Origin of the sequence: Priestia sp. YIM B13486 (assembly GCF_042787865.1) — a bacterium.
Lineage (GTDB): Bacteria > Bacillota > Bacilli > Bacillales > Bacillaceae_H > Priestia > Priestia megaterium.
The window spans coordinates 57,672-115,342 of the sequence record NZ_JBHZOZ010000002.1 but is presented as its reverse complement, the minus strand read 5'-3'; the positions used below and the strand labels follow the sequence as shown (position 1 = coordinate 115,342).

Below are 57,671 nucleotides of genomic sequence, written 5' to 3'. Positions count from 1 at the left end.
GCAACAAGCATGGTCGTAATCGGAATTACTGCCTTAATTGTATTTGGACCGAGTAAATTGCCGGACATAGGACGAGCATTTGGACATTCCCTGCGAGAATTTAAAAATGCAGCGGAAGGAATTATACAGGATGACGACAAAAAAATTCCAGAGGATACCACTGAAAATAAAGAGGAAAAATCCTAATTTTTATGTAAATAAAAGTTATACAGACTAAAAAGCCCACTTTTCACGTGCAGTGGGTTTCTTTTTTGATGTATGATAGTAAAAAATAGTAAAGAAAGAGGGTAACTTTTTGTTTAAATCGAAACTGCATTTTTGGACATTAGAACTATTAATGATTGCTTTACTGATTTACATTTGTAAACATATTTCGTTTGTTTTTCTACCAATCGGTGTGTTTATCTCCACTTTATTTTTCCCTATTCTCGTAGCTGGTTTTCTTTTCTTTTTATTCGAACCAATTGTGTCATTTCTCACAAGAAAAAAAGTGCCAAAAACACTGGCCATCTTATTATTATACGTTGTTTTTATCGGCGTAATTGCTTCTATTGTAGGCGGTGTGGGACCTACTTTATCTAAACAATTAACTGATTTGGCTAAAAATATTCCGTCTTATATTGTAGAAACGAGAGAGTACATAAATGATTTATCTAACTCAAGATGGTTTAACTGGCTCGTTGAACAAAAATATGTGTCCCTCGATCATATTGAAGAGTCACTTTTAAACTACGCGTCTACTTTACCTACGAATCTCACAAACAGTATTTCATCTGTTTTAAGCGTCGTAACAAATATTACACTTACGGTTGTAACCGTTCCTTTCATTCTTTTTTATATGCTTAAAGACAGCCATAAACTTCGTAAAAATACGCTGCGTATGGTTCCTGCTTCTTACCGAAAAGAAACGTTACGTACAATGAAAGAAACAACAAATACGCTAGCTACTTATATTCAAGGCCAAATGCTCGTTTGTTTATTTGTCGGTATTAGTACATTCATTGGTTACCTCATCATCGGGTTACCCTATGCATTGATACTCGCACTAATAGGAGCCCTTACTAATATTATCCCGTACGTCGGCCCTTTTATTGGCGTAGCACCTGCTTTAATCGTAGGTTTATTATACTCTCCTACAAAAGCGATATTAGTAATTATCGTCGTCGTAATCGTTCAACAGCTAGATGGGAACATTATTTCTCCGCTGGTAATTGGAAAGAAATTAAACACTCATCCTTTAACAATTATTATTTTATTGCTTGTTGCTGGTAATATTGCAGGAATACTCGGAATGATCTTAGCGATTCCGGCTTATGCTGTAACAAAAACAATTGTGATAAATATTGTAAGAATGATTCAATTCAGAAACAAATCTGTCAAATTGTAAAATGCCGAGGCAATCCAATAGAAGCTGATAAAAAAGCATTTTAGTTGAAGTTAAATCCGAACTATTAATCTGATTAATAGTTCGGATTTTTTGTTGTCATATTGAACATAGGGTTTGTGCAGCTGCTTCTAGCTGTTGATTGGAGGGCAAGGTGAAGACTTCTGCGTGAAAAACGGAAGTCTTCAACGGAACTCAACAGCGGTGTCACAAGCGGTTCAGCTCCTTTATCTCATTTGTTCGTCTTTAGATTGGGGTAATTTCTTTATGTCCTAATGTCTTTTATCTTCCCATGGGTTCAGCACTGACACACCATCAGGTGATTTCCATCCGGATCTTTAAATGTAAACCAATGATTGTGTTGAATTCCTGTCGTTAGCTCTACTTTTTTCTGCTTCATATATTCATAAGCTTCTTTGATATCGTTTGTATTCAAATGAAAAGCTGGCGTTTTAAAAAGCGTATTTTTTGAATAAGTTTTGCTATCTAATACAATCCCTGTTCCATTCATAGGTATCACATATAAATGATCATATAAAATGTCTTCATCTGCTATCAAACCTAGTATGTCACAATACCAATCTCGTGCTTTTTTTATGTCCTTTACAGGAATAAAAACCGTGCCTACTTCATTTAATATAGGGTTCATTTATGACCTCCGGTATGGGTTTAGTAGTTTTACAGCGTATTCTCTTTTGATCGCTGATATCCTTTTATTTTGAGATACTTTCTATCAGTCCATTAAACTCGGTAGCAGAATTAGCGGTCTTGCAGACACGGTTATCCTCCATACATAAGCTACACGGCAAATATATATGCTACATGGCTAAATGTAGATTACTAAAAAAGAAAATAAGAAAATCTCCCCCTTCCTCTGCTTTGCACGTGTATAATGAAAAATAGACTATAGATAGTAGCCTTTTTTTGTTTGTAGCATCGAACTTTCGTGCATTACAATAGATTTAAAGCCACTATCCAGCTAAGAATTAAAATGAATAACTTAAGATTAAGGAGGTTAGATGTGTATGGATTATTCATCTTTACTCATACGCGAAGTCATTGATAGAGTATCTAAATTACGCCTCTTATCTGTTTATAATGAAAGTATAAAAGGTGATTTAGAAAGCACCATCCTCCCTCTTTATCAGCAGCACTTTGAAAATAAAGATGTAAACGAAGCGTTGAGGATTTTAAAAAAAGACTTTCTCAATCGTACGAAACGCAGATGGTTAGATGCTGCTATACGCGACTATGAGCAAAAAAAGCCTAAGAAGAATAAAGAGCTGATTGGCGAATACAAAGCGCTAACAGCTTATTATAAAACGAATGGAAAAGAACTCTTTTGCAAACAGTTTGAAAACGTATCATCTCCGGAAGAAGTCATTGATAAACGAATTGGTATCCTACGTGAATGGAGTCAAGAAGATAGCTTCTTCTTAACGGATTATCCTTATATTCATCAAAAAACCAAGACCCAGCGAGAAAAAGCAATCCATACGGATATATCTATTATTATTGGGCTTACTATACTGGACCCAAGCTTCCAAAACGGAAATCATAGTATTATTGAGAGCCCTTTTTCAACTGTAGAGAATCCTTTTTTCTCTAACTCAAGAGCAAAGCTTCTCGTCGAGCAACCCCTATTAGAGAAAGAAGGAAAAGAATATTTCTTAAGTACTTATAACTCTGAAGACGGGACAGATTACGAATTGTTAATAGAAAAAGAATACGCTGAAGAAAATGGAAATAAAATTAGTGATTTAGATCGGTTTGATTATAAAGTGTTTTTAGAGATCATGAGCCAGCGCGACGAATTGTTCGCTACACAAAAAATTATTAACGTAAAAATTGGTGATCTTGTGAAAGCACTCTATAAAACAGACAGTAAGCGCAACTATCAGATGATAGAAGAAAGAATTACAAAAATGAAGCACTACAGCATGACAAAAGTACAGCATAATAAGAAAATTGCCTACGGTATTTTTGACTTTGTGGATATTACTACGATGCCAAACGGAACGCGAATTGCTGAAATTCACGTCAATGAAGTGATATATAGAGACTATATTCAACGCCAAACGGTGCGTATTTATAAAAACAAAGTAGAAAAATTAAGTTTAGACGCCGCTTATCATTTGCTATTCGTTATGCAAAAAGAGCGTCTCATTTGCTATGAAACAAAATCTTCATACAATGTCACAAGAGATTATTTATATTTTTCGACAAGAGTCCGCTTTCGAAAAAGACGAAAAAAAGAAAACCTTGTCGAAATAGAAACAGCCTTAGATGAGCTAGTCGAACAAAAACTAGCTGTCCAATCCTATAAAAGAGTGGGCCAAGTGTTTCAGATTACCTTTATTCCTGTGGGAGAAAGTGAAGTAAAAGACTTACTAGCTGGTGATTACGAATATGCTCCCCTTTCTATTTATCAAAACGTAACAAGTTCTATAGGCTAAAAAAGAATGCCCTTATAATCTTTATAAGGGCATTCTTTTTATCTATGTACTATTAATCACTGCATTTTTTGCTCCACATTTCCGTGCAAAAGTGTTTTTTTGCTCCAATTCTCCATGTAAACATATTGTTTCCCCTGCTAATATAGCTATTAAACTTCACCTTCCTTATCATTTTGTGAACTTTTTGTGTCTAAAAAAGTATTTATAATTGTTTTTTGCTCCAGATTTCCGTACAAAAGTGTCGTTTTTCTTTCTATACTGCATTTACTATAAGTTTGGCTCCAATCTTCCGTGCAAATATGCCACTTTTACATAAATTTTCTTGTGTCAGCGACTTTCCCTCTCCGTTTCCTTCAATTTTTGCTCCACATCTCCGTGCAAAAGTGTTTTTTGCTCCAGATTTCCGTGCAAACATGCCACTTTCTTAAAAAAACACTATTTTTGCTGCAAATGTTTGTTTATCCCCTCTGAAAATGTGAACTTTTTGTGTCTCAAAAAGGGCGTTTTTCTTTTTTTTGTTCCTATTTTCCGTGCAAATGTGTCACTTCCTTGCCTGAACCTTTACTTTTATCATTTTTGCTCCTATTCTCCGTGCAAATATGTCATTTTTACATCAAAATTTTTTTCGAATTTGTCGCATTTTGTGTATTTCATCCGTCATAATACGACATTTAGCTTAAGAATGCTGTTTTATCAACGTTTATGAAATATAACGCTATTTTTGCTCCACATCTCCGTGCAAATATGTCACCTTTTAAATAGATGTCTCGTCCCTTGGTATCACTAGTCTTTTAAAAAAATGCACCATTTCCCCGTGCAAATATGTCATTTTACAGCCTATATGACTGTGTCTATACTGTAAAAGACGACGTATATAGTTTTGGAAAGGAGGTCACTACATGAGTATACAAAAGCTGGCACTAAAACGGCACACCCTTGTAGCAAATAAACTGCTGATTGTCATGAGCGGCTTAAATAGAAACACGAAACGAGGCAATAGCTATTACTATGAAAAACATTCATTTGGTCTTGCGAAAAACTTTGTAGATATAAAGTGGACGGGTTCTCTGATGAAGCAAATTTTAGCTTACGTAGCCAAATGTAACAGCCAGGGTCATATTTCAATCATTTCTGAGCAAGAACTGGCTAATACAATCCAATGTTCCGTTCGGACCGTTCAAAATAATAATAAGCTTTTAGAAGACTATGACATCATTCGCTGGGATCGTTTATGGGGAGACTATATTCAAGTTTCTTTAAACAACTATTTAGAGGATTTTTTAGATTTACATATAAAAGAAGCTGCTGATGTTCAAAACATATCATATAATCCTGAAATGCTTGATGAAGATAACAATACATATACTTCAAAAGGTGGTTATACTTCTGTTTCGATGGAAGTGATTTATCAATTGCTGGCTATTAAAAATATCAACATGCTGCGTCTGGCTTTACGTGCGTTGTACGTATACGAATCTGATGTAAACGTAAAGAAAGATTCAGAAGCGCTTCTATCTTACACTGAGGTAAAACACATTCTTCCAAAATACATTGGCTATAAAGCTGCTATTAAAGAAATGGCTAGTAAATTGAGTACAATTTTCCGTATCGATGTGCTAGAAAAAGATGATTGTGTCAAAACATTATTAGAAGAAAATCAGCCAAGAAAATCAATTATTGAAAAAATCAAGGATGGTTTTATTTTAAGCTTTAATTTAACTGGTGCTCATGATAGTAAAAAACAAAAAGAAATCGAAAAAATTCGTGGAGAGCATATATTTGCTCAGTTTAAGAATTTCTTTAAATCTTTTGGCCATTATTCAATTAAAAAAGAAGATATTCATTCCATTGTACATGAGTTTGGTTTAGATATAATCGAAAAATCATTAACGTCCGTTCAGCGTCACTTACAACAAACTTACATAGAAGAAAGTATGGATGCATTTCGACCTCTTGTGCATGAAATGGAGTCAAACTTCTTTACGTATATCCGCAAAATTGCCAACGGGTATTATCAGGCAAAAATTAACGCTCTATAATACTCTTTTTTGTTATGCCTTTTTTTACTCATTTCTACTCTATTTTCCTTCCATTCTTTCTTTCTCTTTAACTTACTCAAACATACACGTCTGTGAGCTACGATAAATCCCTTTAAATGATAATGATTTTCATTTTCGTGAAAAAAATCAACTAAATGAACAAAAAACACAATAAATAAACGTTATTTTCCGAACTACTGCGTAGAAAATATGGCCGTTATAAAGAAATCCTATATTTTTTCGTGAAAATTCTTGTAGTAAACTGCAGTTTTTTTGATTGCTTTATTCCCTTTAACCTCAGTCAGCAGAAGGCTTTTACCCATATAAGTTTTAGCAATGTTTATAATTTCTTTAATTTCTTTTTAATGTCTTATAAATGTCTAGTAATTTCTATAAAATAATGAGCAGCAAATAAATAATATTTTTTATACATGGAGACATTAAGCTCCTATACAAATTGTAATCATAAGTTGGGTTAGTTTAATGACTATCAAATATAAAGGCAGGATTAACAGCTTTTTCTCTCTTCAAATAAAAAAACACACAAAATCTGACATCTATTTTGTGTGTTTTTTATTCATTAGAGCTATAAAGGCAAATTATTTAATTAGTTGGAGTTTAAATGATTTCTATCTACCGCTTCCGGTGGTGTTTCCATCCATCCATTTTCCATCATAATATCCGCTGCATCTTTTACAAACTTCGAGATATTTGTCATTGATTTTCCATATAACAGCGCCAAATCATGTCTTCCATTGACGGCTACTGAATTTCCAAAAGCCCTCATTTTCATCGAGAACATATCCATTTTATGGAACAGCATCAATTTATCCGAAAACGGTGAAAAAGTCGAAGTAGTAATTAAATGATCAAGAAAGGATGGCGCTGGTAAATTATCTCGATGAAGCTTTTCAATATAGCGTTCTACCGCTTTATTTGTCAGATCTTCACCTTTTACAAATAACGTACGGATTTTTTCACTTTTAACAACTTGACTAAATGCCAAAATTAAGGCTTTGCTTGTCACATTATTTTCGATGTTATCATACAGATGAGCAATTTCTAATGCATGCAAAGGTCGAACATCTCCTATAAAACCGCTTAAATAATGAGTATTAGCGATGTTCACTTTTTCTGGTACGGGAATAAGTGGCGGCTTAATAATAAATCCTTTATCCATTAAGATTGCCTTTATTTGCTCCATCAGTTCCATTGTTGCTTTCATACAATACGTTAAAAATGTCTTTACATCTTCTCTATACATTAGAGGCAGTGCGATACTGTAAATGCTTAATCCAGCTTTAGCAGCATATTTTAAATAATGCACGTAAAATTCATCTTCAAACAGCTTTGGAGCGCCTAGGTTCACATCTTCTTGCGTAAATCCGTATGGAATTGGCACGTTCTCTTTTGTAAAAATGTCTTTTACGTTACTTTGAAATTCTTCCGTTAAACCTTTTGCATGCTGTAACAGCTTTTTTATATCTGGATCTTCAACGTGTTCAAGAAAATAACTTAAAATATACGAAGACATGCTGTTGCCCATATAGGTTGCCCAAAGTTTGCCCATTTCGGGGGCTGTTAATTTCTCTTGCACGCTTGTTTTTTTTGAACCTATTTTAATTGGTTTGATTGTTTCCATCTATAATCTCCTAATTTGATTTGTTCTTAGGTTGGTCTTTTCTATTTTATCTATTCCTCCACTTTTGTCCTTTGTTTAATGAGTTAACATTATCAGGTGAGGTGTGCAGGTTTTCAGTATGTTAATCTATAGTCGGACCTATTCGCTGTTTGTTTCCATGCTTAACCTGTACGTTGACCTTCACATTTATTGAGTCTTTTGTTAAAGGAATTGCCCCGTTGCTTTGAACAGCCTTCCATTTACGCAGTTCTTTTTTATAAAGAACATGAGAAAGCCTGTAAACATCGCTGTTTATACTTAAGCCTTGCGCGTACGTTTCCATAATTTGTTTCTTAATTTTCTGTTCAGCTTCTTTTTTTATAGTCGATAGTTTTTCGTGCTGCGGCATAACTAAAATCGTTGTTTTTGCACGAACTTTTATATTAAATGTTAAATTACTACCGTTTATAACAGGTTCAATTTTTACTTTTTTCTTGTCTACCACAAGATCAATATCGGAATGATCAGGGAGCCTTACCCGTAAACCAGCTCGTACAAATTCATCCGTTATCCATCTAAGTCCTTTGATTTTATTCTCTGAAAAAACTCCTTTTAATTCAGATGATGTAATAGCCACTGCTCCGTTTACTTGAATAGCTGTTTCTTTTTTTTGATCCGTTGTTAAATGTTCTTTAGTCTGAACGAGAGGAATATTTACTTCGTGACTAGGTTCATTAAGATGGATAATGAGCTCTCTTAAATCGATTGGTGGAATAAACGAGTTTTGCTTAAAAATCACTTTAGGATCGCTCAAGCGAGAAAGAGCGTTCGATACTTCGAACATAGGCGTAGCTAACAACGTTTTTTTCAAAGGACTTTTCGTAGCATACATCCAGATGTTGTATCTCGTTTCCCGATAACGATCTAAAAAATCCACTGCCGATTTGACAGCGCCATGCTTTAACGCATCGTCCGTTAGAACAAGGAAAGCTAAGTGCCCAAAAAAGATTCTGCGCTGAGAAATTTGATAATATCTAAAAATAGCTTCATCAATGGTTTTCCCTGTTGCATAACCAACTTCTACTTTGACTTGACCTGCGCCAGCACCGCTTGCCTCGGATTTTGCTAATAAACTTAAATTGATGGTCTGCAGGTAAAGAACGTAACGGTTATCTTTAAAATCTACCCCCATTCCTTGTGCATATACCATTTGTTCCGGTTCATTCGTATCCCAGCATCCCGAAAGAAACAATAAAAAAGAGCTCATAATAAGTATAAGTAAATTCCTTATATTCCCTTTCACTAACTTTCTCCTTTTTCGCGTGTGGAATCGCTTGGGTTAAGCATACTAGCTCTTGTTGCTTTTTTACTTTCGGGAAGACGGAAGAGAGATTTTAAAATATTTTTCACGTCTAAACGGGTTGCTAACTCAAAATATGGCACACCAAACGTTCGGATGTTTGTAATATAGATCATGACTAAAAAGATGGAAATAAAAAATCCAAAGAAACCTAAGATGCTGACACAGATAATACAAAAAAAGCGGATTAGTGAAATTGTTCCTATAAGAGACTGATTAGCTAGCGTAAACGTAGCAATTGTAGAACCTGCAATGACAACAAGCATGGCAGGACTGGTTAAACCGGCTCTAATGGCTGCATCACCGATAATAAGCCCTCCAATTACACTGAGGGTCTGCCCGACAGAAGTCGGCAGTCTAAACCCTGCCTCTCCAAACAATTCAAATAAAAGAAGCATTAATATTGCCTCAAGAGAGGTAGGAAACGGAACACCTCTTCTTGCTTCAACAATCGTAGCTAACAGGCTGAGCGGAAGCTGATTTTGATGAAAAGCCGTCATTGCAACCCAAAAACCCGGCAAAAAAGCAGCGATAGAAAGCCCGAAGATTCGAAGAATACGCTCAAAAGAGCTGTATAAATATGTATTTTCTTTATCTTCAGATCCCTTTAATAAGTAAAAAAGGTTAATGGGTGTAACATACGCATATGAAGTTCCATCAATTAATATAATAAACCGGCCATTTAACAGAGATTGAACCGCAAAATCAGGTCTCCCTGTATAAGCGTGTCGAGGAAAAAAGCTATACGGATTTTTATTAATGAGCTCTTCTAACTGTGTTCCGCTGAAAATACCGTCGATATCGATATCTCCTAACTTTTCCATAATTTCGTCAAGTATCTTCTTGTCAGCTACATCTTCCATGTATAAAATGCTTACTTTTGTTTTTGTTCGTTTTCCAATCTCTAAAGAGTTTGTTAACAAGGAAACTGATTTAAGACGCTTGCGAATTAAAGCAATATTGACAGGTAAGTCTTCAATAAAATTATCTCTAGGACCCAATATGGTTACTTCATTTTTCGTTTCTTCTGGGCTTCTTTGAGGACGGTCCGAAATATCGATAGAAACAACTGATTGTGGTGATCCAAAATCAATGAATAATTTCCCGGAAAAAATTTCTGAAACTGCCTGTTCTTCATCTTGAACGATGGAAACTGAGGGAAGATTTAATAATTTTATGATCTTGTCTCCTTCTACTTCACCCTCTAACTTAGCACAGCATTCCTCTAATTTTTTAGGAATCATTTCATATAGCATTTCCGTACTAACTAGACCGGTACAATAAATCATAAGCACTCGTTTGTTATAAAAATAAACGGTCTCGAAGTTAATATCGCTGCATTTTCCAAATAAATCTCTTAACGTACACTCATTGATTATCTGAGCACGAGAAGAACTTTCTTTTAAAAGACTTTCCGCCTCTTGTTTTTTAGAGCTGTAGTCTTTTTTCTTCTTAAAAAATTCCACTCTTATCCCTCCTTGTTTTATGAGAAAATAGAAAGACTATGACTACTAAGAAAAGAGAGAAAGCAACAAATAACCAGAAAGTAGCCGGTATGATTGTAAAAAATAAAAGATTTGAAAAAGCAAAGTCCGTTATAGGAGCCAGCGTACATACAGTAATAACCACTAGAATGAGTAAAAGAAACCTTTTTTGGCCTTTTTGAAACGAAACTAATTCTTTCATAATAAAAAGAAAGGTCGAAATGCGGATAAAGGTACCCGACAACCACTGATAAATAGATAGAAAGTCGATATGTTCTATAAACTTTCCAAGCGATGCAATTCCCCATTCTTCATAGGGAGGGAAACGTTGCTTAGAGGCTTCTACAGGGCCAAATTCAGTAATTGCTCCAATGAGAGGTCCAATCGTAAGGCCTGTTAAGAGAATTGCAGCCACCGCTAAATGCTTATAGCGTATAGGCTGCGGCACTTTGTGCTGCAAAAAGAGCAGCAGCAGCAGCTCTACCATCCCTGATCCTTGAAATACAATACTTTTAATAACAGAAAAATAGCCATTTTCTAAAACAGGCTGCAATAAAGAATAATCTTTAAATTGAAAGTTTGTAAAAGAAACAAAGAAACCTAATATTACAATAAAAAATAAAAGAAATACGTTTACAATACTAATCGTTCTAAGACTCGTAGCGGCAAGTAAGCAACAGGTAAAACCAAATAGTAAAACGAGAATAATTAAAGGTGTTCGCTGAAGAAAAATAATATTAATCCACGTAATCGTCTCTCGTAAAGTGACGATCTCCATAAGGGTCAAATAAACGATTGTAAGAAAAATAACGACATTGGTAAATGACTTATTCACATGCTTTTTCATCCATCGAAAAAGATGTTCGCCTTTTGTTTTTTTATTTACATATACGAGTAAAGGAACCCATATGAGTGTTAAAAGACAAGTAAGAAGAACGGTGATCCAAGCATCTCGTCCTGCCGTTTTAATTAATGGAGATATGAGCATCACATGAGTTTTTAAGCCAATAAACGTCATTGAAAGAAGGATCAATTGAAAAACAGAAATTGAGTCTGACTTATTCATGGTAATCACTCCCTCTCTTCAGAAAATTTACTACTGGTAGCTTATCCTAAATTTCTCATAATATAATGGAGAATCATTATTCGAAAAATAAAAAAGAGCTGTTTTATACGTCGTATTTCTCACGTATAAAACAGCTCGCCTGTTATTCACTTATTTTCATGAAGCCCTATTGTCTGCATATTATTCACTGCGTTCAATTACTAGTTAGCTGGACTTCTTTCTTATCTTCATTTTCTTCTATTCCCGCTTCTTTTATATTCACAAAAGGTTGATCAGCAACGGTCACAAGCTCGCCGCCGCAAACATGACGAACAACGGTTACTAGCTCTGGAAAAGCGGGGAATTTGCCGTATAACGTTTTTAAAGGAAGTGCGCCTTTACATATCTTACTGTTATGTGGTTCATACCCTTTGAGCGTATCAAGCAATAATTGTTCGCCATTTTCAGTCAATTTGATGTAGGTGTTTCTTTTATCATTTTCTCTTTTGGACAAATGCAGATATCCCTGATTTTCTAATTTTTTTGAAAAATTAAACGCTGTAGAGATATGCATAGCTCCTAAATTAGCTAACTCTGACATAGAGATTTCTCCCGTGTTACTAGCTAAACATAAAATATGATGCTCATTTACGTTTAGTCCATAAGGTTTCACCCATTGCTCCCAGTCATCTTCCGCAGCTCTCCAGATGGCTTTACTTACCTGCATTAATTTTAATCCAAACAATGATGCATCTTTTATTGTGTATTCACTTTCTTGTTCTTGTTTCGACATACTATCATTCCTTATTTGTAGGCTGTTGTAAGTTAGTTTATTTTTAAAACGCGTAAAAACATTTTTATTTCATCTAATTTATCAGTATACCTACAAAATCAGACGAAAAAATACACGTACAGTTTAATTTATCAGCTTTATTCCACAAAATTTCTATAATTCTGAAGACGTGTCTACCAACTAAAAAGAGGTACTTACTTTATTTTTATTAAAAAAAGTAATACGCGTCTTTTTAATTACTAATAGATGATGCGGATTCCAAGTGAGTAAATGCTTGTGCTAAGTCTGCAATTAAATCTTCCGTATCTTCAATTCCTACAGATATGCGAACCAGTCCTTCGGATATTCCAAGAGCTTTACGTTCTTCAAGCGTACATTCTACGTGGCTAGTCGTTCTTGCTGGTCCATAAATTGTTTCAACCGCTCCTAAATTGCCGGCTTTATTTGCATACGTTAACTTTGGCAGCAAAATTTTAATAGCTTCCATTTCTCCTTTTAAAACAAAGCTTAATATCCCGCCAAAGCCTTTCATTTGTTTTTTGGCAATATGATGATGAGGGTGTGTTTCCAATCCAGGATAATAGACGGCTTCAACCGCTTCTTTCTTTTGAAGAAATTTAGCAATTTCCAAAGCGCTTCGCTCTTGTTGACGTATACGTAATTTTAACGTTTTCATTCCTCTTAAAATAAGATACGCTGACATGGGATCCATGGTCGCGCCATTGATCTCACGGTAGTGATACACATGCTTCATTAATTCTTTAGAGCCGCATACTGCTCCTCCTAAGGCATCCGCATGTCCGCTTAAAAATTTTGTTGCGCTGTGAATGACAAGATCCACCCCTAATTGAAGAGGGTTTTGATTAATAGGTGTCGCAAACGTATTGTCAATAATGACGACTGCCCCTACTGCTTTTCCTGCTTTTGCTATTCTTTCAATATCAATAATTTTCATCGTAGGATTTGTAGGTGACTCTAAATATAGCACTTTACATCCTTTATTTACTTCCGCTTCAATTTCTTCATGATTCCCCGTATTGCATAAGGTTACATCCACTCCGATGTTAGGAAGGAACTCAGTGAAGATTTTATTTGTTCCTCCATATGTATCTTTTACCGATACGACGCGGTCTCCAGGTTTTAAAAACGTGTATAAAGTGCTGCTAATAGCCGCCATGCCGGAGGAAAATGCGACCGCTTCTTCTGCTTCTTCAAGTATCCTTACTTTTTCTTCAAAAGCTTTAACTGTAGGATTACTCATGCGATTATACGTATAGCCTGGTTTGTTTCCTAACGCAACTTCTTGCCATTCGTCTACATCATCATAATTGTAAGCTACGCTGAAGACGACAGGAACTTGAGTGGCATTGTAAGCAAGGGATTCTTTTTCTCCCGCCCATACCGCTTTGGTTCCGTCTTGTACATTTTTAAACTGTTTGTCTGTCATTCACTCATCACCTCTGATTTTATTAATTAGATAATGATTAGATTATATATTGTATACAATATACTGTATATAGTACAGAATAATCTGATAATAAAATAACCATACTTACCTTATTCAATTTAAAGAGGTTGAGACATAACGAAATGAATCCAATCTAAAGACGAACAAATAGGATAGATGAGCTGAACCGCTTATGACACGGCAGTTGATTTCCGTGCAAGACTTCGCTTTACATGGGCGCTGAGCCTCCTCGTCGCATACGCTCCTGTGGGTCTCATCTGTTCCGCTTTTCCCGCAGGATTCCTCATCTTGCCCTGCAATCGACTGCTAGAAGGGCCTAAACAAACCGAACATACGCTCACGCTAACAAAAAAACGAACCACTAATCAAAAATTTTGATCAATGGTTCGTTTTTTACTTCGTCTAAAATACTTTTGTCCCAGCCTCTTTTTTTATTCAGCTTTCACCAAAATTTTCACCTGTTCCTTTTCTTTTAACAATGTCTCAAAACCTTCTTCAATTACATTCTCTAGCTTGATACGTTTTGTCACCAGTTTATCAGCCGAAAAATAGCCTTTTGCCATTAAACTAATAACCGCTGGAAATACATCGCGGTAGCCAATAATACCTGTTACTGTACGCTCTTGTAAAACGATTGTTTGAGGATGAATGGACGCTTCTTTTTCAAATATGCTAACAATCATTGTCTCCCCGCCACTTTTGGTAGAATTAATGGCTTGAGTTAAAACTAAGGGAACACTTGTCACTTCATAGGAAACGTCTACACCTCCGCCTGTGCGCTTATGTACTTCTGCTACGGGATCGTATTCTTGCGGGTTAATCACAATCGCCCCAAGTTCTTCAGCTTTCTGTCTGCGCTGTTCCGATAGTTCAATCGCATAAATTTCAGATGCACCCGATGCTTTTAACGCTTCAATAACTAGCAAACCGATTGGCCCCGTCCCAAATACGGCGGCTTTATCTCCTACCTTTAGTTTGCTTTGACGCACAGCATGAAGAGCCACAGCTGAAGGCTCTACGAGAGCTCCTTGCTCGTAAGACACCACTTCTGGTATTTTATGAATCATTTCAACCGGTATAGAGGCATACTCAGAAAAACCTCCGCCACCTCCGGCAAGACCATAAAACCCCATTTTATTACAAAGATTATACTTTCCTTGTTTACAGTTTTCACACTCTCCGCATGCATAGATAGGTTCTACCACTACTCTGTCTCCGACTTTTACATTCGTAATACCTTCTCCGATTTCTACAACTTGTCCAGAAAATTCATGTCCCAGCACAACCGGCGCTTTATCTTTACTTAATGGATGGGGTTCTTCTGTAGGAATAAAAATAGGTCCTGCCGTGTACTCATGCAAATCACTTCCGCAAATTCCACACCATTCTACTTTAATTTTCACTTTTCCTTGAGAGACAGTAGGTTCTGCAATATATTCTAACCTTACATCTTTAACGCCATGCCATCTTAATGCTTTCATTCTACTCAGCTCCTATCCTTATTTAAAAATTTAAAACAGCTACGAACTCTCAGCTTACAAATTGAATTTTTTTAATCTGTTATAAAATGTACTTCTTGGTATATCTAACAGCTTAGCGGCAAGTGACACATTTCCCTGTGTTTTACGTAAAGCATCCATCATTAAGTCTTTTTGAACTTTTTCACGAAATGTGAGTACGGGGAGGGACGTAAAATCATTGTCTTCTATTTCTTGTGAAGTATCAGAGTTAGAGATGTTCTTTTGGCCACCAAGACTTAAAGAACTCAAATAATTCAATATCTTCTCTTTTTCTGCTTCTGTTTTAAGCGAGATCTTCAAGCGTTCAAGTACATTAAATAATTCTCGAATATTGCCGGGCCACTGATAATCTATTAGTTTATCTACTAATTCCTTGGGGAAATTCATATTCCAAGCATTCTTTTGACAAAAGTAGCGCATCAGATGTGGAATATCTTCTTTCCTTTCTCGCAAAGGCGGAACATGCACGGGATACACGTGAAGCCGGTAATATAAATCTTCTCGAAACTTCCCTTCACTGACAAGTTGACGAAGATCTCGATGAGTAGCGGTAATAATACGGATGTCAACCGGAATTTCCTGATTGCTTCCAACAGGCGTTACCTTGCGCTCTTGCAATACTCTTAACAAAGAAACTTGCATAGAATGAGGAAGTTCACCTATTTCATCAAGAAAAATCGTACCGTGATTAGCCTGCTCAAACTTTCCTTGATATCCTTGACGCCGTGCTCCTGTAAATGCTCCTTCCACATAGCCAAATAATTCACTTTCCATAAGTTCTTTCGGAATAGCACCACAATTAAGAGCAATAAAAGGCCCGTTTTTACGCGAGCTGTTTTCATGAATTGTTTGAGCTATTACTTCTTTTCCGGTACCTGTTTCCCCTAAAATATAGACTGTTGTATCCGTAGGAGCCGCATGCTTTATTTCTTCTAGTGTTTGCTGAAAGGAACGGCTTATGCCTGCTTCCCCTTTAAAAGAAAATGATTGAGCAGGGATCTGTGTAGTTGTTTGGTTGTGGTGCGCTTCTTCTGATAAATAAATAATCTTTCCAATAGAATGACCGTGTCTTTTTGAAATTACAGGCACTTCCATCACTATACGAAATCCCTGTTGTACAATCGTATTTAACTGCAGACCTGACCATTTTGGTATACATTCTCGCAAGGTTTTGCTTGCTCCCACAATCACTTCTTTGTAATTGCAAAGCAGCAAGAGCTGTTTGCTATCAACAAAATTCATAGAAGCGTGAACCAACTCAATTTCGTCTTTGTGCATTCGAATGCTTAACTCCCGCTCAATTGTATACGCAATGGACGTAACCATTCCAAGTGTATAAGGGTGAGCTCTGTTTACAGGACAAGAAATATTAATAATCCCAATTAAATTTCCGTCGTCATTTCGAACAGGCGCTGCCGAACAGCTCCATTGATGCGAAGCAATCGAATAATGTTCTGTACCCGTTATCATAATGGGCTCTTCCGTTTGCAGAGCCGTACCGATTGCATTTGTGCCTACTTCTTTTTCTGTCCAACAGGCACCTTCCACAAAATTAATTTTCCTTGCTTCATTCAGTGTAAGTCTATTTCCTGTAATAGATAAAATATAGCCTTCTGGGTCAATTAATAAAGCAACCATTCCTAAGTCCGCCGCTGATTGTCTGATTCTTTCTAAATGCGGCAAAGCCGTCTCAAGAAATAAAGAGTTCATTTGTTTTCGAGAATGAAAGTCTTCATTTCTTAAAATCGATCTGCCTTTATCTAGGTAAGGATTAACATCTGCGCTTTTACAACGATGCCACGACTTTACAATAATGTCGTTTAACCTTGAAGGTTCAAGTGCTCCTTCGTTTACAAAACGTTTCCATGTGTTTAAAGAAAGTGTGGATTCCATTTTTTACCTCTCCCCTATAAACTTAATTGAATATAGTAAATCAAGGCTTGTTACCATTATTATAAATCACAAAGAAAACGTTATCATTACCAAATGATAGATTTTTAAACTCACGTTATGTAAAAATTAATAAAGAAACTAGACGAGGATGCAGGAAAACTACTATACCGCTTCCGTGATTCCTTCATCCTCTAGTTATCTTTTTGAATCATTCATTTTTACTTTTTATCCTCAAAAAGTTTAATAACTTGGGCACCTGCGTAATCAGGAGTGAACGGCCTGACCCGCCGACTGCAAAAGAGCTTCGTGAATGGCTTCAGATAATGTAGGGTGGGCAGCGATAAAGTCTTCCATTATATCTGTGGTCAACTCTCCGTGCATCATAATGGTTCCTTGTCCAATTAATTCTGTAGCATGTGAACCTACAATGGAAAGCCCAATAATTTCATTAAACTGCGGTTCTACGATTACTTTCACTTTTCCAACGGACTCATTTGCAATCATTGCTTTACCATTTGCCGTAAACGAGAATTCTCCGACGCGAATATCGCCGTATTCGCTTCGAGCCTGCTTTTCTGTCATACCGACACTTGCAATTTCAGGGTGAGTATAAATGCAGCGGGGTACAGCTCGATAATTTACGCTCTTATCTTTTCCGCATGCGTGCAAAGCAGCAACTGTGCCTTCATGAAAGGCGACATGAGCAAGCTGAATTCCGCCAACTGCATCTCCACAAGCATAGATATTAGGTATATTCGTTTGCATATGCTCATTAACATCAATTCCTTGTTTTGAAAAATGTACGTCAACCTGTTCTAAACCCAAACCTAGCACTCTAGGTTTTCTGCCAATTGAAATTAATGCATACTCAGCCTGCAGTTCATGCAGCTCTTCTTTATGTTTAAATAGAGCCGTTTTATGTTCTGGCTTCATTTCCGTTAGCGAAGCGGATGTATAAATCCCTACGCCTTTTTTCTCTAATTCTTCCTGTAACGTCAATGCGATGTCGGCATCTTCACCAGGAAGCAGCTGATCTGCTGCTTCCACAATCGTTACTTTTGTTCCCATTTGGCTGTAAATGCTTGCAAATTCACATCCAATTACACCTCCTCCTACTATTAAAAGAGATGAAGGGATAGCAGGCAGCGACATTGCTTGTTTACTGTGAATGATCCACTTTCCATCAAAAGGAGCAAATGGCAGGCTAGCAGGTTCTGAACCCGCAGCAATAATAAACTGTTCAGCCTCTATCTCTTCTACGTGATTTTCGTTTCGCACGGCTAGACAATGATTTGTCAAAAAAGAAGCTTCTCCTTTTATGACTTTAATACTGTTCTTTTTCATCAAATAGCCGATTCCCCTGACCAAGTTTTTAACAATGGTTGTTTTATGATGCTGAACGCCATCCCAGTTAATTTTCACTTGTTCTAAAGGAAGATTGATGCCGAATTGCTCAGCTTTCTTAATTTTCTCATAGGCTTCCGCGCTTGCTAATAGCGACTTTGTTGGCATACAGCCCTCATTTAAACAGGTTCCACCTAAATCTTTTTGTTCGATTAACGTAACTTGTTTTCCTTGCCGGGCGGCAGTGATTGCCGCCACATATCCTGCTGGACCGCCTCCAATCACAACTAAAGGTTTCACGGAATGCACCCCTTTCTATAAGAGTAGTAAAATAGGCTGTTCTAAGTATTGTTTAATAGTTCCAAGGAAATTAGCTGCAGGTGCTCCGTCCAGTACGCGATGATCAAACGTCAGGCTTAAAGGCAGCAAGTTTCTTTTTTGTAATTCGTCTCCTTTATACATCGGTACATCTTCAGTAGCTCCAACACCAAGAATTCCTGTTTCAGGCGGGTTTAATACAGGTGTAAAATACTCTACTCCGTAAGCACCGAGATTAGTAATAGTGAATGTAGAACCTTGCATTCTATCAGTGGCCAGCTGACCTTGCCGAGCATCTGCTGCTCGTGTTTTGATCTCTGCAGCTAATTCAACTAACGACATCTTTTCAGCATGTTGCATAACAGGGACAACTAACCCATTTTCTAAAGCTACGGCCATTCCAAGATGAACATGGTTATAGAGATGAATTTCGTTATCTATATAGGCACTGTTCATTTGTTTATGTTCTTGAAGTGAAAGAACAACAGCGCGAGCAATAAAATCAGTTAGAGATATCTTCACCTTATGGCGTTGTTGGATCACATCTTTGATTTCCCGTTGAAGAGACAGCAAATCCGTCACGTCAGCTTTCATATTAATTGTTAATTGGGCACTGTTTAATAAACTACTATGCATTCGACTTGCAATGACTTTTCTCATGCCCGCTACTGGAAGCGTTTCTTTTTTTATAGCTTTATCTATTTCTGCTGGTGGACGACTCGCTTCTGAAGCTCTTTCCGCCAGCACTTTCTCTACATCTGCTTTGGTGATTCTTCCTTTTGGTCCTGTGCCTTTAATCGTTTCAACATTAAGGTTTTCAGATTCTGCTATTTTCCGTGCAATTGGTGAAATAAGCACCGTTTCTTTCCTCTTTTTTGATGGAGCTGCGTTTGCTGGTGGCTCTTCTAACGAGATAGCAGCCGCTACCTCGTTTTTAGGCGCTTGCAGCTCATTTGCTGAACTGTTTTGCTCAGTGAGCTGCTCGTTTGGCTTTCCAACATAACAGATAATCGTTCCAGGAGGCACTCCTACATCTTCTTGTACAAGAATATCAAGAATCACACCGTCCTGCGGCGCTTCAATATCCATTTCGATTTTTTCAGAATTAATGCTTGCAATCATATCTCCTTTTGAAACGGAGTCTCCAACTTTTTTGTTCCACGTCGAAACAGTTCCTTCTTTCATTGCCATACCTAGTTTTGGCATTACAACCTCTGCAGCCATTTGCTTCCTCCTCCTTTTCTTTAATTACACGCTTAGAAGCGATTTATCTCCTAGTAACTCCGATACAACTTCAATTACTTTTTGTGGTGTCGGCAGATAAATATCTTCTAATGGAGGCGAAAACGGCACAGGTGTATGTGGTGCTGTAATTCGTTTAATAGGTGCATCAAGCATGTCAAATCCTTTATCAGCAACTAGCGCAGCAATATCCGTTGCGATGCTGCATCTTGGATTGGCTTCGTCAATGACAATTAATCGATTCGTTTTTTCTACAGAAGAAAGAATGGTCTCTTCATCAAAAGGTGATAGACTTCGCGGATCGACTACTTCTACATCAATTCCCTTGTGAGACAATTGATCTGCTGCCGTAAGTGCAGTATTTACTTGTTTTCCAATTGCTACAATGGTTAAATCTGTTCCTTCGCGTTTCACGTCAGCTTTCCCTAACGGAATTGTATAGTAGCCTTCAGGAACCTCTCCTTTCATGTTGTACAATGTTTTGTCTTCAAAAAAGATAACCGGATCATTGTCTTCAATAGCTGCTAACAATAATCCTTTTGCATCGTAAGGGTTAGAAGGCACCACTACTTTAATGCCAGGAATGCTAGTGAATAAAGCGTACAAGCTCTGAGAATGCTGAGCTGCAGCCCTAAACCCTGCCCCATGAGTCGTTCGAATCGTGACGGGCACTTCAGCTTTTCCTCCAAACATGTATCTAAATTTTGCGCCTTGATTCAGCACTTGATCTAAACAGCAGCCAATAAAGTCATTAAACATTAATTCTGCAACCGGTCTTAACCCTGTAGCTGCCGCTCCCATTGCAGCTCCTATATAAGCTGCTTCTGAAATCGGCGTATCAAGAATTCGTTCACGTCCAAATTCTTGCACAAGCCCTTTTGTCACTCCAAGGACCCCGCCCCACGCCTCATCATCTTGCAAGTGGTCAATTTCCGCTCCGCCAGCTACATCTTCTCCCAAAAGAATCACATTCTCATCTTTTCGCATCGCTAGTTTCATAGCTTCATTAATAGCTTCAGACATGCTTAATTTTCTAGTCATTTCCTTTTCCTCCTTTAATTAATAAGATACATAAACATCCGTTAATAGTTCCGAAGCATCAGGATAATCGCTTGTTTCTGCTAGCTCAACTGCGCGTTTTACTGCTTTTTCTACTTCACCTTCAATCTCTCTAAGCTCTTGTTCTGTTATTACTTGTTCTGAAAGCAAGTAATTTTCAAAAAGAGCGATAGCATCTTTTTCCTGGAGATGTTCTTTCTTTTCATTTCCTGATTTATACGTTTGTGCGTCGCCTTCAAAATGTCCGTAATTTCGATACGTTACACATTCAATTAACGTTGGCCCTTCCCCTCTGCGGGCTCGTTGAATAGCTTCTGCAGCTGCTTCATAAACTGCCATCACGTCTTTTCCATCCACTCGTACCCCTGGAATGTTATAAGATGCGGCACGGTCTGCAATCGCGCTGCAGCTCGAAGCATAAGAAAATGGAGTTGCCTCTCCGTAGCCATTATTTTCAGCAACAAAAACAACCGGGAGTTTCCAAATGGCTGCTAAGTTAATTCCTTCATGAAACGTCCCTTCATTGCCCGCTCCGTCTCCAAAAAAGCAAACGCTTACATCTTTTGTCTTTTTATACTTAGCAGTTAAAGCAGAACCGCATGCAAGCGGAAAGCCTCCTCCTACAATTCCATTTGCCCCTAAAATTCCTTTATCTAAATCCGCGATATGCATGGATCCGCCTTTTCCTTTGCCTAACCCGGTTACCTTTCCAAAAAGCTCAGCCATCATTCCATCTAAATCGCCGCCTTTAGCAATACAATGGCCGTGTCCGCGATGAGTGCTTGTAATACTGTCACTGTCATTAAGATGAGCGCACATTCCAACCGCTACCGCTTCTTCACCTGCATACAGATGAACAAAACCAGGCAGTACACCTTTTGCGAAAATTTGATGTACTTCATCTTCAAACTTTCGAATTTCTACCATTTTCTGATACATCCAGCTGGCTTTTTCTTTCGTAAGCTTTTCTGTTTTGTTTTGAGCAGTTTTCATTATGGTAAGCCTCCTCATTTGATTATCAAACTTCACTTAACTACTATTGCAAGTACCGTGCCAATAGTAAAATCCCTTTATACTAGCAATCTATTATTGTATTTGGCCTCATAAAGTTAGACAAAATTGGACACTGTTCCAACTTTGTCTAACTTTGTCCAATCTTAGAGGAATCAATTATGTAAACTGAATTTAAGGTGCATAATAAGTGTGTGGGTTGAAAATCACATTGAATAATTAGCGAGAAAGCTTTTATGTAAATATGATATAATGCTGAAGGAATCGTCTTAATTTTGAGGAACACCAAGGCTTTTAAAGGAGGTCGGTTAAAGAAAAACGGGCTTTATAGAAGTTTTACCGTAAAGTTGGATGTAAATTAAACAATGAAAGATGAGGTGAAAACCTGGAAAACATCCAAAGTTTTTGTCATCTACACTTCGTGATGTCTAGATGACATATCGCCAGGTTACTGTTATGCACAATGCAATTCAACACATTACAAATTTTCATGTATACGCAGCCATTATTATATTTATCATTACATATTTTTTAATTATGACTGAAAAGATCAATCGCGCTTCAGCAGCTCTTTTAGGTGCTATATTAATGATTTTGTTAGGCATTGTTGATTTTAATAATGCTATTACCGAACACATTCAGTGGGAAACGATTGTCCTTCTTATGGGTATGATGATTCTAGTCGGCATTACAAATAAAACGGGCGTGTTTCAATACGCAGCCATCAAGTCTGCTAAAATCGCTAAAGGTGATCCAGTTCGAATTCTAGTTATTTTATCAATTTTAACAGGCGTCGGATCTGCTTTTTTAGATAATGTAACGACGGTTTTATTAATTGTTCCCGTTACTTTTTCAATTACTACTATTTTAAATATTAATCCTTTTCCGTTTCTTATATCAGAAGTGCTGTTTTCAAATATTGGGGGAACGGCTACTTTAATAGGCGACCCGCCTAATATCATGATTGGAGCAGCAAATCCTCATCTTGATTTTAACGCTTTTTTATTAAACTTAGCTCCTGCAGTGCTAATTATCGGTGTTGTTACGCTGGGGATTCTTGTTCTTATCTATCGCAAAAAATTAAAAGTAGAAGATAGCAAAAAACAAGAGCTAATGAGTTTAAATGAAAAAGATTATATTCAAGATTCTGTTTTAATGAAAAAATCGTTAACTGTACTAGTCTTAACGATTCTAGGTTTTACCCTGCATTCCGTTTTGCATATTGATGCGGCTATGGTAGCCATTACAGGTGCTGCTGTACTATTGGTAATTGGATTAAGAACTCATGATGAAGTAGAAAGCGCGTTTGATTCTGTTGAATGGACAACCATTATTTTCTTTGCAGGTTTGTTTGTTCTTGTCGGAGGCTTAATCGATGTAGGCATCATCAAAAAACTGGCTGCTGGCGCTTTAAACGTTACAGACGGCAACATCGCACTGTCAGCTTATCTCATTTTGTGGATTAGTGGAATTGCTTCAGCTGTTATTGACAACATTCCTTTTGTTGCTACAATGATTCCACTTATTCAAGATATGGCTCATGGAATGGGAATGAGTCCTGATTCTGCTCAAATCAATGTACTATGGTGGTCACTGGCACTAGGAGCATGTTTGGGCGGAAACGGTACGTTAATTGGAGCGTCTGCTAATGTAATTGTAGCTGGCATGGCTGTAAAAAAAGGACATAAATTTTCGTTCATGGATTTTTTGAAAATTGGAGCTCCAATCATGCTCGTATCTCTTTTAATTTCAACGTTATATATCTTCCTTCGCTATCTTTTATTTATGTAAGGGAAGAAAAATTAAAATCTACGCGAACAGTAAAAAAGACTTCTCAGCTGAGAAGTCTTTTTTACTGTAAATACATGCCTCAAGCAGCCCAGACGAAGTTGATAATAAAAGCGGCGCTAATGATATACATAATCCAGTGAATTTCCTTTGCCTTACCGGCTAACAATTTAACGAATGTATAAGATAAAAACCCTAGCGCTAAGCCTTCTCCGATACTAAACGTTAATGGCATCAAAATAATGGTACAAAAAGCAGGCACAGCATCTGTTATCTCGTCTAAAGGGATGTTTTTGATTTCCGTTAACATGAGAGCTCCAACCATAATTAAAATAGGCGCTGTAGCAAAAGCAGGAATAATGCTAATTAATGGCGTAAATAAAAGACTCACTAAAAACAACATGGCAACGACCAGTGCTTTAAGGCCCGTCTTGCCTCCTTCTGCAATTCCCGCAGCATTTTCTACATACGCGTTCATTGCGGTAGATCCCATAGCAGCACTGGCTACTGTCGCAAGAGAATCTGCCATAAGCGCTTTATCTAACCCTTTAATTTCACCTTTTTCATCCATTAATCCAGCTTTTTTAGATAATCCAATCATCGATCCTAAATTATCAAACAGCTCCACAAGTGTAAATGAAAAAATAATAGAAAAAAGACCGTAATGAAGAGCGGATTTAATATCCATTTGTAAAAAAGTTTCCGACATGCTCGGCATTGAAAATGACACCACGCTGCTGATGCTTTTAGGTGCTTCTACTATGCCCAGCCCCATCCCGGCAATTGATACTAGCAAAATGCTAATCAGGGCAGCTCCTTTAATTTTTCGAGCAGTTAATACAGTTACCGCGATAAAACCTAATAAAGCAAGGAATGGGCCCGGTTTTGTAAGCTGACCAAGGGCTACTAAATTTTCTTTGTTGCTTACAATAATGCCAGCTTGCTTAAAACCGATAAAAGCAATAAATAGACCGATTCCAACTGAAATAGCACTTTTTAAAATAGCGGGTATCCCTTCAATAATCTTCTTGCGTAAGCCTGTTATCGTTAAAATAAAAAATACAACCCCTGAAATAAATACGGATCCTAAACCTGTTTGCCACGTTAGCCCTTCATCCAATACCACTGTATACGTAAAAAAGGCGTTCAGCCCCATTCCTGGTGCTACTGCAATAGGTATGTTCGCCCATAATGCAAACAAAAGAGTAGCAAAGACAGTGGCAAAAATCGTCGCTGCAATTGCCGCTTCTTTTGGAATGCCTGCATCTGCTAAAATAGTCGGATTAACAAAGATAATATAGCTCATCGTCACAAAAGTAGTAATTCCAGCAAGAATTTCTGTTTTTACATCTGTTTTGCGTTCGGTTAAATGAAACAGCTTATCTAACCATGAAGGATTAGGTGCTGATTTTTTTATAAGTTCCATATGCTGAGCTTCAACTTTTTCATTTATCGCCACTTGCTTTTCACTCCTTTAATATTCGATTCATCTTCTTTTAACTCGCTTTTACAGCTCCTCTATAAAACAGTGTTTTTTTAACCATTCCCCCTCTCTTTTTTTATGAAAATATCTATAAAAAGAGCCGTGAAAACAGAAGGGAATCCTTCTGTTTTCACGGCTCTTTGCTTCTGTAAACAGAAGATAAGCATCCGTTTTTTACGTGTTTTGCACAACAAACGATTTCATCGAACGTTTTGCAATTTATATAGAGAAGTTATTTAAAGCAAATAACCGTACAAGAATTCTCTGTAACAGGATCATAGTCTCTAAATAAAGAAGTGACCTGGATATCAAATAAAAGCTCCACTTTTTGCTTTAGCATTTTTTTATATTTAGTCGACAAAGCGGCATCAAGAGACATCACTAATTCTCTATATTCTTCACTAAGTGCTTCTAGTGCCGGCATTCTTTTTGATTGAGCTAGTATAAGAATTTTATTATCAATAATGTCTATTTTTTGAGTATTCACACCTACATTAAAAATTTCTTGGCTAATTTGAGTATACAAAGTAGCTATCTTCTTTTTAGAGATCGGCTCCATATGCTTCACCTTTTTCATTGTTAAAAATATGTTTTTGCTATATTGTTTTCACTTGATTATTGTCCTTTGACCAGCTGCCGACAAATTCAGGCTCATCATAGTCAAAGAAATTAGTTAAATTCTCATGGCGATTATCAATAAAAAGCTGATTGGCGACTTCTGAGACGAGCTTTGGTATCGCATATTTCAGCCCTGAAAGAGCGGATGCAGAAATTCCACAGCTAATTAAAGCGGAATAATTAAAAGCAAAAAGGCCATATACCATTTTTTGACCGTCCCTATTACGACTTAAAAAAGCAAAGCCGTTACTAAGGTAAGGGTGGGCATCCAATACTGGGTTGGCGATTTCATGCGGTGCTTTGTAATGATCGTTCCAGCGGGCGATGTGTTTTTCAACAAGTTGCAATTCTGGACGCAGAGCCGGATCTGTTAGAAGTCCGGTGCTAATAATTAAATAGTCAAACGTAAACGTTCCCTGAGGAGTGGTTACAACTGCTTTGTCGTGTTTTTCCTCGACGTCGAGCCATGGGGCATGTACGTGCAAATGAAAACCTGGCCATGAGGAAGCGCGTCCAAATGTATCATTCGTAGGCGGCTGATTGTATTCGAAAAAATGAGCCATCACTTCATATTTTTCAGCATCTGACAGAGCATGGAAACGTTCAATCATTCCTGAAGCTTCCATTTGTCTGATTGGATTAATACGGGGAAGTTCTTTTCGTCGAACAAATACATGAGCTTCAGCAACCCCTTCGGAAAGCGCATAGTTGGCGTTATCAAACGCGGATGCTCCTCCTCCTAAAACAGCTACTTTTTTGTTCTTCAACGTAGTAAAATCAATGGTTTGTGAAGTGTGAGAATAAAGATGAGGCGGCAATTTTTCAGAAATCATAGGCGGGACATGCCATTCTCCTCCTCCTTGAATTCCTGTAGCTAGTATAACTTTACGTGCCACCAGTGTAGGACACACGGCTCCATTCCCTTCAACATGCAAGCGATGGATACCTGTTTCTGCAGGCTCAATTAACGTTAATTTTATTTCATTTGCCACAGGAAGGTTAAGAATATTCCGGTACCAGCGCAAATAATTCATCCATTCTCCTCTTGGGATTTTGTCAAGAGCTTCCCAGCCTTCTGAGCCGAATTTCGCTTCCCACCACGCTTGAAACGTAAGTGAAGGAATTCCTAAATCGACAGACGTTAAGTTTTTGGGCGTTCTTAGCGTAATCATTCGCGCGTACGTTTCCCACGGACCTTCTAAACCCGAACGATTTTCATCAATAACAAGAATATTCGACACGCGTTCTCGCAGCAAGCCAAAGGCCGTTCCTAAACCGCTTTGACCTCCTCCAATAATGATTACGTCGTATACGTGTCCGCTCTTAGGGATGATTGGCTGTGCTTCTGTTGGTTTCCTGAAGGAAAGGTAAGACAGATCGGTTTCTACTCTTTTATTTAAAGCTTCTAAGCTCATCGCTATCTCTCCTTTCAATAAAGTTTCTCCGTGATAAAAGTTTATTTTATACCTTACATAAAATGATAGATTTTATAACATCGTTTAATTTATATTTATATTATCACTTTTGGAATATGATTGTATCTCCATTCTCTCTAAAGTTTTTTTTGCAAATTGTATAAAATCACTAATATAATTTTTTTATATCTTATGTATGGAACCATATTTGCATCGTTTAAAAGGAAAAAACCATTACAAAATTTAATGAAGAAAGCTTTTCTGACATAAATTTTAAGGGAAACATGTGCGAGTTTGTGACAGTTATTTGTTAATTACGCTCTACTACTTGACTATCGTATTCATCAAATCTATAGTCATAATTAGTAACTCAGCAAAGGGAGTCAACGTATGAGAAATTTATTTAAAATAACAGCTATATTTACAACGATTGTTATGTTTATTTTAATGATTGCCGGCAGTCTGGTCACAACCACAGGATCTGGATTAGGGTGCGGAAACGAGTGGCCGCTGTGTAACGGGCAGTTAATACCCGAATACGCGGTAGCAACAATGATTGAATATACGCATCGTCTGATTACGGCATTTGCAGGTCTTCTTGTTTTGGCATTTTCTATTTGGGCTTGGATTCGTTACCGCAGAAACCGTGAAGTGAAAATTTTAGCGATTATGAGTATTGCATTTATCGTTATTGAGTCATTACTCGGGGCTTCTGCAGTTATCTGGCCTCAGTCAGCTGAAGCGCTAGCGCTTCATTTCGGTCTTTCGCTTATTGCGTTTACCGGCGTATTTTTGCTTTCCATGTTTGTTATTCAAAAAGACCGTTCGGATCATTTTATTAAAGGAGCGGTCACAGGCAAATTTAAAGGGCTCGCATGGTTTACGCTTATATTTACCTATTGCGATATTTATTTAGGTGCATATGTGCGTCACAAAGGTGCAAGCTTAGCATGTACAAGCTTTCCTGCTTGTTATGGCAATACGCTTATTCCAAAACTTTCAGGAACAACAGGTATTCATTTTGCCCACCGATTTGCTGCTCTTGTACTGTTTGTTCTTATCATTTGGATTATGGTATCTGCCATCAAACAGTACAAAGAAACCCGCCGTGATATTTATTACGCGTCCATCATTGCGGTTGCTTTAACCATTGCTCAAGTATTCAGCGGTATCTTTGTTGTCATGTCTCGTTTAAATGTCTTTGCTACACTGTCTCACTCAGCATTTATTACAGCGTTATTCGCTACGCTTAGCTACATTTGTGTACAGACTTTAAAAGGTAAAAGACGATAACTCAAAAAAACACGTGCAGTTCATAACTGCACGTGTTTTTTTGAGTTAAGCTAGTTCTATTCCGCCTGTAATCCCGTAAACTTGAGCTGTTACGTAGCTTGCATCCGTTGAAGCTAAAAATACGTATACATTTGCCAACTCTACTGGCTGACCAGCACGCTGCAACGGTGTATCTTGTCCAAAGCCTGGAATAGCGTCGCTTGGCTGCCCTCCAGAAATTTGCAGCGGCGTCCAGATAGGTCCTGGAGCAACGGAGTTGACGCGAATACCTTTTGGAGCTAATTGCTTGGCTAGTCCGCGAGTGAATCCGTTAATGGCAAACTTTGTAGCTGCATAGTCTAATAAATTAGGACTTGGGCTATAGCCTTGTACAGAACTTGTTGTAATAATAGAAGCACCTGCCGGTAAATAAGGCAGCGCTGCTTTTACGGTCCAATATAAAGAGAATACATTTACTTCAAAGGTTTTGCGCAGTTGGTCCGTTTCTAAATCAGCAATATCTTCTACTGCCTGCTGTTTGCCAGCTACGAGCGCTAGAACATCTAAACCATCTAATTCTTTATAAGCTTTTTCTACTAGCTCTTTGCAAAAAGATTCTTCGCCTACATCACCAGGTATGAGAACGGCTTTTCTTCCTTCTGCTTCAATAAGCTTTTGTACTTCTTCTGCATCTGCTTGCTCTTGTGGCAAGTAATTAAGCGCAACGTCTGCACCTTCTCTTGCGTAAGCGATCGCTGCTGCCCGGCCAATACCTGAATCTCCGCCCGTCACAAGAGCTTTTCTGCCTTTTAATTTACCTGCACCTATGTAACTGTTTTCCCCGCAGTCCGGGATGACGTTCATTTCTTTTTGTACACCGGGCGGTTCTTGATACTGTTTTGGATAGTCTTCATGGAAATATTGAGTTAATGGATTGTTTAGTTTTGACATATTCGTCACTCCTTTATGAATGAATCCTTAACCAACTAAGGAAAAGTTTTCTATATACTTGTTCTTCCCGTCCTCTTCTTTAGTAAACATGCTTGATGAGCTCTATTATCCTCACTTTTCTTTCATTACCTTTCCCCTTCAATCAACAGCTAAAAACAGCTGCATACCTGAAATCTACGTTTACCATCACAATAAAAAAATCCGAACGAGTCGAATTCTTTATTAAGAATCTCGATTTCTCGTTCAGATCTTCTTTTAACTAAGATACATTTATCCCCCCCTCTTTAAATAAATGGTGAGAGCTTTGTATTTTACTGTGAACAATAAGCGTTCTTTTTCTTCTGTTCTGCTACTCTGTTAGTTCCACTTGTAAAGGCTTTGATTCTTCTTCGGCTTCTTTAGGAGTGCGAACAATTAACACATCACATTTGGCATAGCGTAAAATATGCTGAGATACGCTTCCGATTAAAATGCGCTCTACGGCGTTTAGCCCCGTCGCACCGCATATAATTAAATCAACGTGCTTATCGGGAGCAATTTTTTTAGATATTTTTGTTTTAGGAGAACCGTGTTCAATTAATGTCTCGACTTTCGTTACTCCAGCCTTAAGAGCTAGGTTACTATAGTTGGTCAAAAGTTCTTCAGCAAATTTCTCTGCATCTTGAAAGCGTGTATCTGTATAGAATGCATAAGGTGATGGACTTAACGCCTGTATGTCGATAACGTGACAAACTATTAAATGAGCGTTATTTTTTTTCGCACTGTTAACTGCTTTTTTGAATGCCCACTCTGCTTCTACAGAACCGTCTACTGCTACGAGGATGTTACGATAAGCCATATTCATCATAATCTCTCCTTTGTCTTTCGTTTATAAAGAACTTTCCTTGCTACACTTTTATTTTACTTCTTGCGCAAACGAAAGTATGTGATTTTTATCACAATATATAGAAATTAATAAAAATGGAGCCGTGTGTAGTGCACGGCTCCATTTTTATTGAACTTGAGAGTTAAAAGTCATTATCCAAATCGATCCTGCTACAATCGTAATAACAAAAACGATTCCAAGTATTAAAGCCATCACATTATAACGGGGCTTCTCTCCGTCTTTAATATGCATGAAGAAAAACAGTTGAATGAAAAATTGAAGCACGGCCATTCCTAGAATGCTAGCTAGTAATATATTTTTAGCAAATACTTGGTTTAATACCAGCATCAGAGGAATAACGGTTAAAATAATCGAGAAAATAAATCCTATTGTATAAGCTTTTAACGATCCATGGTTCTCCATCTACATCACCCCCATTAAATACACAACCGTGTAAAGGAAGATCCAGACAGCATCAAGAAAATGCCAGTATAAGCTGATAATCGTCACTTTTCGCTTTGTTACAGAGGTAATTCCATATCGTTTTAATTGGATTGTAATTGAAATCATCCAAATGATGCCGACAGAAACGTGCAGCCCGTGCGTACTAACTAGCGTATAGAAAGCTGTAAAAAATGCGCTGGTGGAAATGGTTGCTCCTTCATGAACCATTGTTTGAAATTCATGAATTTCAAGGCCCACAAAGCACATACCTAAAAGCAGAGTTACGATTAGCCAGCCAATTAAAGGTTTTATTTTTCCCTTGTGCATGCTCAGCACAGCTAATCCGCTCGTAAAGCTGCTCGTTAATAAGATAAACGTTTCAGAAACAAATCCTGGAACTTCAAAAAATCCCTTTCCTGTAAGGCCTCCCGCAGTATGATTAACAAGAACGGCATACGTAGCAAATAATGCTCCAAATAGGATGCAGTCCGTTACGAGGAAAAGCCAAAAACCCATAACTTTGATTCCTTCATCATGTTCATCATGATGTTCTTCGTGGTGCGCTGTCGTATAAGCCATGTCAGCCAACCCTCCCTACTGAATCTTCTGTATGTCGAATTTCATCCACCGGAATATAATAGTCCGAGTTGTATTGAAAAGAACGAGCTAGTAAACAAGCTCCGACTCCTGTCAAACCGAATATCGCCATCCACACCCAGTGGAACGTTAAGCCAAAACCAGCAATGAACCAAAAAACCGACATGATAAATGGAATACCTGAATTCTTAGGCATATGAATCGGAGAGAAAGCAGCTGTTTCCTTCGCTTTTTTCTTTTTTCTTTCTTCTTTTATTGTCCACCACGCATCTTGCCCCGTTACTGTTGGAATCACTGCAAAATTGTAGTGCGGCGGCGGTGAAGGGATGGACCATTCTAATGTACGTCCATTCCAAGGATCCCCTGTTACATCCCGTTCTCCGTACTTAATGCCATGAAGAATCTGCCATGCTTGAAAGATAAACCCTATGCCCATAAAGAAAGCTCCGACTGTAGAGATAACGTTCAGCGGTCCCCATCCCATGTCAAAGTTGTACGTATAAATACGGCGCGTCATTCCCATAAACCCTAATGCGTATTGAGGCATGAAGCATACATAAAAACCAATATTCCATGTCCAAAACGCCCATTTACCAAGACGGTCATTTAATTTAAAGCCAAACATTTTTGGCCACCAATAGTACAAACCTGCAAAAAATCCGAATACAACGCCTCCAATTAACACTTGGTGAAAGTGTGCAACTAAAAAGTAGCTATTATGATACTGATAGTCTGCGGGAGCTGCTGAAAGCATAACACCCGTTGCTCCTCCCACAACAAAACACGGGATAAAAGCAATTGTCCATAGCATTGGCTGCGTCATTTGAATACGGCCGCGGAACATCGTAAATAACCAGTTGAACACTTTAACACCCGTTGGAATTCCGATAGCCATCGTCGTAATAGCAAAAAACACATTCACATTAGCACCTGCACCCATCGTAAAGAAATGATGTACCCATGTGAAATACGATAGAACGCTAATAATCATCATTGAAAAAACCATAGACTTATAGCCAAATATCTTCTTTTGAGAAAACGTTGCAACGATTTCAGAAAAAATGCCGAATGCAGGAAGTACAACGATATACACTTCAGGATGTCCCCACATCCAAATTAAGTTAATGTACATCATCGGATTTCCTCCGCCGGTCATAGTAAATAAGTGTCCGTCAAAGAAGCGGTCAATAAACAATAAAGCAAGCGTTACGGTTAATACAGGAAACGCGAAAATGATAATAATACAGCTTGCTAGAACGGACCACGTGAATAGGGGCATATGCATAAGTTTCATGCCCGGTGCACGCATTTTTAAAATAGTCATAATAAAATTAATTCCAGAAGCCAAGCTGCCAATACCTGATATTTGAATACCCCAAATATAAAAATCTTGACCTGGTCCAGGACTGAACTGCATGCCAGAAAGCGGAGGATAACTCAACCATCCTGCATCTGGCGAGCCGCCGATTACAAACGACAAATTGAAAAGCATGGCGCCAAAGAAAAATAGCCAAAAGCTTACCGCGTTTAAAAAAGGATAGGCGACATCCCTTGCTCCAATTTGAAGAGGTACAACAATGTTAAAGAACGCAAACATAAGCGGCATTGCCATAAATAGAATCATAATGGTTCCGTGCGTAGTAAAAATTTCGTTGTAATGATTAGAATCTAGAAAATGCCACTGAGGGAATGCTAGTTGCATACGCATTAATAATGCATCTACTCCGCCTCGAAACAGCATTAATAATGAAGAAAGCATATACATAATACCAATTTTTTTATGATCCACCGTTGTGAGCCACTCACGCCATAGCCACTTCCATTTTTTAAGATACGTAAGAACAAAAATAATACCGGCTAATGTTAATAAAATGGCGACATCTGCTCCGTAAATCATCGGTTCTCCTGTCACAAAAAAATGAGATGAAAAATCTTTTAATTTTTCTAACAACTTATTTTCCTCCTTCCTGGTGCTCATGCTGTGCATGTACTTGTTCTTCAGAAGCCACATTCATAGTCTTCATGTCTTCATTTTTCATATGGTGATGCTGACTATAATATTGACCACCGTTTTTAATGACAATTTCTTGGAATAAGTCTTTAGGAATGGTAGAATACGATTTTTCTAGAGAAAGACCTTGTTGGGCAAGGTTGCTATAATCAGCTTTTGTTAAAGCTGGTGATGTTTCTTTCACTTGCTTTACCCATTGATTAAATTCTTTTGTCGATGTAGATTTAACTTTAAAGTTCATATGAGCGAACCCTTCACCCGTAAAATTAGCACCCGAACCAAAATATTCTCCCTTGTGATCAGCTTGCAGCCAAAGCCCCATTGCCATTCCCGGCATGGTATATAATTGTCCTCCCAACTCGGGTACCCAAAAAGAATTCATAGGTGCATCTGACGTTAGCACGAATTGAACGGGCACATCTTTTGGAATGTTGACATAGTTCACTGTCGCAATATCTTGATCCGGATATTGAAATAACCATTTCCAGTCAAGGGATGTTACTTCAATTGTTAGCGGCTTTACATCTTTTTTCGGCGGATCTACTAAGTCATACGTCGTCTTGGCCGTAGCGAAACCTAAAATACTAATAATAATAATGGGGATCCCCCACCAAATAAATTCAAGACGCTTACTATCGTCCCAGTCTGGCCGATACGAAGCCTTATTTCCAGGCTTATCACGGTAGCGTAAAACGATATACACAAGCAGACCTAAAACAGGAATAACAACAATTGTGCATAAAATTATGGAAAAAATAATTAACTGGTATTCTTTTTGAGCCACCGCCCCCTGCGGATTTAAAATCAAATAACGACTATCACAGCCTGCTAAAAAAATTGTGATGAATACGGAGAGAATGATTAACTTGCCAATATGCATTGATTTTTGCTTTCTCACCTAAGCTCAGGCTCCCTTCTTCTAAATCTCTGTACATAATAATGGTATATAAACGTTCATATTAGAGATGCATCTCAACAGATCAAAAGGCTAATAACCTCCTAACATATTGAAGTTTGTCATGACATATTGCTTACTCCTAAAAAATTATCATGTTGTATCATTAAAAGGTGTGATATTCATCACACTTGAAGCGCTTTTTATCTAGTTTAAATGGCTTTACCATAAATTCGTCACATATTTGGGTAATTGTGGGGAATAAAAGGTGCCTTGTGACTATCCTAATAAAAGAAAAAAACTCTTCCAGTTTTTATTAACTGAAAGAGTTTTTTATAAGTACTAGATGAAGTATTGAGCTTTAACACTTACTGATTTGCTTGTTTGACCTGCTGAAACATCCAATCAATCATATTCCGATTCTGATACGCGGGAACCCAGGAAGCATGATCATACTTTAATTCTTTAGGATATTCCGTATATAGCGGATACCCCCAGATTTTTTGTAAATTCATTGCACCGTTATTTATATTTACGATGAAACACTCCTCATAAAGAAAACTATATTTCTATTTTCAAAGAGACTTATTACTATAGCAATATTTTTTAAAAAAGCTATCCACTTTCTTCATAAAGATTACATATTAAAAACACCTAAAGATAGTTTAGGTGTTTTTGAAATTTTTATATTCATCTATTCTCTAAGTAAAAGCTCAATGGTTATATGGCCTTCTTACTCTTTGAAGCCCCTAGTTTTTTTCTCCACATATTTTCCATTTGTTCGAGAGTTTTACCTTTTGTTTCAGGAACAAATTTCCAGACAAACAAAGCAGAAAGTATACTCATTAAACCGTAAAAACCATATGTTAATCCTCCGCTATATTCCATCATCACGGGATATGTAGAGGAAATAAAATAGTTAGCCGCCCACTGAGCAGCTACGGCAATAGCTACAGCACGACCTCTAATTTTATTAGGAAAAATCTCTGAAATGAGCACCCAACAAATTGGTCCCCATGACATCATAAAGGAAGCTGTATAAATAATGATAAATACGAGCGTCCCTATACCAATGATGTTTGAAAAAGCCATGCTTGCTACACCGAACATTCCAATGGCCATTCCGATAGACCCTGTTATTAATAAAGGTTTTCTTCCCAAACGATCAACCGTCAAAATTGCAATTACTGTAAAAATAACGTTTACTAATCCCATAATAATAGTTTGCAGCATAGAAGAACCTTTAGCTGCTCCCATGCTTTCAAAAATACGCGGAGCATAATATAGAGCTACATTGATTCCTACAAACTGTTGAAATACAGAAAGCAGTATACCTACAACGATAACTAATTTTCCATATGCCAATAATTTTTCAGACGAAACATTGGTAGAAATTGTTTGTTTAATATCTTCTAAAATTGATTTCGCTTCTGAAGATCCATTAATTTTAGTTAGTATGGCTAAAGCTTTTTGATCTTGATTCTGTATAGCTAAGTAGCGAGGCGTTTCAGGAACTAAAAACAAGAGTGCTGCAAAGAGTAAAGCTGGAATGGCTCCTGAAGCAAACATGTATCTCCAACCTACATCATTAATCCATTCTAAGGTTTCCCCATTTGCAATACCCCAATTCACGAAGTAAACGACTAACATTCCAAAAATAATCATAAATTGATTGAACGATACCAATCTGCCGCGAATATCTGCCGGTGCAATTTCTCCTATATAGATGGGACAAATGGCTGATGCTAAGCCAACACCAATCCCACCTATAATGCGGTAGAAGTTAAAAGCAAGTAACAAAGAGAGTGTCGGTTCCCCTTTTGTGAAAAATAAAAACTCAGGATAAGAAGCTCCTAACGCTGAGACTATAAAAAGAATAGCTGCTAGTATAAGTGATTGTTTGCGTCCTAGTTTCGTCGCAAAATAACCAGATACCAATCCTCCAATAATACATCCTATTAAAGCACTTGATACAGTAACACCGTGTGCTAAAGATCCTAACCCTAAGCTGTCAATAAGATACACCTTTAATGATTCTTCAGCTCCAGATATTACAGCTGTGTCATATCCAAACAGTAACCCTCCGATAGCGGCAACTAAGGTAATAGAAAAAATATATAATGAGTTTCGATTTTGTTTCATGCGTTGTTAAAAGCAGTTAGTTAAAAGTAACAGTAGAAGTTCTATTTCTAACTGAGTTCGCACTTATTTGAATACGTTTTCAAATTATTGGAACACAAAAGAAATTTTCGTCGTCTATTCGACTAACTGCTCTTATCCTCCCCTCCAATGTACGTATTTTTCTAGTGAATCAAATCTTACTACAGCATTTTCTATACTTCCTTTTGTGTCAGGTATATCGATATACAACCATAATCAATTGATACAAGCTACTTTCATATGAAGTTTCTTTTTAAAGTAAGGTTGCATATTTTGCAACCTATTATTTCCTTTTAAATTCGCCTAGCTTTTTACTTAAGTCGTTTGTTTGAAGGTAGACTTCTTTATATAATTCATAAAGCTGTTTATAGACTTGTACATGTTCTGCGTTAGGATAATATGTTTTCGAAGACGTAATAAATACGTTTGCACACTCTTCCAATGAGTTATACCAGCCACAACCATAAGCTGCTAGCATAGCTGCTCCTAACGCTGGGCCTTGTTCAGTAGACAACTTTACGATTTTCGCATTAAAAACGTCTGCTTGAATTTGAAGCCAATGATCATTTTTTGCTCCGCCCCCAATGGATACAATAGACGTAATTTCCTTTCCGTTTTCTCGAAAGATTTCAATTGACTCATTTAAAGAAAACGTAATACCTTCAATAACCGCTCGCGTAAAGTCTCTCTTTTTATGAGAGGCGTCCATTCCTATAAAACTTCCGCGAATCGTAGCATCTGCATGCGGTGTACGTTCTCCGACTAAGTAAGGGGTAAATAAAAGGCCGTTTGAGCCGATTGGGACATTTTTTAGGTCAGCCAATAATTCTTCAAACGTGACGTTTTTTGCGAAATTGTCCTTAAACCAGCCTAAACTGTACCCCGCAGATAGCGTAACACCCATCGTATAAAAGGCATTTTCTTTTCCATGATTAAAATAATGGACTTTTCCATCAAAGTCTCTATCGCTTCGTTCCTCATAAGAAAGAACAACACCTGATGTCCCAATGCTACATAGTGTTTCCCCTGATGATAAAATGCCGGCGCCAATTGCTCCGCAAGCATTATCAGCTCCACCTGCAAATACTTTCGTTGAAGTGGCTAATCCCGTTTTTTGAGAGAACGCTTCACTAATATTGCCTATGCATTCACTAGATTCAACTAGTGGCGGACAAAGATTAATATTGATTCCTGTTAATTGGCAAAGCTCATCATCCCATTTTTTCTTGCTGATGTTTAATAATAATGTACCGGCAGCATCTGAATATTCACTATGAATAAAGCCGGTCATTTTAAAGCGTAAATAATCTTTAGGCAGCATAAATACAGCTGTTTTTTCAAATATAGCCGGTTCATACTCTTTTACCCACAATAACTTAGGAAGAGTAAATCCTTCTAAAGCCTGGTTTTTTGTTATCTTTAAAAGACGTTTTTCTCCAATGACTTTATAGAGATGATGACATTGTTCTGTTGTTCTTGTGTCATTCCACAAAATGGCGTTACGTAATAGGTTATAGTTTTCATCCAGCATCACAAGGCCATGCATTTGTCCAGAATAACTAATTCCTTCTATATCTTCGGGTTTTATATTAGCGTTAGCAATTAATTCACTTAAAGCACTAGCCGTCTGCTGAACCCATTCTTCTGGATTCTGTTCGCTATACCCTGTTTTTTCATGAAGGAGAGGATAATCCTTAGAAACCACAGCGCAAATCTTGCCTTTTGTATCAACTAAAACCGTTTTTACGGCGCTTGTTCCTAGATCAATTCCAATTACATATTTCATCTTAATACCTCCGCGTTTATAAACGAGAGTAGAAATCGTTTCTACTCTCGTTTGTTTTTTAAACTTCCAAAATATATTGATTTAAAATAGCCTTTAATCGTTCTTGTCTTCCTGATTTATTCATAATATTCGGATTTTTAAACGCGTACTGCTCCAGTGTATGGAAGTTAGCTTTTCCTTCCACAATCTCAAGCCCAATTCCCTCTTTAAAGCTGCTGTAGCGCTCGTTGATAACATTTTCGAAAACACGATCTTCTACTAATTTATGTGCTACTTTCAATCCTCGAGCAAACGCATCCATTCCTGCTACATGAGCATAGAGTAAATCGTCTTGTTCAAAAGAACCTCTGCGTACTTTGGCATCAAAGTTTAATCCTCCGCTTCCCAGCCCTCCATTTTGCAGGATTTCATACATTGCTAGCGTTGTAGAATATAAATCCGTTGGGAATTCATCTGTATCCCAGCCTAAAAGAGGGTCACCTTGGTTTGCATCCACTGATCCTAAGAAGCCTTGTACTCTAGCTACTCGTAATTCGTGTTCAAATGTATGCCCAGCTAACGTTGCGTGGTTAGCTTCTAGATTAAGTTTGAAGTATTTATCTAATCCGTATTGTCTTAAAAATGAAATAGTTGTTGCTGCATCGGTATCATACTGATGTGTCGTAGGCTCTTTAGGTTTAGGTTCAATTAAAAACTGCCCCGTATATCCAATTTCGGTTGCGTAATCTACAGCCATATGCATAAATCTAGCTAAGTTATCTAGCTCTAACTGTAAATTTGTGTTAAGCAGTGTTTCATATCCCTCACGGCCGCCCCAGAATACATAATTTTCTGCGCCTAATTCTTTTGCTGTTTCAAGCCCCTTTTTTACTTGAGCCGCCGCATAAGCAAATACATCTGCATTACAAGAAGTAGCTGCACCATGAACGAACCGGGGATTTGTAAACATATTCGCTGTGTTCCATAATAACTTTACGTTACTTGTTTGCATATATTCTTTGATCATAGTGACGATAACATCAAGATTTTTATTTGTTTCTTGCAACGTACTGCCCTCAGGAGCAATGTCTCGATCATGAAATGCGAAGAATGGAACATTTAATGTTTCAAAAAGTTGAAAAGCTGCCTCAACTCTAGCTTTTGCTAAATCCATTCCATCATATCTATCCCAAGATCTTTGCATAGTAGCTGCGCCAAAAGGATCCGTACCATCTGCTGTAAACGTGTGCCAGTAAGCAACAGAAAAACGCAGCTGATCTTTCATTGTTTTACCGCCTACTACTTCTTCAGGATTATAGTATTTAAAAGCTAAAGGATTTTTAGAATCTTTACCTTCGTATAAAACTTTGTTTGCGCTTTCAAAATAATTAATTTTATTAGTACTAGTTTGGACCATTTGTCATTTCCCCCTTCGATTTAAGTGAACAAGTTTATCCATTAACTATCTTGATTCAGTTAGTTTGTTTATCCAATAAACTAACTTTATTTCATCATATACAAAATAAATGTTTATTTCAATGTTTTTTTTAGAAAATTTAGTTATAATATTAGATATGATACTTTTAAATATCTAATTCAAGCTTCAAAAAACACCAACTTAGTTCGATAGATAAACAAAGGAGTGGTTATTATTCAAATTGCAGATCAAGCTTTAGTAAAAAAAATGAATCAAAAATTAATATTAGATGAAATTTTAAAGAACTCCCCTATCTCCAGGGCAACTCTCTCTGAGATTACAGGATTAAACAAGTCTACTGTCTCCTCTCAAGTAACTACACTGCTTGAAAAAGATTTTATTTTTGAAATTGGGGCAGGGCAATCCAGAGGCGGCAGAAGACCTGTAATGCTTGTTTTTAATAAGAATGCAGGCTATTCGATCGGTATCGATATAGGAGTCGACTATCTTAACGGAATTCTAACCGACTTAGAAGGAAATATTATTCTTGAGAAGACTTCTGACTTGTCTAGTTCTTCTGCTAGTGAAGTAAAAGAGATTTTATTTGCACTTATTCATGGTTTTGTAACCCATATGCCTGAGTCCCCTTATGGTCTAGTGGGAATAGGGATTTGTGTTCCAGGTCTTGTAGATCGTCATCAGCAAATTATTTTTATGCCTAACTTAAATTGGAATATCAAAGATTTGCAGTTTTTAATTGAGAGTGAGTTTAATGTTCCGGTTTTTGTTGAAAATGAAGCTAATGCAGGAGCATACGGTGAAAAAGTATTTGGTATGACAAAAAACTACGAAAACATCGTTTACATCAGTATTAATGTCGGAATTGGAACTGGACTTGTTATTAACAACGAATTGTATAAAGGTGTTCAGGGTTTTTCTGGGGAAATGGGTCATATGACGATAGATTTTAATGGCCCCAAATGTAGCTGTGGAAATCGGGGCTGTTGGGAATTATATGCTTCTGAAAAAGCGTTACTGGCTTCGCTCTCTAAAGAAGAAAAGAATATTTCTCGAAAAGAGATTGTGGAACGTGCAAATAAAAATGATGTAGAAATGTTAAATGCACTTCAAAACTTTGGCTTTTATATCGGAATTGGATTAACCAATATTCTTAATACATTTGATGTAGAAGCTGTTATCTTGAGAAATCATATAATTGAATCTCATCCCATTGTTTTAAATACGATTAAAAACGAAGTTTCTTCTAGAGTCCATTCTCATTTAGACAATAAATGTGAACTATTGCCTTCTTCGTTAGGAAAAAATGCACCTGCTTTAGGAGCGGTTTCTATCGTTATTGATTCTTTTTTAAGTGTTACCCCTATAAGTTAGTTAAGTGAACGCAAAGGTTAGCAAACTATATCACGTTTGATCTTAAGAATGAAGCAGCTATTTTCGATTAATTGATTTTCTATAAAAGGGAAAGAATTACCCTCTTTTAATAAGAGTGTTATGTCTGTCTCCGCCACCTTTTTCATCCCATGCAGCCAGTCACCTATCATAACGGCAACTGGCTGTTTATATGTTATTGGCAACCTGCTCTTTTCTAAACTACGGAGAGTCTTGCCTTTTGGGTTAATTTACCTGCTTTTCACATTATGAAGCATGTCTTGTCAGAGTAGTTATGACTTCTTTATATTCCTCTAACTCTTTGGTCTGTGCGAGAGTATTGATTTTCTCTAGCGATAAAAGAGAACTCTGAATAATAAATGTGCGAGGCTCCGTATCATTTTGCAGTAATTCATCAGATATAAACGTCACAAATTCCAGACTCTTCTTTTGTTCCTCTTCATTTGTTAGTTTATTTTCAATCACCCGTTTTAACTTCGCGGTTACGCGCGTAAGCTCAGTCGAAAAATGACTTTCTGTTTTCTCATTAAATACCGCAGAGTAAACGGAAGGATTAAATAACTGTTCTTTTTGTTCTGCTATTTCGATTACGATCTCCTCTATACGCTTCATACAATAACGGACAATTTGTTCAATAGGCAATGGATAGTTTAGTGCTTTATTCATTTTAAATATATTGTTAAGCATTCCTTCTAGCAGCACAGCTCCATCAAATAAATAAGGAAAAGTCTTAGACGGGAAAATCTGCTGCAAACGTTCATATATCCAGTTGAATGTTGCTGTTTTTAACTCCTCTATATATTGAAATGTTTTGATCTCATTTAAAATGAGTGTACTTTCAATCATTTCAGGAATTTTGTTTTGCTCTGCAAAGTTCAGCATAAAAATTATCTGTTCTTCAAATACCTTCTGATTGTCTCCTTTATATTCAATGGCTACTTTTTCTCTTTGGAGAATAAGTGATTCTTGCAAAGACGAAAGTAATGAGAGAAGGAGTTCGCTTTTAGATGAAAAATATTTATAAAATGTTCCTTTTGAAATACCGCTTCTTTCTAATATATCTTGTACCGAAGTGTCTACGTATCCTTTTTCCATAAAAAGCTGGTGCGTATGCCCTAAAATATCGAGCTGTTTTTGGTTCATTGCTGCTACTCCTCTGTTTACAATTTACTTTTTATTTAGTATAACTTATCTGCCTTTTCCTACGTGAATTTTATCCTTTTTCCTTGATAAATAAATAAAAATAATTATATACTATTAGTACATTTTTATACATGTGGTATAAAAATGTACTAATAGTATAGGTTAATTAAACAAAGCAACTATTTATCTAGCAAGTGACAACTACTAAGCGCTATGTAGCTAGTAAATTCCAAATTTATACCTATTCTGAAGGAGGAATAAGATCATATGAACAAAGAAGTCATTCCCGTTACAGAAATTCCAAAATTCCAATCACGTGCAGAAGAGTTTTTCCCTATCCAATGGTATAAAGAAATGCTGAACAACCACCCTGTTTATTTTCATGAAGAAACAAACACATGGAATGTATTCCAATACGACCATGTTAAACAAGTCTTGAGCAACTACGAATTCTTTTCAAGCGATGGGCAAAGAACCACTATTTTTGTTGGGGATAATAGTAAGAAAAAAAGCACATCTCCAATTACCAATCTTACAAACTTAGATCCTCCTGACCACCGGAAAGCGCGATCTTTGCTTGCTGCAGCCTTTACTCCTCGCAGTTTAAAGAACTGGGAACCGCGAATCAAACAAATTGCAGCAGACCTTGTAGAAGCCATACAAAAGAATTCAACTATTAATATTGTTGACGATTTATCTTCTCCTTTTCCTAGTTTAGTTATAGCAGATTTATTCGGTGTACCGGTAAAAGACCAATATCAGTTCAAAAAATGGGTAGATATTCTGTTTCAGCCTTATGACCAAGAAAGATTAGAAGAGATTGAACAAGAAAAGCAGCGTGCAGGAGCTGAATATTTTCAATACCTCTACCCGATTGTCATTGAAAAGCGCTCCAACCTTTCTGATGATATTATCTCAGACTTAATTCAAGCCGAAGTTGATGGTGAAACATTCACAGATGAAGAAATTGTACACGCTACCATGCTGCTTTTAGGTGCAGGAGTTGAAACCACAAGTCACGCCATTGCAAATATGTTTTATTCTTTTTTATATGACGACGAGTCGTTATACAGCGAGCTGAGAAACAATAGAGAATTAGCTCCAAAAGCAGTAGAAGAAATGCTTCGATATCGGTTTCACATCTCCAGACGAGATCGGACGGTTAAACAAGATAACGATTTATTAGGCGTTAAGCTAAAAAAAGGAGATGTCGTTATTGCGTGGATGAGTGCATGTAATATGGATGAGAATATGTTTGAAAACCCTTTTTCTGTAGACATTCACCGCCAAACTAATAAAAAACACTTAACGTTTGGAAACGGACCTCATTTTTGTTTGGGCGCCCCTCTTGCCCGACTTGAAATGAAAATCATATTAGAAGCATTTTTAGAGGCCTTTTCTCATATCGAACCATTTGAAGATTTTGAATTAGAATCGCATTTAACTTCTTCAGCTACGGGGCAATCTTTAACGTATTTGCCGATGAAGGTGTACAGATAAAGTTTATGTGCATGACAAAGCAGAGAAACGTGAAAGAGGTTTATCTTCTCTCATGTTTCTCTTTTCTTTTATTATCTCGTTTAACTACTTATGTACCAAGTTTAGGAGGGCTTTAATACGATTTAAAGCTGACAGTACCGAAATATAAGTGGCGATGAGCTGGTTAACGAAATATCAGCTATTGCCTTCTCTGCCTTAAAGCATCTTCTATAAAATGCTGATACAAATAATTAATAAGAGCAGTCGCAATCGAGATGATAAAAAGTTGAAAACGCGTCATGTTGACCATTTTGTATACCTTTAGTTTTTCTGCCAGACTCGTCAAAGGATAAGCAAATAGATAATCAAATAGAACGTTAATCAGCAAATATTTTTTAAAATTTCCATAGGTCAGCTTGAATACCCAAAAATTAGCTACAAAAAATGGGCCAAAGATAAAAGATATATCGCTTGCAAGTTTAGGAAAAAGAGGTTTTCTCACTTTCCACCAAGTAAAGCTTTTAGATAACTCACTGATAAAAGCAATAACCAATGAACTAAACGTTAAAACAGGTAGGTATCTTTTAAAGACAAATTTATCAACTTTTACTATAGACAGCCAAGGCAATAAAAGTACTGCCAAAAGCGTTAACTTTCCTTTCATTATGTACCCAACTCCTGCCGTTACGAAAATGTAAGCTAGATCATATCCTCTTTAGTTTGTGTAATAGGCTCTTTTTTATGTGCTTATTACACTGCGTTAGTTCTTTTATTCGCCTTTTGTTACAAAATTTTTTCCTTTCTTTATTTTAATCCTGTACTTTTTTGCTTTTAGGAAATTATTGAGTCTCATATTCTGCATGTGCATGGAGAAAATACGGAGGTGAATGTTTAAAAGGAGGAAATAAAAATGACTACAGTACGTGAAGTTATGACTAAAGATGTGAAAGCTTGTGCACCGCACGACCCAGTAACAGCAGCTGCAAAATTAATGCGTGATATTAATTGTGGTTCTGTGCCGGTGTGTCAAGAAAATCGAGTAATGGGAATGATCACAGACCGTGATATCGTGTTAAATTGCGTGGCGGATGGAAAAGATTGCAACACTGTGCATTGCCATGATTGTATGACTAAAGATGTAATTACGTGTTCTCCGGATACGGATATTCACGAGTGTGCACGTATGATGGCTGACCATCAAATTCGCCGCATTATTGTAGTGGAGAATAATAATATGGTTGGAATCTGTGCAATCGGCGACCTTGCGACAGTGAACGTATATGTTGATGAAGCCGGTGCAGCATTAAGCGAAATTTCTAACCAAGTTCATTAAAACTTTTCAGCATATAAATCCTTAATGCTTGTACAAAATAACCCTGTCTGCAAGGAGGTGCTAACATGCCAAATTTAAACGATAACAAATTTAAAAAGATTCAGTCTGAGAGTCAAAAGCAAGGAAAGTCTCAAGAAGAATATGCGGCTGAGCTTGACGCTAATCGTGCAAAAAGCCAAAAGAAAAAGTAACAATAAAAGGATTACAATCGGCAGAGGCTCGTTTGTAATCCTTTTTATCATCCCGTTTTGTTACAGGCTGCGATCAGTTATAAATGTATAGTGAGTATATGCTTCATACTTCTCACCGGGCTTTAATACACAAGAAGGAAAATGCTTATGATGAATAGCGTCTGGTAAACCTTGTGTTTCTAGGCAAACACCGAGGTATTTCTCTGAGTGAACCCCTCTAATTTCGAATTCTTCGTCTAGATGATTTCCCGTATAGAGAACAACTGAAGGCTGATCCGTTTTGACTTCTATTTTGCGGCCGCTTGCAGGATCAAATAATGACATCTGATTTTCAGCTTCTGCTTCTAAAAGAAATGGATGATCGAACCCTTTACCCACTAATATATTTTGCGGATGTGTAGAGTCCACACCTTCCTTGAGACTATGTCCTTCTCTAAAATCAAATGGAGTATCTGTGACGTTTAGCGTTTCTCCAGTAGGTAAAAGATCATCATTTAACTCTAAGAATTCGTTACTTTTCATCTTCAAAACATGATCCAAGACCGTTTCTTTTAGATTTCCGCTTAAATTGAAATACGTATGATTTGTTAAATTGATAAGAGTGTCTTGATCTGTTGTTCCTTCATAAGAAATATGGAACTCATTTTTATTCGTTAATGTATACGTAACTTTCACTTCAAGGTTGCCGGGATACCCTTCTTCTCCGTCTTTACTTACATATGTAAATTCAACACCTACATGATCAGTTGTCTCAATAGTTTTGGCATTCCATATTTTATGACTGAATCCTTCTTTTCCGCCATGCAAATGATTGTTTCCTTCATTTTTCTCTAGACGATAAGTTTCATTATTAAGCTCAAACGATGCTCCACCTATACGCCCTGCTACGCGTCCAACCACAGCTCCGAAATAAGGAGAATACTTTTGGTATTCTTCTATTGAATCAAATCCCAATACAACACTTTCAATCTTCCCTTCAGAATCCGGCATTTCAATATTTGATATTACACATCCATAGTCAAGGCAGGTGATTTTAAGCCCTTCATCATTTAATAAGGTATAAGCATGTACAGCTTGATTGTTTAGTTCGCCAAATTTCTCTGAGTTCACTTTCACTTTTAATCAGTCCAATCCTCTTTTTATTCGTAAATTGCTTAACGGACCCTACATGTTATAAACATCGGATATGTTGTTATAGTTCCCTCTGCAATCCTTCCTGAATCTTCATTATTCTCATTTTATTGTAATCGTGTACATTTCTTAATTCAAGCTTGAATGATAAAGGCTGGCCACTGTGTGTCATTGCTATTTCTTTAGTATTCCTAAGTATTCTTCCCAAGGTCCTACATCTTCTCTGTATCGTTCTGCCATTACTCGAACAATTTGCGCAATATGGGTTAAATCATGAGCAACCCAAGTCGAGAGCAGCTCTCTGACTTTTACTTCCCCAAACTCAGGGTGTTCTCCTCTCACTTCAAGGTGCTTTTCATGCTTAACTAGCAGCTTTAGTTGATGTAAATTCTGTATTCTTACCTTTTTGAATTCAAGAAGCTTCTCTTCAATAGAATTAGCAGATTCCTTGTTTAAATGGGCATAGCGGTCAAACGGAGGAAAAGCTCCCTCTTTTCCTTTTTGAAGGATAAATTCTAGCCTTGGTATCCAATTGTTTTTTTCTGCTTCTATTAAATGTTCTATGACTTCGGAGGTATTCCACGTTCCTTCTCCTTCATTGCATTGCAGCCACCCTGCAGATAGTCCCGACAAAAGTTTTTCAAGCGTTTGTGGCGTATGCTCAAGTATTTCAATCGCTTCTTTTAAATTAAAATTCATATCAATTCCCCTTTCTCAACGTAATGATGCTGAGCTGTCAGTTATGTAAATCCTTTAGAGATTATAGTCAATTTTACCATAATTCGCTTCTATTAAAGGTGCCAACTATTTTTCTAATTCCTTTTATGATGACTAAAATAAAACAGGAACACACGTTTGGTTTTTCTCTAGAAATATGATAAAATATATATAGGCTAAAACGCAGTGAGTATCAGTCTGAATAGATATTGCTCATCCGGAAAATAGATTACTAGAGGCTTTTTCATCTTGAACTTTCCGTGTGGATTGGAGTGAGACAACAGTGAGTAAAAATCAAAAGCGATGGACAAAAGAAGAAGATAGATTTCTTATCCAACACTATGGCGCTATGACGCTTCAAGAGATGGGTAAGTATTTACATAGAAGCAAGGAATCGGTTAATAAACGACTTACTCGATTAAATCTTCGTGCTTCGGATACAGCTTTACGTAAAAAATGGACGCTTGAACAAGATGCTTTTTTGCAGGAGAACATTGATATCATGAATAACCGTGAAATGGCACATTCCTTAGGCAGGAGTCCTTCTTCTATTGCTACGCGCATAAAAGTTTTGGGACTAACACGAAAAACGGCGATGCGAAGATGGACGCTGCAAGAAGACGAATATTTGCTAAGGTATTACGGGGTAAAACCTCTTTCACACATATCAGCTAAATTACAGCGAAGTGTGCAAGCGCTAGAATCGAGGTTGAACCGTTTAGAAGTGTATGGAGCCAAAGCACACGTAGGACATATTACAGCGTGTGAACTAGCAGCCTGCCTTGAAGTAGATGTTCATACAATTTACAAGTGGATTCATAAAGAGAATCTATCGTACAAAATGATCATCGCCAAGACCAGAACATTTATGGGAATTGACATTCAATCTTTTTGGAATTGGGCTGAACAAAATAAATCGTGCCTTAACTTTTTTAAAATACCTAAAAATACGCTTATTCCAGAACCAGCGTGGGTGAATGAACAAAGAAAACTAGACTATGTAAAGCGCCCTAAATACGAGCATAAAAAGTGGACAGCAGAAGAAGATGCCAGATTGTGGCGTATGTTTTATCAGGAAAAGCGCAATCAGCGAGAAATTGGACAGCTGCTCGGGCGTTCGAGAAATAGCGTGCAGCGACGCTTAGAGCGTTTACGTAAAAAGAAACTAGTTAGTTAAACGATAAAAAGCTTGGAATAAGCTATGCTTACTCCAAGCTTTTTTTATTGATATGACTTTTTGTTAAGCTTTAACTGCTTTTTCCCAATCTGCTGCAAATTTTTCCATTCCTTGGTCAGTTAACGGATGTTTTGCTAATTGCTCAATAACAGCGTATGGAATTGTGGCAATATGAGCTCCTGCAAGTGCTACACGCGTTACATGATCCGGATGTCTTACAGATGCCGCAATAATTTGAGAGTCGATGTTTTGAACGCGGAATAACTCAGCAATTTTAGATACCAGCTGTACTCCGTCTTCTGAAATATCATCAAGACGTCCTAAAAATGGAGAAACATACGTCGCTCCAGCACGAGCTGCTAAAAGCGCTTGGTTTACTGTAAAGATCAGGGTTACATTTGTTTTTACGCCTTTTTTAGCAAGGTAGCGCGTCGCTTCCAAACCAGCTAATGTCATAGGCAGCTTAATCGTAATGTTTTTATCTCCGTCGTTAATTTTAATCAGTTCTTCAGCTTGAGCAATCATGTCTTCAGCAGAAAGTGCGTCAGGCGTTACCTCAGCGGAGACGGATTCAACTTCCGGTACCATTTGAAGAATTTCTTCGATGCGGTCTTCAAATCTTACGCCTTCTTTTGCTACCAAAGATGGATTGGTTGTCACACCAGCTAGAACACCTACTTTGTATGCTTTCTTAATATCCTCAAGGTTTGCTGTATCAATAAAAAATTTCATCTCACTATTCCCCCTTATTGTTATACATCAATCTGCATTTCAACTTGCGCGAACTATAGTCTAGCCGATTTGCTGAAGGGCATATAGATTTTCTATAGAAGCGTTTTCAATCTCTTTTGCAGTTAATACCTTTAATTTTTCTAAAAATTGTATAGCGTCCACTCGGTCTTCAATGTCTTCTTCTGTACGAATATTCTCCGTTTTAATCTGATGGATACATTCGTTGATGACTTCTTTGTACGCATTCGTTTGGATAAACCATTCTGCTAACAGCGTTTTTGTTGCTTCTCTTTCTTCTTCACTTTTAACTGCAAACAAACTCTCTGTTTCCGTTTCACTCAGCATAAGGCTGCTAAAATCGTGATTCATACAAAGCCAAAAATAACCTTTTTGGCTATCGTAATACTTTCCTTCTCTTAAAAGAAAATACTTGATTCCAAATTTAATTTTATGAGATTGGTTCTCTGAACTCGGCATATGAATTTCTTTTATTTCTACGCTTTCTGATACATCCAGATATGTTTCTAAACCATACTTTGTATTCACTACTTTTGCATCCAATATGTCCATCCTCATTCTCCTTTTCTCAAATTCTATTTATTTTTATAAAAACAGAGGTCTGATTTTATGTAATAACGAATCCCATTTTTGTGGATGTTTTTCTTAACCAACCGACATGTTTTACTGTTTACGCTTTCATTATATATCAGATTATTCGAAAAATCATCAAAAACAATCAAATTCATTCAAAAAAAGTCATGAAATCGTAAAAAGTAGTCAAAAAAGGTCATTGTTCATTAAAAATAGAGGAACTTTTATGTTGATTACGTGCTTCAAAGTTTCTTAAGGTAATTACCTTTTCCAAAAAAACGACTTTTATTACATACCCTTTCTGGAAAAATATACTCATTCGTTTCACCATTTTTTCACTTTAACATGATATCTTGTAGTATACTTTTGTTTCACGTGCTAATTCCCATGATTTTTTGCTATTTAAGGTTATTCATTTTTATTAGTGGGAAAGTTACATAAATACAACACGTTATAGGGGGACTTTAACATGGATAAGAGAATTGAAACATTAAAAGAAAAGCTGCCTGATAATCATAAGGAGGTTGCTGTTCTGACCTCTCATATTTTTGATGCGCTTGATAAATTAACAACTGAACATCGCAGATATGTTGATATTTCGGCAGCAGCCAAAATAAAGCCGAATCCGGATGAAGAGAAAGCTTTTTTTGATACCATTTATCAAGTAAAAACACTCATTATGTCAGAGCTTGAAAAAACCGTTGAGGATATCGAGCACAAAGGTGATAAAAACTGGCATAAGAACTATAAAGACGGAATCGAGTGATAGGTAAATAAAACGTTTAAAAGCCTGTGCTTTTTGGAGCACAGGCTTTTTTCCATGAGATTCTCTACACTCGACTAGCTCGATTTGGAGAGCTCTTGGAATTCAATCATTGAAGGTTTAATACCGTTACTTTTTCACGAGTCATGGATTCAATGCTTTTACGAATACCTTGAGCACCCATACCGGATCCTTTTACGCCAATAAAAGGAAAATGATCAGGGCCGCGTTCCGTACGGCCGTTGATTTGAACGGAGCCCACTTCAATTTTATTTGCAATTGAGAAGGCTTTATTAATATCTTTTGTAAAAACGCTTGCTTGTAAGCCAAATTCTGATTCGTTTGCTATATCAACGGCTTCTTGATCAGAAGCGACGCGGATAATTGGTAACACAGGACCGAATGGTTCTTCCCATGCTACGCGCATAGTATCATTCACGTCATCTAAAAGCGTAGGATAGATAAGGTTTCCTTCACGCTTGTTTCCAGTCACAACTGTTGCACCTTTTCCTAGTGCATCTGCAATTAAAATCTGAATAAAGTCAGCTGCTTTGCTATCAATTAATGGAACGATCGTACATCCATCTTCAGGAGAACCGACTGATAGTTTATGTACTTCTTCTTTTAAAATATTTACGAGCTCGTTTGCCACTTTTTCATGCACAAGTACACGTTTAATAGCTGTACAGCGCTGACCGGAATAAGAAAATGCTCCGCTTATAATATGTTTTGCTGCTTCTTGTAAATCTGCATCTTCACATACAATACCCGGGTCTTTTCCTCCAAGTTCTAGTACAAGAGGAATCATGCCTGCCTTTTTAGCTAATTGAGTACCCGTATTTGTTCCCCCGGTAAATGAAATCATGTTAATGCCTTTATGTTCAACTAAATAATCCCCAATAACAGATCCGCGACCCGTCACGACGTTTACAAGACCTTGTGGAATACCTGCTTGATGAAGAGCTTCAATCATCTTAATACCGCTGATCGCTCCTTGCGTTGCAGGTTTGAAGATAACTGCATTTCCTGAAATAAGCGCAGGCGCTAGTTTAGCAGCTGCTAAATTTACCGGATAATTAAAAGGAGGAATTGCGAGTACAACCCCTAAAGGTACGCGTTCAACAATAGCAACTTTAGACTTAGAACCGCCAGGAAAACTATCTCCCTTCATGCTTTCTCCGTTCATATGAAGGGCTTCTTCAACTGTATAGCGAATGAAATCTGCTGTGCGCACTACTTCATTCCTTGCATCTTTTAAGCTTTTTCCAACTTCCTTCATAATAATTTCGGCAATTTCACTCTGCATTCTTACCAGCTCATCCGCCCAGTTGTATAAATACTTGGCACGTTCTTGCAGAGAAATTTCTGTCCACCCTTTCTGAGCTTTTTGCGCGGCATGTACTGCTTCATCGACCTCTTCTTTTGTGATAGCCTGCACTTTTCCAATCACGTCATGACGGTATGGAGAAACAATGTCAATTGTCTGCCCTGATTTACTTTCTTTCCACTCACCGTTAAGATAAAAAGAATAAGTTGATACATTTAATACCGTTGTTGTCATAAAAAGTCCCCCTTAATAAAAGTGAAATTATTATCAAAATTTTCAGTCTTTTTTACGAATGAAAACTCTGTGAATATCTGAGCAAAAAGAATTCTAGATGCATCCATTTCTATAACTTTTTATATCGCTTGTAACTTCCTTAAACTTGTTGCCTTTAAAGCAGCAGCTTTTCTCTTTTCGACTCAAAACCAAAGCATCATATAATTTAATGAATATTTTGTATTTTTAATATATATAAATTTCTTTCATTCGTACAATACAAAAAAGTTATCTCAACGATTAATAATTTTAATGATTTATATCCCCCATACGAAAAAAATTTATGGCTTCCTACTTTTTTAGGGAAAATGGGATAAGCTCCCTTGATTATATTTATTTTGAGGGAGATATTGAGGAGATGCACTACTCTTTTTGTTCTATGTGTTGAGAAAATAAAATAAGGGTATATAATAAATATAGGAAAATGAAGATAAAAGTAGAATATATATTCTAAAGGGAGGGATTTATTGTGATTGTTACTTTAGGTTTTGCGGCATCAATTATTGCTTTGTTTATGCTTTTTACTAACCGGACGTCCAATATCCCGGAAGAAATAATCCATGAAACCACAAATGTTAATAAAGATGAGCAGTATATGTATTATATATAAAGCGTCTTAACAGACGCTTTTTTGTTGCGCTTTTTACAAAGTCTATAGCGGTTAGAAACAGCCCTCACTTATCATTTATCTTTATTTGTCAGTGCCTGATAGCCATAAATAGTTAAGCAGAAACTAATAAACGAAAAAAAGATATGTTTTGGCTTAAAGTTAACTAACTTAAATAAGTCCAATCTTATGTTAACATGCCTAAATGTAATCGGATTATGCCTATATCCAAAAAACCGGATAAGCTCTGTTGGTCTGTGAGTTATTTACAACCGGGGAACAATCACAATTAAGATAGAGCACAGCTTCCAGCAAAACGTTTAAGAGCTAATTCTTTTTAAATGAAAATATCTGAATTCAAAATACGACAGACTTCGACACTATCTATTTGTTACTATATTTTTTAGGTTCTATTTTTAGATTGGAACCATTTTTACATAAATAATTCAACAATTTAAGCCTTTAAAATGACGTGGCAAGTGGAGGAAACTTAATGTGTTTCAAATGTAGACTACTGCTGATAAAGATAGAATTTATACGAAAAATGATGATGATGATTGCCCTAGAAGAAGGGTTTACAAGTAGTAATACGATTAAAATCAGTCAGGATCTCGATGTATTGTTAAATCGGTTTGAAGCTACTTGTTAAAAAATGTTCGTTGATAACAGAAAAAGGATCTTTCGATAAGATCCTTTTTTGCTGTTGGTAGACAATTATTTGTTTCAAAAAAAATGAAGGCTAATGTTATTTAGTAGTACATCTTGATCGCTCGTTCATACTCTATTCAATCATTCTGTGCTTCAAAAAAGTCCCACATCATTTTTGAAGCATTAGGACCTTTTGAATCAGTATCTGATCCATTGTCATTTCCTCCTGACCATGCATGCCCCATATCCTCTACCATAATTTTTTTCATCCAGATTTTATTTTCTGCATCTATGTAGTCAGACATTATGTAGCTATAATGATTTCCGTTATCTTGTGACGTATAAAAAGCAGCATTTTCATGTAAGTTTATACCGAAATTCTTATAGGTATAAATCCACTGCTGAATTAATGTAGACGCATTAATTGGATTGACTGTTGTATCTGATTGACCATGAAACGTAATGATGGGAACAGGCCGTGCATAAGGTCCCATTTTTTTATAAGCTTCATCACCGTCAAGTTCAGGATTTAAAGAGCCGTATAGCATGACTTCTCCAGCTGTGATGAGGTCTACAGCATACGCATTACTGCCTGCTGAATGAATGCCTACCGCTTTAAATACATCGGGATAAGCAATAGCCATCACATTTGCCATAAAGCCTCCAGCTGACATGCCAGCAAGGTATATATTAGTAGAATCAATCGCATATTTAGCGGTTATGTGATCAATCATATCTTTTATTATGTCTGGCTCTCCATTACCGCGAAACTGGTTATACTCATAAAACCAATTCCAGCACCCGTTGGAATTAGCAAAGTAATTCATTTGAGGATAGAGAACAATAAAGCCTTTTTCTTCCGCTAGCTTATTCATCTCCGTACCTGCAGCAAAATCATCTGCATCTTGTTGACATCCATGAAGCATAACGATTAATGGTACTTTACTTAACCCAGTATATGTACTTGGAACATACACCTTGTAGGTAAAATAATCATCATAATTATACTTTTTCCAAATAGGTTGAAAGAACACGCTCTGTAATTCTATTAAAAACGTAGAAGCAGTTAAAACCGGGTTCGTAAAAAAGGAATATAAAGTATTCACGGAGTTTACCCTCTCTCTATTTCTGATGTATATACTCTTTATTTCGTTAGATCACAAAATAATCCTTTTATTATGTAGCTGATCTTTTTATATGCCTCTAATTATTTTGTTCTTCATTCTTTAGTCGTAAAAATTCACATACTAAGTTACGCTCTGCGTTGGATAACAGCTTTAGGTAATTTTATTAAACTTAGTATAACAACTAGCCAATCAAAAAATTTAAAAAAGGAGTGTTCATAATGACGAAAGCAAAGCCTAGTTTTAAACATTACTGGAATGAGATTATACGAGGACTTATTATCACCAAATAGTGTACAAATTCATAATGCAAAACTATAGAAAAAAGAATTCTATAGTAAGAACAGTCACTTAGTACTTTTAATACGAATATACGCGCGGAATACCAGAAAAGGACTGGCTATAAAAGCCCGTCCTTTTTTATGTTATCAAACAATTATTTATTTAACCAAAATTAAAAACTGATATTATTTGGCGGTACATTGTCTCCTTTGTCCTCTTTCTTGAGCTCAGATTCTATGTATGAATCTTTAGAGGATTCTCCCATACGCCAATAAACAATAAAGCTGATGGCGATACATCCTGCTACATAGAAAAAGAAAAGTGATTCATGGCCGATACTTTTCAGCCATAGGGCGATAAATTCTGCAGTGCCTCCAAATATGGCAACTGTAAGTCCATACGGTAACCCAACACCAAGAGCTCGAATTTCTGTTGGGAAAAGCTCGGCTTTTACAATAGCGTTAATCGATGTATAACCTGTTACAATGATAAGTCCAATTGTCATTAATAAAAAAGCCATGACTGGGTTATGTGCTTGTTTCATAAAAAGAAAAAGCGGTACTGTCAGTAATGTTCCTAAAATACCAAAGCTCATTAACAGAGGTCTGCGTCCAATTTTATCAGATAGCATACCTGCTATTGGCTGAATAACAACAAATACAAGCAGCGCACAGAAGTTAATCCAGCTTACGACTCCTTTATCTAGCCCTACACTGTTTACCATAAATTTTTGCAAATACGTCGTATACGTATAAAAAGCGACTGTTCCTCCTAGTGTTAAGCCAATAACGGTCAACACTGCTTTAGGATGCTTCATAAGTGCTTTAATAGTTCCTGCATTTTCACGGCTTTCAGAGTCCATTTTAGAAAATTGCTCTGACTCATCCATTGTACGGCGCAGCCATAAAACGCTTAGCGCTCCGATTGCTCCAATGACAAAAGGAATACGCCAGCCCCATGAAATCATATCTGCTTCACTAAGAACGTTTTGCAGAATAATTTGAACACCTAATGCCACTAGCTGACCAGCAACAAGCGTCACATACTGAAAGCTTGAATAAAACCCTCTTCGCCCGCTGCTTGCCATTTCAGAAAGATAAGTTGCAGACGTTCCGTATTCTCCTCCTAAGGAGATTCCTTGCAGCAAACGCGCTAGTACTAGAATAATAGGAGATAATAACCCTATCGTGCCATAGCTAGGAGTACAGGCGATAATAAAAGAACCGCTCGCCATAATGGTAATAGATAAGGTAAGCGCAGCCCGACGACCATATCGATCCGCATAGCGCCCCATTAATAAACTTCCGATTGGACGCATTAAGAAACCGACGGCAAAGATTGCCGCTGTGTTAAGCAGCTGACTTGTTGAATCACCTTCCGGGAAGAATTGCGATGAAAAATAGACGGCAAAAGCAGAGTAAACGTACCAATCGTACCATTCAATTAAGTTCCCAACAGATCCTTTAAAAATATTACTTGTAACACGCCTGTTGTTTGCAGCTTCACTGGTATGAGCCATGAGTGATCCCTCTTTTCTTTGAGTGTTTAATGTTGGTTCTCCTGTAACATGAAGTAGCAAGTAATTTACCAGCAAATCTTTTTAAACAGCTAGATTGTATTGCTTTCTATAAAACCTGTTCAACCAATTACTTATATAATGAGAGCGCTTAAAAAAGGTTGGATAATTCATTTCAGTATCATCTATAGATAATAAAATAAGTGGTTTTAAAAGCGGCGGCTGTCTATTACATATGTAGTGTTAATCCTCCCTTCCATTTATATATTGTACTATTGATTTATTAGAAAATATAATATTTTCTAATTATTTATACAAAAATTTTACAAAGTTCGGCTTTCTAATTTATATGACAAACAGAAAAAAAAGCCATGTTCTTTAAGTGAGAACATGGTTAAGAAAATACTCTTATCAACTTGTGAGTGTAAGCTGCTTACATTTACATAATATGTAGAATAAACATAACTTGTACTAAGCTCTAACCTAAATTTAAGATAATTATCGAATTTTAATCTTATCTCTTATTATATATACAGCCATGGATGCTCTATAATTTTGTTACATTGGCGACCTTAATTTGGCTCATTTAATTTTAAATTCACATAAAAAGCGTTCTATCCCGAGATATTTTTCACCTAAGCTTGTTGTTTGGAAACCAAACTATATAAAATAATGAATGAGAAGAAATACGCCGAGAACTGGAGTCGCAGCTAACATAAGGTTTATAGAATTTCTAATTCTCCACTTCTTGTCCGTTTTTGATTCCGTGGCCAGATTGGCTCTCATTCGATCACCGCTTACAGCTGCTCCAGATATAATAATGGCTAGCCCTACTAGTATAATGAACGCTACAAAAAATACTGTTTCTGAATTTACGTTTGCTATTGTACATCCTAATAAAAGAATAAAAGATAAAATGAACCCGCCAATAATTGATTTAATCATTTTTGTCTTCCTCCCAGCCTTTTTATAAATTTTCCACATATTAACTATATAATATCATTTTTTCTATATTTTTACTTTTATTTTGTTGTTTTAACAGATAAAAAGACAGTAATTAAGGGAACTAAAAAAGCGAAACGCTCATGTCTGAGTACGTTTCGCTCAAGGGAACTACATTTTAACTATCTTTTGTGATGTCTGCTAAACCTAAGCGAATTACTTTTGATAAGTCACTTAACGTTAACTGTATTTGGTGACCTACACGTCCACCTGAAAAGTAAATCGTTTCACAGTTTTCTGCTGTAGAGTCAATGAAGGTTTCGAACTGCTTTTTCATTCCGATAGGAGAACACCCGCCGTGAACATATCCTGTAAGAGGTAACAGCTCTCTTTGAGGAATCATTTCTAAGGACTTTTCACCAGCCGCTTTTGCCGCTTTCTTTAAATCAAGCTCCTTTTCAACCGGTACCATGAAGACATAATGTTCTTTTGATTTCCCTACGGTCACCAGTGTCTTAAAGACTTTAGCAAGATCTTCTCCGAGCGAAGTAGCTACCTGTACCCCAC

At 37.0% G+C, this 57,671-nt stretch carries 52 protein-coding genes (2 of these 52 cut by a window edge); 14 read left to right on the top strand and 38 right to left on the bottom strand.

Annotated features, from left to right (window positions below; genetic code table 11):
• Together ACFX4G_RS04760 and ACFX4G_RS04755 are read left to right on the top strand one after the other, a co-directional pair.
• On the top strand, positions 1–186 hold the 3' portion of the coding sequence (locus ACFX4G_RS04760; RefSeq protein ID WP_162214069.1) for a twin-arginine translocase TatA/TatE family subunit. 9 nt of this gene lie to the left of the window's left edge; the window shows 186 of its 195 coding nt (coding positions 10–195); the start codon falls outside the window, past its left edge; its stop codon occupies positions 184–186.
• Between the two features lie 109 nt (positions 187–295).
• Positions 296–1,387 carry an AI-2E family transporter gene (locus tag ACFX4G_RS04755; protein ID WP_016763781.1) on the top strand — a complete coding sequence of 364 codons (1,092 nt, stop codon included), beginning with the start codon at positions 296–298 and terminating at the stop codon, positions 1,385–1,387.
• Between the two features lie 73 nt (positions 1,388–1,460).
• Here the strand turns inward: ACFX4G_RS04755 and ACFX4G_RS04750 are convergent, their stop codons facing one another.
• Entirely contained in the window at positions 1,461–1,595 is a 135-nt protein-coding gene (locus tag ACFX4G_RS04750) for a hypothetical protein (RefSeq protein ID WP_255255766.1), read from the bottom strand.
• A gap of 87 nt (positions 1,596–1,682) precedes the next feature.
• The gene (locus tag ACFX4G_RS04745; RefSeq protein WP_047931929.1) at positions 1,683–2,033 is read right to left on the bottom strand and encodes a VOC family protein; all 351 of its coding nucleotides are present in this window, start codon (positions 2,031–2,033) and stop codon (positions 1,683–1,685) included.
• Between the two features lie 376 nt (positions 2,034–2,409).
• On the opposite strand from ACFX4G_RS04745, the gene ACFX4G_RS04740 reads away from it, so the two are divergent.
• Positions 2,410–3,840 carry a hypothetical protein gene (locus tag ACFX4G_RS04740; protein WP_013082784.1) on the top strand — a complete coding sequence of 477 codons (1,431 nt, stop codon included), beginning with the start codon at positions 2,410–2,412 and terminating at the stop codon, positions 3,838–3,840.
• A gap of 899 nt (positions 3,841–4,739) precedes the next feature.
• Positions 4,740–5,879, top strand: a complete 1,140-nt coding sequence (locus tag ACFX4G_RS04735; protein ID WP_377573040.1) for a hypothetical protein — start codon at positions 4,740–4,742, stop codon at positions 5,877–5,879.
• A gap of 607 nt (positions 5,880–6,486) precedes the next feature.
• Here ACFX4G_RS04735 and ACFX4G_RS04730 read toward each other — a convergent pair.
• The 12 genes from ACFX4G_RS04730 to ACFX4G_RS04675 all read right to left on the bottom strand — a co-directional run bounded on the left by ACFX4G_RS04730 (position 6,487) and on the right by ACFX4G_RS04675 (position 22,019).
• On the bottom strand, positions 6,487–7,521 hold the full coding sequence (locus ACFX4G_RS04730) for a DUF3231 family protein (protein WP_162214066.1): 1,035 nt from the start codon (positions 7,519–7,521) through the stop codon (positions 6,487–6,489).
• Between the two features lie 121 nt (positions 7,522–7,642).
• Positions 7,643–8,803, bottom strand: a complete 1,161-nt coding sequence (locus ACFX4G_RS04725; protein WP_230184721.1) for a Ger(x)C family spore germination protein — start codon at positions 8,801–8,803, stop codon at positions 7,643–7,645.
• Positions 8,803–10,326, bottom strand: coding sequence for a spore germination protein (locus tag ACFX4G_RS04720; RefSeq protein WP_377573036.1), 1,524 nt, complete (start codon positions 10,324–10,326; stop codon positions 8,803–8,805). Before ACFX4G_RS04720 ends, ACFX4G_RS04725 begins: the two co-directional genes overlap by 1 nt.
• Positions 10,313–11,410, bottom strand: a complete 1,098-nt coding sequence (locus tag ACFX4G_RS04715) for an endospore germination permease (protein ID WP_377573033.1) — start codon at positions 11,408–11,410, stop codon at positions 10,313–10,315. Before ACFX4G_RS04715 ends, ACFX4G_RS04720 begins: the two co-directional genes overlap by 14 nt.
• Positions 11,411–11,603: 193 nt before the next feature.
• Positions 11,604–12,182 (bottom strand): HTH-type transcriptional regulator Hpr, encoded by a 579-nt coding sequence (locus ACFX4G_RS04710; protein ID WP_043981939.1) that lies wholly within the window; start codon positions 12,180–12,182, stop codon positions 11,604–11,606.
• 232 nt (positions 12,183–12,414) lie between these two features.
• Positions 12,415–13,629 (bottom strand): cystathionine gamma-synthase family protein, encoded by a 1,215-nt coding sequence (locus ACFX4G_RS04705; protein WP_043981938.1) that lies wholly within the window; start codon positions 13,627–13,629, stop codon positions 12,415–12,417.
• 452 nt (positions 13,630–14,081) lie between these two features.
• Entirely contained in the window at positions 14,082–15,131 is a 1,050-nt protein-coding gene (locus tag ACFX4G_RS04700) for a 2,3-butanediol dehydrogenase (RefSeq protein ID WP_043981937.1), read from the bottom strand.
• Positions 15,132–15,185: 54 nt separating this feature from the next.
• Positions 15,186–17,063: a sigma-54-dependent Fis family transcriptional regulator gene (locus ACFX4G_RS04695; RefSeq protein ID WP_162214064.1), complete on the bottom strand. Its 1,878-nt coding sequence runs from the start codon at positions 17,061–17,063 to the stop codon at positions 15,186–15,188.
• A 264-nt stretch (positions 17,064–17,327) separates the two neighbouring features.
• On the bottom strand, positions 17,328–18,707 hold the full coding sequence (gene lpdA, locus ACFX4G_RS04690; protein ID WP_237074811.1) for a dihydrolipoyl dehydrogenase: 1,380 nt from the start codon (positions 18,705–18,707) through the stop codon (positions 17,328–17,330).
• A gap of 15 nt (positions 18,708–18,722) precedes the next feature.
• Positions 18,723–19,949, bottom strand: a complete 1,227-nt coding sequence (locus tag ACFX4G_RS04685; RefSeq protein ID WP_043981932.1) for a dihydrolipoamide acetyltransferase family protein — start codon at positions 19,947–19,949, stop codon at positions 18,723–18,725.
• A 24-nt stretch (positions 19,950–19,973) separates the two neighbouring features.
• Complete coding sequence (locus ACFX4G_RS04680; protein ID WP_013082775.1) at positions 19,974–21,008, bottom strand: alpha-ketoacid dehydrogenase subunit beta; 1,035 nt, start codon at positions 21,006–21,008, stop codon at positions 19,974–19,976.
• 18 nt (positions 21,009–21,026) lie between these two features.
• Positions 21,027–22,019: a thiamine pyrophosphate-dependent dehydrogenase E1 component subunit alpha gene (locus tag ACFX4G_RS04675; protein ID WP_141425871.1), complete on the bottom strand. Its 993-nt coding sequence runs from the start codon at positions 22,017–22,019 to the stop codon at positions 21,027–21,029.
• A 474-nt stretch (positions 22,020–22,493) separates the two neighbouring features.
• Between ACFX4G_RS04675 and ACFX4G_RS04670 the strand changes: the two genes are divergently transcribed.
• On the top strand, positions 22,494–23,828 hold the full coding sequence (locus tag ACFX4G_RS04670) for an ArsB/NhaD family transporter (RefSeq protein WP_097823682.1): 1,335 nt from the start codon (positions 22,494–22,496) through the stop codon (positions 23,826–23,828).
• Between the two features lie 79 nt (positions 23,829–23,907).
• Here the strand turns inward: ACFX4G_RS04670 and ACFX4G_RS04665 are convergent, their stop codons facing one another.
• The 3 genes from ACFX4G_RS04665 to ACFX4G_RS04655 all read right to left on the bottom strand — a co-directional run bounded on the left by ACFX4G_RS04665 (position 23,908) and on the right by ACFX4G_RS04655 (position 27,341).
• The gene (locus ACFX4G_RS04665; protein WP_377573029.1) at positions 23,908–25,284 is read right to left on the bottom strand and encodes an NCS2 family permease; all 1,377 of its coding nucleotides are present in this window, start codon (positions 25,282–25,284) and stop codon (positions 23,908–23,910) included.
• 256 nt (positions 25,285–25,540) lie between these two features.
• The gene (locus ACFX4G_RS04660; protein WP_013056580.1) at positions 25,541–25,867 is read right to left on the bottom strand and encodes a Na-translocating system protein MpsC family protein; all 327 of its coding nucleotides are present in this window, start codon (positions 25,865–25,867) and stop codon (positions 25,541–25,543) included.
• Between the two features lie 37 nt (positions 25,868–25,904).
• Positions 25,905–27,341, bottom strand: coding sequence for an NAD(P)-binding domain-containing protein (locus ACFX4G_RS04655; protein WP_377573026.1), 1,437 nt, complete (start codon positions 27,339–27,341; stop codon positions 25,905–25,907).
• Between the two features lie 390 nt (positions 27,342–27,731).
• On the opposite strand from ACFX4G_RS04655, the gene ACFX4G_RS04650 reads away from it, so the two are divergent.
• Positions 27,732–28,634 carry a COX15/CtaA family protein gene (locus ACFX4G_RS04650; protein ID WP_377573023.1) on the top strand — a complete coding sequence of 301 codons (903 nt, stop codon included), beginning with the start codon at positions 27,732–27,734 and terminating at the stop codon, positions 28,632–28,634.
• 45 nt (positions 28,635–28,679) lie between these two features.
• On the opposite strand, the gene ACFX4G_RS04645 is transcribed toward ACFX4G_RS04650, so the two are convergent.
• From ACFX4G_RS04645 to xylA, 10 genes are all read right to left on the bottom strand, one after another.
• Positions 28,680–29,564, bottom strand: coding sequence for an SDR family oxidoreductase (locus ACFX4G_RS04645; protein ID WP_013056577.1), 885 nt, complete (start codon positions 29,562–29,564; stop codon positions 28,680–28,682).
• A 349-nt stretch (positions 29,565–29,913) separates the two neighbouring features.
• A complete protein-coding gene (locus ACFX4G_RS04640; RefSeq protein ID WP_043981924.1) occupies positions 29,914–30,408 on the bottom strand; it encodes a universal stress protein in 495 nt (164 codons plus the stop codon).
• A gap of 147 nt (positions 30,409–30,555) precedes the next feature.
• Positions 30,556–30,852 carry a cytochrome o ubiquinol oxidase subunit IV gene (gene cyoD, locus ACFX4G_RS04635; protein ID WP_097823686.1) on the bottom strand — a complete coding sequence of 99 codons (297 nt, stop codon included), beginning with the start codon at positions 30,850–30,852 and terminating at the stop codon, positions 30,556–30,558.
• A complete protein-coding gene (gene cyoC / locus ACFX4G_RS04630; protein WP_377573019.1) occupies positions 30,853–31,452 on the bottom strand; it encodes a cytochrome o ubiquinol oxidase subunit III in 600 nt (199 codons plus the stop codon).
• Position 31,453: 1 nt separating this feature from the next.
• Positions 31,454–33,421, bottom strand: coding sequence for a cytochrome aa3 quinol oxidase subunit I (qoxB, locus tag ACFX4G_RS04625; protein WP_377573016.1), 1,968 nt, complete (start codon positions 33,419–33,421; stop codon positions 31,454–31,456).
• Between the two features lies 1 nt (position 33,422).
• A complete protein-coding gene (locus ACFX4G_RS04620) occupies positions 33,423–34,361 on the bottom strand; it encodes a cytochrome c oxidase subunit II (RefSeq protein WP_377573793.1) in 939 nt (312 codons plus the stop codon).
• A 383-nt stretch (positions 34,362–34,744) separates the two neighbouring features.
• Complete coding sequence (locus tag ACFX4G_RS04615) at positions 34,745–34,891, bottom strand: hypothetical protein (protein ID WP_377573013.1); 147 nt, start codon at positions 34,889–34,891, stop codon at positions 34,745–34,747.
• Positions 34,892–35,096: 205 nt separating this feature from the next.
• Positions 35,097–36,518 carry a D-xylose transporter XylE gene (gene xylE, locus ACFX4G_RS04610; RefSeq protein ID WP_043981920.1) on the bottom strand — a complete coding sequence of 474 codons (1,422 nt, stop codon included), beginning with the start codon at positions 36,516–36,518 and terminating at the stop codon, positions 35,097–35,099.
• Positions 36,519–36,819: 301 nt separating this feature from the next.
• Positions 36,820–38,322, bottom strand: a complete 1,503-nt coding sequence (gene xylB, locus ACFX4G_RS04605; RefSeq protein ID WP_377573011.1) for a xylulokinase — start codon at positions 38,320–38,322, stop codon at positions 36,820–36,822.
• A gap of 58 nt (positions 38,323–38,380) precedes the next feature.
• Positions 38,381–39,718 (bottom strand): xylose isomerase, encoded by a 1,338-nt coding sequence (xylA, locus tag ACFX4G_RS04600; protein WP_162214056.1) that lies wholly within the window; start codon positions 39,716–39,718, stop codon positions 38,381–38,383.
• A gap of 234 nt (positions 39,719–39,952) precedes the next feature.
• Between xylA and xylR the strand changes: the two genes are divergently transcribed.
• Complete coding sequence (gene xylR / locus ACFX4G_RS04595) at positions 39,953–41,110, top strand: transcriptional repressor XylR (protein ID WP_377573790.1); 1,158 nt, start codon at positions 39,953–39,955, stop codon at positions 41,108–41,110.
• 264 nt (positions 41,111–41,374) lie between these two features.
• Here the strand turns inward: xylR and ACFX4G_RS04590 are convergent, their stop codons facing one another.
• Positions 41,375–42,271 carry a TetR/AcrR family transcriptional regulator gene (locus tag ACFX4G_RS04590; protein ID WP_162214054.1) on the bottom strand — a complete coding sequence of 299 codons (897 nt, stop codon included), beginning with the start codon at positions 42,269–42,271 and terminating at the stop codon, positions 41,375–41,377.
• A gap of 267 nt (positions 42,272–42,538) precedes the next feature.
• On the opposite strand from ACFX4G_RS04590, the gene ACFX4G_RS04585 reads away from it, so the two are divergent.
• Positions 42,539–43,771 (top strand): cytochrome P450, encoded by a 1,233-nt coding sequence (locus tag ACFX4G_RS04585; protein WP_043981914.1) that lies wholly within the window; start codon positions 42,539–42,541, stop codon positions 43,769–43,771.
• A 178-nt stretch (positions 43,772–43,949) separates the two neighbouring features.
• Here the strand turns inward: ACFX4G_RS04585 and ACFX4G_RS04580 are convergent, their stop codons facing one another.
• Positions 43,950–44,414, bottom strand: a complete 465-nt coding sequence (locus ACFX4G_RS04580) for a hypothetical protein (protein ID WP_043981912.1) — start codon at positions 44,412–44,414, stop codon at positions 43,950–43,952.
• 246 nt (positions 44,415–44,660) lie between these two features.
• Here ACFX4G_RS04580 and ACFX4G_RS04575 point away from each other — a divergent pair, with 246 nt between their 5' ends.
• Together ACFX4G_RS04575 and ACFX4G_RS04570 are read left to right on the top strand one after the other, a co-directional pair.
• Positions 44,661–45,083 carry a CBS domain-containing protein gene (locus ACFX4G_RS04575; RefSeq protein WP_013056563.1) on the top strand — a complete coding sequence of 141 codons (423 nt, stop codon included), beginning with the start codon at positions 44,661–44,663 and terminating at the stop codon, positions 45,081–45,083.
• Between the two features lie 65 nt (positions 45,084–45,148).
• On the top strand, positions 45,149–45,274 hold the full coding sequence (locus tag ACFX4G_RS04570) for a hypothetical protein (RefSeq protein WP_013056562.1): 126 nt from the start codon (positions 45,149–45,151) through the stop codon (positions 45,272–45,274).
• Between the two features lie 60 nt (positions 45,275–45,334).
• Here ACFX4G_RS04570 and ACFX4G_RS04565 read toward each other — a convergent pair whose 3' ends face one another.
• A complete protein-coding gene (locus tag ACFX4G_RS04565; protein ID WP_043981911.1) occupies positions 45,335–46,390 on the bottom strand; it encodes an aldose epimerase family protein in 1,056 nt (351 codons plus the stop codon).
• A gap of 189 nt (positions 46,391–46,579) precedes the next feature.
• A complete protein-coding gene (locus ACFX4G_RS04560) occupies positions 46,580–47,104 on the bottom strand; it encodes a DinB family protein (RefSeq protein WP_043981910.1) in 525 nt (174 codons plus the stop codon).
• A gap of 301 nt (positions 47,105–47,405) precedes the next feature.
• Here ACFX4G_RS04560 and ACFX4G_RS04555 point away from each other — a divergent pair, with 301 nt between their 5' ends.
• Positions 47,406–48,299, top strand: a complete 894-nt coding sequence (locus ACFX4G_RS04555; protein ID WP_043981908.1) for a hypothetical protein — start codon at positions 47,406–47,408, stop codon at positions 48,297–48,299.
• A gap of 63 nt (positions 48,300–48,362) precedes the next feature.
• Here ACFX4G_RS04555 and fsa read toward each other — a convergent pair whose 3' ends face one another.
• Both fsa and ACFX4G_RS04545 read right to left on the bottom strand, forming a co-directional pair.
• Positions 48,363–49,031 carry a fructose-6-phosphate aldolase gene (gene fsa / locus ACFX4G_RS04550; protein ID WP_013082751.1) on the bottom strand — a complete coding sequence of 223 codons (669 nt, stop codon included), beginning with the start codon at positions 49,029–49,031 and terminating at the stop codon, positions 48,363–48,365.
• 60 nt (positions 49,032–49,091) lie between these two features.
• A complete protein-coding gene (locus ACFX4G_RS04545; protein WP_025749002.1) occupies positions 49,092–49,601 on the bottom strand; it encodes a hypothetical protein in 510 nt (169 codons plus the stop codon).
• A gap of 490 nt (positions 49,602–50,091) precedes the next feature.
• Between ACFX4G_RS04545 and ACFX4G_RS04540 the strand changes: the two genes are divergently transcribed.
• A complete protein-coding gene (locus ACFX4G_RS04540) occupies positions 50,092–50,388 on the top strand; it encodes a hypothetical protein (protein WP_013082749.1) in 297 nt (98 codons plus the stop codon).
• Between the two features lie 106 nt (positions 50,389–50,494).
• Here the strand turns inward: ACFX4G_RS04540 and ACFX4G_RS04535 are convergent, their stop codons facing one another.
• The gene (locus tag ACFX4G_RS04535) at positions 50,495–51,946 is read right to left on the bottom strand and encodes an NADP-dependent glyceraldehyde-3-phosphate dehydrogenase (protein WP_043981906.1); all 1,452 of its coding nucleotides are present in this window, start codon (positions 51,944–51,946) and stop codon (positions 50,495–50,497) included.
• A 508-nt stretch (positions 51,947–52,454) separates the two neighbouring features.
• Between ACFX4G_RS04535 and ACFX4G_RS04530 the strand changes: the two genes are divergently transcribed.
• Both ACFX4G_RS04530 and ACFX4G_RS04525 read left to right on the top strand, forming a co-directional pair.
• A complete protein-coding gene (locus ACFX4G_RS04530) occupies positions 52,455–52,595 on the top strand; it encodes a hypothetical protein (RefSeq protein WP_013056554.1) in 141 nt (46 codons plus the stop codon).
• A gap of 490 nt (positions 52,596–53,085) precedes the next feature.
• Positions 53,086–53,241: an aspartyl-phosphate phosphatase Spo0E family protein gene (locus ACFX4G_RS04525; protein WP_016763750.1), complete on the top strand. Its 156-nt coding sequence runs from the start codon at positions 53,086–53,088 to the stop codon at positions 53,239–53,241.
• A 136-nt stretch (positions 53,242–53,377) separates the two neighbouring features.
• On the opposite strand, the gene ACFX4G_RS04520 is transcribed toward ACFX4G_RS04525, so the two are convergent.
• The 4 genes from ACFX4G_RS04520 to ybaK all read right to left on the bottom strand — a co-directional run.
• Positions 53,378–54,346 carry an extracellular catalytic domain type 1 short-chain-length polyhydroxyalkanoate depolymerase gene (locus ACFX4G_RS04520; protein ID WP_057274832.1) on the bottom strand — a complete coding sequence of 323 codons (969 nt, stop codon included), beginning with the start codon at positions 54,344–54,346 and terminating at the stop codon, positions 53,378–53,380.
• Between the two features lie 472 nt (positions 54,347–54,818).
• Positions 54,819–56,165 (bottom strand): MFS transporter, encoded by a 1,347-nt coding sequence (locus tag ACFX4G_RS04515; protein ID WP_013056551.1) that lies wholly within the window; start codon positions 56,163–56,165, stop codon positions 54,819–54,821.
• Between the two features lie 657 nt (positions 56,166–56,822).
• Positions 56,823–57,107, bottom strand: a complete 285-nt coding sequence (locus ACFX4G_RS04510) for a DUF5316 family protein (protein ID WP_377573008.1) — start codon at positions 57,105–57,107, stop codon at positions 56,823–56,825.
• Positions 57,108–57,282: 175 nt separating this feature from the next.
• Positions 57,283–57,671, bottom strand: partial view of a Cys-tRNA(Pro) deacylase gene (ybaK, locus tag ACFX4G_RS04505; protein ID WP_097824367.1) — the 3' portion only. It continues 94 nt past the right edge of the window; only the last 389 of its 483 coding nucleotides appear in the window; the start codon falls outside the window, past its right edge; the stop codon is at positions 57,283–57,285.

Excerpts from the sequence above, each read along its gene's own strand:
- ACFX4G_RS04510 (WP_377573008.1), bottom strand. The coding sequence starts at position 57,107 with ATGATTAAATCAATTATTGGCGGGTTCATTTTATCTTTTATTCTTTTA.
- ACFX4G_RS04575 (WP_013056563.1), top strand. The coding sequence starts at position 44,661 with ATGACTACAGTACGTGAAGTTATGACTAAAGATGTGAAAGCTTGTGCA.
- ACFX4G_RS04685 (WP_043981932.1), bottom strand. The coding sequence starts at position 19,949 with ATGGCTGCAGAGGTTGTAATGCCAAAACTAGGTATGGCAATGAAAGAA.
- ACFX4G_RS04540 (WP_013082749.1), top strand. The coding sequence starts at position 50,092 with ATGGATAAGAGAATTGAAACATTAAAAGAAAAGCTGCCTGATAATCAT.
- ACFX4G_RS04515 (WP_013056551.1), bottom strand. The coding sequence starts at position 56,165 with ATGGCTCATACCAGTGAAGCTGCAAACAACAGGCGTGTTACAAGTAAT.
- ACFX4G_RS04710 (WP_043981939.1), bottom strand. The coding sequence starts at position 12,182 with ATGTCGAAACAAGAACAAGAAAGTGAATACACAATAAAAGATGCATCA.
- ACFX4G_RS04560 (WP_043981910.1), bottom strand. The coding sequence starts at position 47,104 with ATGAATTTTAATTTAAAAGAAGCGATTGAAATACTTGAGCATACGCCA.
- ACFX4G_RS04615 (WP_377573013.1), bottom strand. The coding sequence starts at position 34,891 with ATGAATTTACAAAAAATCTGGGGGTATCCGCTATATACGGAATATCCT.
- ACFX4G_RS04640 (WP_043981924.1), bottom strand. The coding sequence starts at position 30,408 with ATGAATATGGCTTATCGTAACATCCTCGTAGCAGTAGACGGTTCTGTA.
- cyoD (WP_097823686.1), bottom strand. The coding sequence starts at position 30,852 with ATGGAGAACCATGGATCGTTAAAAGCTTATACAATAGGATTTATTTTC.
- ACFX4G_RS04730 (WP_162214066.1), bottom strand. The coding sequence starts at position 7,521 with ATGGAAACAATCAAACCAATTAAAATAGGTTCAAAAAAAACAAGCGTG.
- ACFX4G_RS04620 (WP_377573793.1), bottom strand. The coding sequence starts at position 34,361 with ATGCATATTGGCAAGTTAATCATTCTCTCCGTATTCATCACAATTTTT.
- ACFX4G_RS04735 (WP_377573040.1), top strand. The coding sequence starts at position 4,740 with ATGAGTATACAAAAGCTGGCACTAAAACGGCACACCCTTGTAGCAAAT.
- ACFX4G_RS04715 (WP_377573033.1), bottom strand. The coding sequence starts at position 11,410 with ATGAATAAGTCAGACTCAATTTCTGTTTTTCAATTGATCCTTCTTTCA.
- ACFX4G_RS04590 (WP_162214054.1), bottom strand. The coding sequence starts at position 42,271 with ATGAACCAAAAACAGCTCGATATTTTAGGGCATACGCACCAGCTTTTT.
- ACFX4G_RS04740 (WP_013082784.1), top strand. The coding sequence starts at position 2,410 with ATGGATTATTCATCTTTACTCATACGCGAAGTCATTGATAGAGTATCT.
- ACFX4G_RS04745 (WP_047931929.1), bottom strand. The coding sequence starts at position 2,033 with ATGAACCCTATATTAAATGAAGTAGGCACGGTTTTTATTCCTGTAAAG.
- xylA (WP_162214056.1), bottom strand. The coding sequence starts at position 39,718 with ATGGTCCAAACTAGTACTAATAAAATTAATTATTTTGAAAGCGCAAAC.
- xylE (WP_043981920.1), bottom strand. The coding sequence starts at position 36,518 with ATGAAACAAAATCGAAACTCATTATATATTTTTTCTATTACCTTAGTT.
- ACFX4G_RS04705 (WP_043981938.1), bottom strand. The coding sequence starts at position 13,629 with ATGACAGACAAACAGTTTAAAAATGTACAAGACGGAACCAAAGCGGTA.
- ACFX4G_RS04525 (WP_016763750.1), top strand. The coding sequence starts at position 53,086 with ATGTGTTTCAAATGTAGACTACTGCTGATAAAGATAGAATTTATACGA.
- ACFX4G_RS04700 (WP_043981937.1), bottom strand. The coding sequence starts at position 15,131 with ATGAAAGCATTAAGATGGCATGGCGTTAAAGATGTAAGGTTAGAATAT.
- ACFX4G_RS04545 (WP_025749002.1), bottom strand. The coding sequence starts at position 49,601 with ATGGACATATTGGATGCAAAAGTAGTGAATACAAAGTATGGTTTAGAA.
- ACFX4G_RS04580 (WP_043981912.1), bottom strand. The coding sequence starts at position 44,414 with ATGAAAGGAAAGTTAACGCTTTTGGCAGTACTTTTATTGCCTTGGCTG.
- ACFX4G_RS04645 (WP_013056577.1), bottom strand. The coding sequence starts at position 29,564 with ATGTCAAAACTAAACAATCCATTAACTCAATATTTCCATGAAGACTAT.
- fsa (WP_013082751.1), bottom strand. The coding sequence starts at position 49,031 with ATGAAATTTTTTATTGATACAGCAAACCTTGAGGATATTAAGAAAGCA.
- ACFX4G_RS04675 (WP_141425871.1), bottom strand. The coding sequence starts at position 22,019 with ATGAAAACTGCTCAAAACAAAACAGAAAAGCTTACGAAAGAAAAAGCC.
- cyoC (WP_377573019.1), bottom strand. The coding sequence starts at position 31,452 with ATGGCTTATACGACAGCGCACCACGAAGAACATCATGATGAACATGAT.
- ACFX4G_RS04680 (WP_013082775.1), bottom strand. The coding sequence starts at position 21,008 with ATGACTAGAAAATTAAGCATGTCTGAAGCTATTAATGAAGCTATGAAA.
- xylB (WP_377573011.1), bottom strand. The coding sequence starts at position 38,322 with ATGAAATATGTAATTGGAATTGATCTAGGAACAAGCGCCGTAAAAACG.
- ACFX4G_RS04535 (WP_043981906.1), bottom strand. The coding sequence starts at position 51,946 with ATGACAACAACGGTATTAAATGTATCAACTTATTCTTTTTATCTTAAC.
- ACFX4G_RS04585 (WP_043981914.1), top strand. The coding sequence starts at position 42,539 with ATGAACAAAGAAGTCATTCCCGTTACAGAAATTCCAAAATTCCAATCA.
- ACFX4G_RS04655 (WP_377573026.1), bottom strand. The coding sequence starts at position 27,341 with ATGAGCTTAGAAGCTTTAAATAAAAGAGTAGAAACCGATCTGTCTTAC.
- ACFX4G_RS04660 (WP_013056580.1), bottom strand. The coding sequence starts at position 25,867 with ATGGAGCCGATCTCTAAAAAGAAGATAGCTACTTTGTATACTCAAATT.
- ACFX4G_RS04670 (WP_097823682.1), top strand. The coding sequence starts at position 22,494 with ATGCACAATGCAATTCAACACATTACAAATTTTCATGTATACGCAGCC.
- ACFX4G_RS04570 (WP_013056562.1), top strand. The coding sequence starts at position 45,149 with ATGCCAAATTTAAACGATAACAAATTTAAAAAGATTCAGTCTGAGAGT.
- ACFX4G_RS04695 (WP_162214064.1), bottom strand. The coding sequence starts at position 17,063 with ATGGAATCCACACTTTCTTTAAACACATGGAAACGTTTTGTAAACGAA.
- ACFX4G_RS04650 (WP_377573023.1), top strand. The coding sequence starts at position 27,732 with ATGAGAAATTTATTTAAAATAACAGCTATATTTACAACGATTGTTATG.